The sequence below is a fragment of the Pseudoalteromonas sp. NZS11_1 genome (assembly GCF_015864275.1).
GTDB classification, from domain to species: Bacteria; Pseudomonadota; Gammaproteobacteria; order Enterobacterales; family Alteromonadaceae; genus Pseudoalteromonas; species Pseudoalteromonas arctica.
The window spans coordinates 1-57,671 of the sequence record NZ_JADYXK010000008.1; the positions used below are offsets into that span (position 1 = coordinate 1).

A 57,671-nucleotide genomic window follows, 5' to 3' on the forward strand; every position below is an offset into this window, starting at 1 on the left:
AGCTTGTGACGCATCATGACTGTGAAATGGGATACATGACAATTAAATAAAGGCATCAATTTTGATGTTTAGACATTAGCTCGTCTTGACTTCAAGGGAGCGTCCATATATGTCACTGTTATCGCTTTATAAAGCCTAGTACTTAGTTCACTAAACTGCAAAAAATAGGATGGATGTCTGATTTATTTGAATGTGTTGTTAGTTTTCAATGTCTGAGCCAGTTTCCTCATCGGCACTTGGTTTAGATATTACCTTTTCAGCGATTTTCTCCGCTGAATTACCGCCTAAAATATTAGCATTCATTTCAGCGATTTCAGCGGCAAAATTACTGCCTAATATATTAGCGTTCATTGAGGCGATTTTAGCAGCTGAATTACCGCCTAAAATATTAGCATTCATTGCGCAGATTTCAGCGGCTGAGTTTATATTTAGACCATTTGCATTTATTGCCTTTGCTTGTGCAATCAATCGTTCTGTAGCAGAAAGGGTACTTTCATTATATATTCGAGTTTGAGAGTTAGCTCTTAACTTTTTGATCTCAGTGCTTAGCTTATTGACCTTACTATCTTTGTCTATACTCTTATTTTTCTCATTAGATAATTCAGATGCTAGCTCTTCAATTTTTGAAAGATGAAGTTCTTGCTCTCTATTAATCTCATCTATTTTAAGTTCTTGGATGGTAATTTCTGATGTTAAATTTCTAACAAATGAACCCATCTCATCAGCACTTCCTGCCATACGATTGAAGATAGTTAAAAAATAAGAAATTAATTCATTATTTGAAAAGTTTGGGTAACGTATTTTATGATCAATTTCGCTCCAACCTTCTTCAAAAATTGTTCTGACTTGAATTTCAGAAAATACTTTATTTAAAGTTGGTTGTGTAGATATAACATAATGAATAGAGCGATAACCTACAGGGTGATTTTTAACTTCACAAGAGTTGGCTTTATAGCTTTCAATAATTTTCCCTTCGTCACCTGAACGAATATATGCAACGGGAGCTTCTTCGGTTTTCCAATGCGCTAAAATATGCTCTTGAATATTCACCCATTCATATTTGAATAGATGCAGAACTCTGACTCCAATTAAATCTGTTATTATTTCTGTATAGTTTTCAGTATTTATTGATAGATATTTTTCACTTCCAAGAACACGCTTTCGGACAATTTTTTCAATTAAATGCTCAGGATCTTTTACCCTCCACCTTACAGAGTGTACCTGTGGGCATTTTTGTAAAATTTTAGCTAAATAGCTGGCTGCGTCATCTAAGCTTGTGACTTTAGCTGAATGATCTAATGCTATAGCCTTTAGCTCATCAAATTCTATTGCAGCTTTCTCCCAGTCCTCACGAGTAATTCGGTTATTTTCTAAAAAAAACTCTAATGATAAGTCCACAATACTCAAAACTAACAACTTTGTATCCGACATTTGTCGCTTTATAAACCGACAAATGTCCAAATATTACGAAGCATCTAATTTAACTAGCTAATAAGCACTTGTAAACAGCTAGTTAGCCGGCATTTAAGCTTCCTTAATGTAGAAATGCCCCAAAATGGTAGAGATCAGTAATATCGGACAAAAAAGTAATGAGCTATAAAAATAGGTGTAAGCGATATTATTAATAAGATAACTTACATTTTTCTCTAAGCTTTTGCCTTTAACCTAAAACAAAAAAGCCGCTGTTCATTGCAAACAGCGGCTTTCGTCTTAAGATTTACAAGCTTAAAGCTTGCTTAACTTAAAGTTGATTTTTATTGTTTACCAATTACTTCAAGTCCACCCATGTATGGGCGTAATACTTCTGGTACAACTACAGAGCCATCGGCTTGTTGGTAGTTTTCAAGTATGGCTACGAGTGTACGGCCAACGGCTAAGCCTGAACCATTTAGTGTATGTAGCAACTCTGGCTTTTTAACACCTTCACGGCGAAAACGTGCTTGCATTCTACGAGCCTGAAAATCGGCCATGTTTGAACATGATGAAATTTCGCGGTATGTGTCTTGTGCAGGTAACCATACTTCTAAATCGTATGTTTTAGCTGAGCCAAAGCCCATGTCGCCCATACATAAAATTACTTTTCGGTATGGTAGGTCAAGTGCTTGTAGTATTTGCTCTGCGTGACCTGTTAACTCTTCAAGCGTTGCCATTGAGTCTTCTGGTTTTACAAGCTGTACGAGTTCAACTTTATCAAACTGGTGTTGACGAATTAAGCCACGTGTATCGCGACCATAGCTGCCTGCTTCACTTCTGAAACAAGGAGTGTGAGCAACTAAGCGAATTGGTAAAGCGCTTTCATCGTAAATTTCGTCGCGGGCGCTGTTTGTAAGCGGTACTTCAGCTGTAGGAATTAAGCTAAAGCCGGCTTGTTGTTCGCCGTCGTCATTTACAAGGCCTAATGTATGAAACAAATCGCCCGCAAACTTAGGTAATTGGCTTGTGCCATAAAGGCTTGCGCTATTTACTAAGTACGGTACATACATTTCTGTGTAGCCGTTTTTGTCAGCGTGCGTATCTAGCATAAATTGCGTTAGTGCACGGTGCATACGCGCTACTTGGCCGCGCATTACAGTAAAGCGTGCGCCACTAATTTTAACGCCCATTTCAAAGTCTAAGCCGTTTAAGTCTTGGCCTACATCTACGTGGTCTTTAACTTCAAAATCGAATTTTTTAGGTGTGCCCCACGTTAAAATTTCAACGTTGTCGTCTTCGTCTTTGCCCGCTGGTACTGACTCGTCTGGCAAGTTTGGAATTGCTAAAGCAATGTCGTTAATTGCGGCTAATACTTCATCTTGCTCTGTTTTAGCGGCGTCTAGCTCACTGCCTAAGTTAGCCACTGCATCAAGTAGTGGCTGTGCGTCTTCGCCTTTAGCTTTGGCTTGACCAATTGCTTTTGCGCTTGCATTACGTTGACTTTGAAGTTCTTGCGTTTTTACTTGTAATGTTTTGCGTTTTTCTTCAAGTGCCGTTACCGTCGCTACATCGAGTTCGTAACCGCGCGCTGCTAAACGTGCTGCAGTTTGTTCGATGTCTTGACGTAAAAATTTAGAATCTAACATGTTAGTTTTTTAACCTTTTTGCATTACTAGCTGAAGGCCCAGCCAAGCCATAAAAATACACACCATCACGTTTAAGATGATATTGAGGGCCATTTTAATAAAGTGACCTTGTTGTAATAACAACAACGAGTCCATTGAGAATGTTGAAAAGGTGGTTAATGCACCTAAAAAGCCAATACCGATAAGGGTTTTAGCGGGGCTTGCGGTGATAATTTCTTTATCTATCAAACCGTACAAAATGCCCATTAACAATGAACCAAGAATATTAACCGTCAACGTGCCAAAAGGGAATCCCCTACCGAGGAGTTTTAGCATGCTTTCGCTAATAAAAAACCGTAAACACGCACCTGAGGCTCCGCCAAGGGCGATCATCATATAAAGTTTAATCATTTTCGTATCGTTTAAGTGGGCTTTGCGCATCGCGCTCTTTTAGGTAATCGAGTTTTTGTTTGATTTTTTGTTCAAGTCCGCGCTCGCTCGGTAAGTAATATTCTTTACCGTCCATTTCTGGTGGTAAATATTTTTCACCTGCGGCAAATGCGCCTTCTTCATTATGCGCATAACGGTACTCAGCGCCATACCCTAAGTCTTTCATTAAATTAGTTGGGGCATTACGTAAATGCTCTGGCACTGGGTAACTTGGCTCGTTTTGAGCGTCTGCTTTGGCTTGATTAAACGCCATATACACCGCATTACTTTTGGGTGCACTGGCTAAATACAATGTGGCTTGTGCAATTGCACGTTCGCCTTCGCCGGGCCCTACTCGCTGAAATATATCCCACGCATTTAAGGCCACTTCCATCGCGCGCGGATCGGCGTTACCTATATCCTCTGTTGCAATGGCAAGTAAACGCCTTGCTACATACAAAGGGTCGCCGCCACCAGCTAAAATTCGGCAATACCAATACAGCGCACCATCGGGGGAGCTACCACGTACTGATTTGTGAAAGGCTGATATTAAATCGTAAAACTCATCGCCGCCTTTATCGTATTTGGCTAAATGCGTCGGTAACACTTGGCTAAGTACGTGCTCATCTACGTTGTATTGACCGTTTTGCTCGGTTGTTAAATCAACCGCTTGTTCAAGTAAATTAAGCACTTTACGCGCATCGCCGCCACTTGCTTGGCATAGTGCCTTTTTAGCGTTATCGGCAATAGTTATGTGTTTTTGACTTAGCTGCTCGTCTTGTTTAAGTGCGCGCTCTATTACAGTGTATAAGTCGGTATCGGCAAGCGATTTTAAAACATACACGCGTGCACGCGACAATATAGCGTTATTAAGGGCAAACGATGGGTTTTCGGTGGTTGCACCTACAAATATAAAGGTGCCGTCTTCTATGTGCGGTAAAAATGCATCTTGCTGAGACTTATTAAAGCGATGAACCTCGTCAACAAACATAAGGGTGCGTTGGCCACGGCTTTCTAGGTTATCGCGCGCTTGCGTTACGCTGTCGCGTATATCTTTTACGCCTGCAGTTACCGCTGACATTTGAATAAGTGAGGCATCAGCATGGTTGGCAATTATTTGCGCAAGTGTTGTTTTACCTACACCCGGCGGCCCCCATAAAATTAAACTATGGCATCGACCCGCGACAATGGCTTGATGCAGTGGTTTATCAGCACTTAATAAGTGTTGCTGACCAATGTACTCATCAAGTGTTGTAGGGCGCATACGCGCAGCAAGTGGCCGTACATCGGGCCCAAAGTTAAAACCTAAATTACTCACCGTTACTCTGATCGTCTATTTCAACACCTTCAGGAGGCGTAAATTCAAAAGTGCTTTTATCAAGCGGCGTATTAACTTTGGCATTGTTAAACGTAAATGACGATAGCTGCCCTGAGTTGTCGGTAACGACTAGTTTAGCAAGGCCTTGCTCGTTACCCGCACCTGAAAACGCTATGTCAAGTTGTTCTACTTGGCTTTCTACGCCTTTATTTGGCGTTACACTAAAGCCTGTATTTGTTGCAAGTACGCTGTATTTTTCCCACTGTGCTGGGTCTTTTGATGTAAGTAGCACAAATGGTGTTGAGTCGATTAGACTGCTGGTTTTCATAATTGTTACTTGCTCAGCAAAGCTGTCGAAGTAATAGGTTTTATCACCGTTTGATACAAATAATGTATCGTCTGGGTTTGTTTGCTGCCAGCGAATCATCATAGGCTGTTGAAGCGCTATTGTGCCCTCGCCTTGCATAACCGCTTGGCCTTCTTTGTCTGTTACTTTTTGTGCAAACTGCGCTTTAAAGCTTTTTAAAGTGGCAAGTCTGTCTTGTAATGCTTGGCTGTCATCAGCAAAGCTTGGTGCGGCAAGTACGCTGCCTAACACTAATAATAAGGCGTTAAATTTTTTCATTAATTTGCTCCATTAGGTACTAATACATCGCGAGCGCCGTTATGACCTGGTGAACTCACGATACCCGATGTTTCCATTTGTTCGACTAAACGTGCTGCGCGGTTATAGCCAACACGCAGTTTACGTTGCACTGACGATACTGATACCTTGCCGGTTTCAATTACAAACGACACGGCTTCGTCGTATAACGGATCGTTCTCTTCGTCTGCATTTTCGCTTGCTTCACCTGGCAATAAAATATCTTCACTGGCATCACCATTGAGTATTTCATCAACGTAATTTGGCTTAGCACGCGCTTTCCAATCGTTTACAACGGCATGTACTTCGTGATCGTCTACAAACGCGCCATGTACACGCTCTGGTACACTAGTGCCTGGTGGTAAATAAAGCATATCGCCCATACCCAGTAAGTTTTCTGCGCCTTGTTGGTCAAGTATGGTACGCGAGTCTATTTTGCTAGACACCTGAAACGCCATACGTGTTGGTATATTTGCTTTAATTAAACCGGTTATTACATCTACCGAAGGGCGCTGCGTTGCCAGTATTAAATGAATACCTGCCGCACGTGCTTTTTGGGCTATGCGGGCAATCAGCTCTTCTACTTTTTTACCAACAATCATCATCATGTCGGCAAATTCGTCAATTACTACAACAATACTTGGTAACTTACCAAGTTCTTCCGGGCCTTCTTTCATGCCATCGGTGTCTTTAAATAATGGATCAAGAATTGGGTAACCCGCTTCATTGGCTTCAAGCACTTTTTGGTTGTAACCTTTTAAGTTACGCACACCCAATGCTGACATTAATTTATAACGACGTTCCATTTCGCCCACACACCAACGCAGTGCGTTGGCGGCTTCTTTCATGTCGGTGACTACTTCACACAATAAATGCGGAATGCCTTCGTATACTGATAGCTCAAGCATTTTAGGGTCAATCATAATCATACGTACATCGTCAGGGCCCGATTTGTAAAGCAAGCTTACTATCATGACATTAACGCCCACTGATTTACCTGAACCAGTTGTACCGGCCACCAGTAAGTGTGGCATTTTACCTAAATCAGCACATACCGGCTGACCGGCAATGTCTTTACCTAGCACCATGGTAAGTGGCGATGGATTTTGCTCGAATTTAGGTGCGTTTATTACTTCTGACAAACGTACTATTTCGCGGTGTTTATTAGGAAGCTCAATACCAACATATGTTTTACCCGGTATAACTTCTACAACACGCACACTAATTGCCGAAAGCGAACGGGCTAAATCTTTTGCTAAACCTGTAATTTTAGACACTTTAATACCTGGCGCTAAATCTAGCTCAAAGCGTGTAACAACAGGGCCTGGGTATACCGCTACAACTTTAGCTTGTACGTTAAAGTCGAGTAGTTTTGTCTCTACTAGGCGCGATACTGTATCGAGCTCTTCTTGCGAAATTGGGTTTTTCGCTTTGTCCGGTCTGTCGAGTAAATCGAGCGACGGTAATGGCCCCGGTGGTGGTTCTTGCGTTAATAATTGCTCAAACTTCTCTTTAGCCGTTGGCGGTGGTTGATATTGCGCTTTTGATTTAGGCATTGGTCTTGCTGGCGATACCACTGTTGTAACTGGTTTTTCTGGCTCTACAACTGGGCTTTGGTCAAGCGCGTTTAGCGCAGCGGCCGTGTCCATTGGTTCGTCGTCTATGGCGCTAAAGCCAATTTCTTGATCGAGTATGTCGTCAAGCTCGTCAAACGGCATAAACTCGTCACTAATTTGAGGCTCATTAAACGGTGTTTGCGGTTTATTAATTGCTTTTTGTTTCTCTGCTTTTTTAGCTGATGTAGGCAGCTCTATTTGCTCTTTTATATCGTCTTCAAAATGGGCGTCTATTTCATCGTAATTATTTGCTTTGCCCGCAGCGTGTTCTCGGTGCATCCAACCTTTTGCGTACGATACAATAAAGCGGTAAAACCTAACCATTAAATCGCCAAGGTAATCTACAAAATCAACCCACGATACACCCGTTAATAAGGTAAGCCCGGCAAAAAAGAAACACAGCAATAATATAGATGTACCGGTAAAGTTAAACGCAGGCATCATGGCTGATGCAATAACATCGCCCACTACCCCACCAGAGGAAAAGTTATAAATATCGTCAAAATTGATACTACTAATAGCGGTAGCTGAGGTAATAAATAAAGCAAAACCAATAACACGCAGCGCTAAGGTGGTGTAATCAAGCTGTAAAATGCGGTGAGGTTGTTTAAATAGCAAGTAGCCAAATAGCTGAATGGCCGCTGGCACTAAGTAAGCCAACCAACCAAAGGTGAGTAATAAAATGTCGGCTATCCATGCACCGGCTGCTCCTGTGATGTTGCTTACTTCGCTAAAACTAGTTTGCGACCATGCAGCATCTGCTGGATCAAAGCTGATCAAGGCACATAAAATAAATATTGCCGTAAAGGTGCTGATAATCAGCCCTGTTTCTAATAGTCTTTGCACACCGTTTAGGCGCATAGTTCCCTATTCCTCTTTATTATTCTATTTTTATTCACACTTACTTAGCAGTGAAATACCTTAGCAGGAAATGCAATTTGTTGCACTTTATCTTAACCTTGATGGCCTGATTATGAACAAGTTTTTATAATTTGAGCTTATATAAGCAAATGACGCAGCTAATATAAATAACCTTAAGTAATATAAGGACGAATAATTACGCCTTCTTCACCTTTTACTTCTTCCATTACTACATAAGTTCGGCTTTCACTAACGTTAGGCAATTTTAATAATATGTCACCTAATACACCACGGTATTCTGACATATCATTTACGCGCGTTTTAAGTAAAAAATCAAAATTACCCGATACTAAATGACATTCGATAATTTCTTCGTGCTTTTTAACGGCCGCACTAAACTCATCAAATACGTCGGGAGATGTTTTAGTAATTGTTACTTCTACATACACCGATAAACCTTGCCCAAGCTTAGCTGGATCGACCACTGCTTTATAGCCAAGTATGTAGCCTTCTCGTTCTAGCTTTTTCACTCGCTCCAGACAGGGCGTGGCGCTTAGGCCAACTCGTCTGGCCAGTTCAACGTTTGAAAGGCGTCCATCGTGCTGTAATTCCATTAAAATTTTACGGTCAATTCTATCTAATAACTGATGCATAGTGCCAACTAGTTTTTTATGCTGTTTATTTTTGTTATATAGATGATAACACTAGATTTGACTTTAAAAAAGGTGAGACACACGGGCTTATGATGAATATAATAGTGAAAAATGTTAATCCGTTCTTAATAAGGCAAATGATATGATTATTGGTGTTCCTAAAGAAATTAAAAACCATGAATACCGTGTAGGTATGGTTCCTGCGAGTGTTCGTGAATTAGTAAACCACGGTCATCAAGTGATTGTAGAAACTGATGCAGGCATGGGTATTGGTTTTACTAACGAAGATTACACGCTAGCGGGTGCTGAAATTTTAGCAACTGCTGCTGACGTTTTCGCTAAAGCAGACATGATTGTAAAAGTAAAAGAGCCACAAGCTGTTGAACGTGCAATGCTACGTGAAGACCAAATTCTTTTCACTTACTTACACCTTGCACCTGATCTTCCACAAACTGAAGACCTTGTAAAAAGCAAAGCTATTTGTATTGCATACGAAACTGTAACTGACTCTCGCGGTGGTTTACCGCTTCTTGCTCCTATGAGCGAAGTTGCTGGTCGTATGTCTATTCAAGCTGGTGCACAAGCGCTTGAAAAATCTAACCACGGTCGTGGCATGCTACTAGGTGGCGTACCAGGCGTTGAAGCAGCTAAAGTTGTTATCATTGGCGGCGGCATGGTTGGTCGTAGTGCAGCGCAAATGGCTGTTGGTCTTGGTGCTGAAGTTGTCGTTCTTGACCGTAACATCGACGTATTACGTGCACTAGACGCGCAATTTGGTAATAAAGTTAAAGCTATTTACTCAACTGCTGATGCTCTAGAAAAACACGTACTAGAAGCTGATTTAGTAATTGGTGGCGTACTAATCCCAGGTGCAGCTGCACCTAAACTAGTAACTGCTGAGCACATTAAAGCAATGAAACCTGGTTCTGCAATTGTTGACGTTGCAATCGACCAAGGTGGCTGTATTGCTACTTCTAAAGCAACTACGCATGCTGATCCTACTTTCATCGTTGATGAAGTTGTTCACTACTGTGTTGCTAACATGCCAGGTGCTGTTCCACGCACATCTACGTTTGCACTTAACAATGCAACATTGCCTTTCATCATTAACCTTGCAAACAAAGGTTATAAAAAGGCGTTACTAGATGACGCTCACTTCTTAAAAGGCTTAAACGTAATTAAAGGCCAAGTAACTTACAAAGAAGTAGCAGAAGCGTTCAACATGGAATATGTTGACCCACGCACAGCGGTAGAAAACGCATAATTTAGCGTTTTGTAGTTAGGTTGGTATTAAGCAATGTAGCTACCTAACTACAACCCATAAAAAAAGCAGCTAATTAGCTGCTTTTTTTGTATTTAAATTTCAGATTTATATAAGCTTATTTAGATAAAACGCTTAATTATAAAATCTACTTTTACGCGCTTAGCTTGGCCAAGTAGTTTTTTAACTGGCTGCGGATAATCATCCATCGTTTCTAAATCATCTGGGCCTGTTAAACGTCGGCAGTGTTGTAAAATTTCCTGCTTTTCGTTATCAATAGCATCCATAATTGTTTGCTCTGGATCTTCTATTAAAATACCGTTTTCGATATCAAGACCCCATGCACGCGGATTTAAGTTATGCCCGCTCAGTAAATGCTTTGTTCTATCTGAACAAATACCTTTTAAATGAAACGAATTGCTTTCATCTTTCCACAGGTACACATTTAAATTACCGTTATCGATATGACGCTTTTGCGTTTTTACAAATTTATGCAAAATAGTTTCGTATAAATAAGGTAATGCCCCTATTTTACTAAACGGCTCGCTTGGCGGTAAATAAAAGTCATTTGCTGTTTTATCGCCTACAACAATAGTCACTTGCTTGCCTTGCTTTAATAATCGGCGCAGTGATCGCATAAGCGGTGCCGGAAAATTGAAGTATGGCGTATACAACACAAGCTCTTGCTCTGTTGTATCAAATAACGCTTTTATTAAACGATTTAACTCGTTATTGCGACGCCCAAGCCCTAAAAACAAGCGAATACCTAATGCTTGCGTATTTAGCTGCTCTGCTGCGTTATAACTTGCGACTTTTAAATCACGCATTAATTGCTTTTGATCAAGCTTAAAGTCGTGCAAACGCTTAAGCGGTCGCGTGTCTATACGTGGCACAGCCACTGATGAGAGTAGCTTTGCCTCAATAAAATCAACTACTGAGTCACACAGTTCGCTCTGCGTTATTAAAAAGTAGCGATCGAGTCTGTAGCGTTCGTTATGCTGCAAGTACACGTTATTTAAACTTGCGCCGCTGTAAAGTAAGGTGTCGTCAATTACAAAACCTTTTAAATGCAATACGCCAAATAATTCTTTAGCTTTTACAGGTACGCCATAAACTTGTACGTTCGATTTAAACTTTTCTAAATCGTCACAATATAAACTTGCGTTACCGTCTGATTTATCAGCGCCAATTAATCCACGTTGCGCACGATGAAAATCCACCAGCACTTTTACCTCAAGTGCGGGGTTTGCCAATGACACACGATGCAGCGCTTCTAAAATTTCGCGACCTGCTTCGTCATCTTGTAAATACAACGCAGTAATATAAATTCGTTTTTTTGCGTTCGCTATCAAGCGTAGCAATTGCGTTCGGTAATCTTGCGCATTGGTTAAGACGTTAACGTCTTTTGAAGTCAACCCGAATGCGGGTTTTTCCTGCCAAAATAACATAGTTGCCTATTTGCTTAGGTCACATAATCTATCAGTGACAAATAAAATTAGGTAAAACATAACAAAAAAATTCAAAGGGGTCATGAAATAACGCTGTTTTGTTGCCTGTTAGTCTATTTATTGAGCTACTTAGGCATTTTAACTGTAAAAGCATAGAGCTCTAGTACACAATACTGCACAGCTTTTCGATTTGATAAAAAAAATAATCGCGGATTTTGTTTACATCTGCCTTGTTTTTCTTAGAATCAAGCGCATTAATGAGCATATTGAACACCGTATTAAACGTTTAGGAAAAATAATGACTGAAGCAAAACATTGTAAGCTACTAATTTTAGGCTCTGGCCCAGCTGGTTATACTGCCGCAGTATATGCAGCACGTGCAAATTTAAACCCTGTTTTAATTACAGGCATTCAACAAGGTGGCCAATTAACAACCACAACTGAAGTTGAAAACTGGCCTGGTGATGCACACGGTTTAACAGGTCCTGCGTTAATGGATCGTATGAAAGAGCACGCTGAGCGCTTTGAAACTGAAATCATATTCGATCACATCAATAAAGTAGATGTATCTAAGCGCCCTTTCACACTAACTGGCGACCAAGGTACTTACACATGTGATGCATTAATCATTGCAACGGGTGCTTCTGCTAAGTATTTAGGTCTTGAGTCTGAAACTAAATTTCAGGGTCGTGGTGTTTCGGCTTGTGCTACTTGTGACGGTTTTTTCTATAAAGGTCAAAAAGTAGCGGTTGTTGGTGGTGGTAATACAGCGGTTGAAGAAGCGCTTTACCTATCTAACATTGCTGACGAAGTACATGTTATTCATCGTCGTGACAGTTTCCGCAGTGAAAAAATACTTGCTGATCGCCTTGCTGAAAAAGCAGCTAACGGTAACGTAGTAATGCATTACAACCGCACGCTTGACGAAGTATTAGGCGATCAAATGGGTGTAACAGGCGTTCGTATTAAAGATGCAAACTCTGATGCAACTGAAGAGCTAGATTTAGCCGGCGTATTTATTGCTATTGGCCACAAGCCAAATACAGATATGTTTGTTGGTCAACTAGAAATGAAAGATGGCTACTTAGTTGTAGAGTCTGGTCTTCACGGTAACGCGACTCAAACAAGCGTAGAAGGCGTTTTTGCTGCAGGTGATGTGTCTGACCACATTTACCGTCAAGCAATCACATCTGCGGGTACAGGCTGTATGGCTGCCCTTGATGCAGAGCGTTTCTTAGATAATTTATAAGCAATTAAATAAATTATTATAGGGCTGATTATTCAGCCCTTTTTTTATGCCTAAAATATAGTTACACTTTTACGATCAATTATAAAATAAGTACTGTATGAGAAATCAGCTATACCAATTAAGCGAAAACGATATAGCATTCCCCAATCCGGAATACGCATTAGAATCCCCTGATGGCTTGTTAGCAATTGGCGGAGATTTGAGTTTACCTCGCCTAAGTAATGCCTACAAAAGCGGAATATTCCCTTGGTTTAGCGAAGATGAGCCTATTATGTGGTGGTCGCCTAGCGAGCGAGGCATTTTTGAGCTTAATGATTTTCATATAAGTAAGAGCCTGCGTAAGCATTTAAAAAAGCACCCTGTAAGAGTAACCATTAATAATGCCTTTGAAGAGGTGATAGAAGCCTGTCGCGATCAACGCCTTGATACCGATGGCACCTGGATCACCTCTGACATGCTCGACGCTTACGTTAATGCACACAATGCTGGCATTGCACATAGTTTAGAGGTGTGGAGTAACGGAGAGCTTGCAGGTGGCTTATACGGCATTATGCAAAATGGTGTTTTTTGTGGAGAGTCGATGTTTCATCATCAAACCAATTGCTCTAAGCTTGCTATGTGGGCACTGGTAAATTGGCTTAAACGCCATAATGCACATTTTATTGATTGCCAGTTAGAAAACCCTTATTTAATGACCCTGGGTGCACAAGTAATCCCCCGTTCCACATTTTTGACTAAACTAAAAGCGGCACATAACTATACTGTTAACCCTATTATGTGGGAGCCACAAGAACTTGACGCAATCTATGAATGAGCAACTTCCTGCACGTGTTGGTTTAACCCAAGAGTTTGACTGTAGTTATTTACCCAACAGACAAGAGCAACTTTTAGTTATTCTTGATCCCAGTTGCTACAGCACCGACAAATTTGAGTCATTATTAGGCTTAGGGTTTCGTCGCAGTGGTAACCAAATATACCGTCCGCACTGCCCAATATGCAGCGCATGTAGTTCTGTACGTGTATTAGCACAAGACTTTATGCCCTCAAAATCGCAAAAACGTAAACTAAACAAAGCAAAAACACAGTTTGAGGTAAAATATTCAACGCAAGAGCGACCTGAGTATTATCCGCTCTATAGTAAATACATAACGATGCGTCATCAGGATGGAAGTATGTATCCTCCTGAAAAAGAACAGTTTCAAAGTTTTTTGCTTTGTAGTTGGCTCAAGATCACATTTATTGAACTGTGGCACCAAGATACTTTAGTCGCAGTTGCCGTAACTGATTGTATGAATAGCGCTATTTCTGCAATTTATACCTTTTTCGACCCCGACTTTGAACACTATAGTTTAGGCTCTGTGATGATATTAGAGCAGCTAAAGTTTGCTAAAGAGCAAAATAAGCAATACGTGTACTTGGGCTATCAAATTGATGAATGCGACAAAATGAAGTACAAAACTCAGTTTTTACCTGCTCAAAAACAGCTCAATGATGAGTGGGTGGCTATTTAATTTGCAAATATAGCCCCTGCGCCTTTACTTATTGGAGTATTTTGGGCAAAATCTGCAGCGTTTAACTATTAAAGAGGTGTTACGCTAAACATGGCGAAAGAAGACGTAATCGAAATGCAAGGCACAGTCCTTGATACTTTACCAAATACAATGTTCCGAGTTGAGCTAGAAAATGGTCACGTAGTTGTGGCTCATATTTCAGGCAAAATGCGCAAAAACTATATCCGTATTTTAACCGGCGATAAAGTAACGGTAGAAATGACTCCTTACGATTTATCAAAGGGTCGTATCGTATTCCGTGCTCGCTAAGTAAGTGCGTAAACGAGATTTAGTTTTTGGCTAGTGTTTTACTAGCTTTAAGCGTTTATTAAATGTAATTGATAGACATTGACTAGCAATTACATTTAATAAACAAAAAGCCCAGTTTTTACTGGGTTTTTTGTTGCCTATAAAAAGGGCAAAAAAATGGCCCGCTATTATGTAGCGGGCCATTTTATTTAACTAAATTATTTAATTAACGTTTTACGCTGGTGTTAAATTACTCTCGTAATCAAAGCGAATCTTCTTGTCTTTAACTGATACTTTAACCGTACCGCCATCAACAAGTTCACCAAACAGTATTTCGTTAGCTAATTGCTTTTTAAGCTCTTCTTGAATAACACGTGCCATTGGACGTGCACCCATTGCTTTATCGTAGCCTTTATCTGCCAACCACTCACGTGCTTTAGACGTAAGCTCAAGGTTAACTGATTTTTTATCAAGCTGCGCTTGCAGTTCCACAATAAACTTATCAACCACCAGTAAAATAACTTCACGTTCAAGGTGATTAAACCAAATGATGTTATCTAAACGGTTTCTAAATTCGGGTGAAAATACTTTATTAATTGCACCCATTGCATCGTGCGTATGATCTTGCTCTGTAAAACCAATCGACTTACGCGTAGTTTCTTGTACGCCCGCATTGGTAGTCATTACAACCACTACATTTCTAAAGTCAGCTTTACGGCCGTTATTATCGGTCAACGTACCGTGATCCATAACCTGTAGCAAAATGTTGTAAATGTCTGGATGCGCTTTTTCAATCTCATCTAAAAGTACAACAGCATGTGGATTTTTAATAACTGCTTCTGTTAATAAACCACCTTGCTCAAAACCAACATACCCTGGTGGAGCACCAATTAATCGACTAATTGCATGGCGTTCTACATATTCCGACATATCAAAACGAATAAACTCAACACCCATACATTTAGCAAGTTGCTTAGTTACTTCGGTTTTACCCACACCGGTAGGCCCTGCAAACAAAAACGAACCTACTGGCTTTTCTTCGCTCGATAAACCAGAGCGAGATAAACGAATAGCTGATGTAAGTGCGTCAATAGATTGATCTTGCCCAAACACGAGCATTTTAAGGTTACGGTCTAAGTTTTTAAGCGTTTCTTTATCTGTCGACGAGACGCTTTGCGCTGGGATACGTGCCATTTTAGATATAATTAGTTCTATATCTGCCACGCCAATGGTTTTTTTACGTTTAGAGCTAGGTTGCAGGCGCTGACTTGCACCGGCTTCATCAATTACATCAATTGCTTTATCTGGCAAGTGACGCTCATTAATGTATTTAGCACTGAGCTCTGCAGCTGCTTTTAGTGCTTTTTGAGTGTAACGAATACCATGGTGCTCTTCGTAACGCTCTTTTAAGCCATTTAATATTTTAGTGGTGTCGGCAACACTTGGCTCAAGTACATCAATTTTTTGAAAGCGACGTACTAATGCACGGTCTTTCTCAAAAATATTTTTATACTCGTTGTAAGTTGTTGAACCCATACAACGTAGCTTACCACTTGAAAGGAGTGGTTTAAGCAAGTTTGATGCGTCCATAACACCACCAGACGCCGCGCCGGCACCAATTATGGTATGTATTTCATCAATAAATAAAATAGAGCCTGGTTCGGCTTGTAGCTCTTTTAGTAAGCTTTTAAAGCGCTTTTCAAAGTCGCCGCGGTATTTAGTACCCGCAAGCAATGCCCCCATATCTAGCGAATACACAACAGCATCTGCAATTACTTCTGGTACTTGCTTATTAACAATGCGATACGCTAAGCCTTCAGCAATGGCTGTTTTACCAACGCCCGCTTCACCTACAAGTAATGGGTTATTCTTTTTACGACGACACAATACTTGTACCGTGCGCTCTACTTCGCTGTCGCGTCCGATCAGTGGATCGATGTTACCTTCACGAGCTTGAACGTTTAAGTTAGTTGTAAAGCTGTCTAGCTTGCTTGCTTCTTCATTTTGAACTTCTTGCACTTCATCATGAATATCGTCGCTGTCGTTGCCTAATTCATCATCTGCTTTAGAAATACCATGCGAAATAAAGTTAACGATGTCTAAACGCGATACATCATGCTTTTTAAGTAAATATACAGCTTGGCTTTCTTGCTCAGAAAAAATAGCAACTAGCACATTCACGCCAGTGACTTCATTTTTACCTGACGATTGCACATGGAACACAGCGCGTTGTAATACACGTTGAAAGCCAAGTGTTGGCTGAGTTTCACGCTCTTCTTCTAAATCTGGAATGACGGGTGTTGTTTCGTCAATAAATTCTAATAATTCGGTTTTTAAACCAGAAATATTAACACCACACGCGTTTAGGGCTTCTCCTGCAGAAGGATTATCTAACAGCGCAAGTAAAAGGTGCTCTACGGTCATAAACTCATGACGGCGAGTGCGCGCTTCACGAAACGCGGCATTTAATGTGAGTTCTAAGTCTTTGTTTAGCATTGGCAACCCCTTACTGAGATAATAATTTATACCACAACAATCGGATGTTTGATCACCCTAATTGGTATTTATACCAATTGTATTAAATTGGTATTTATTCCTGCTCACAACTACAAAGCAGTGGATGCTCGTTATCACGCGCGTAGCGGTTAACTTGTTCAGCTTTGGTGTGGGCTACGTCGGCGCTGTAAACACCACATATACCCTTACCTTTTTCATGAACCTGAAGCATCACGTCGGTTGCTCTATCGCTATCCATATTAAAAAACGTCGTTAAAACTTCTATTACAAAGTCCATCGGCGTGTAGTCGTCGTTATTTAAAACAACTTTATATTTTCGCGGCGGCTGTAGCTTTTGCTTTTCGCTGTCGCGAACTGTATCGATAACACCTGAATCTTTCATACCACTCATAATTAAATATAGTCTTGTCTTTGTAACTCAAGCAAACTTGAATAAAAAATAAATAAAATGTTAAAAAAATAACTCAAAACACTTGACTGGTTGGCTAAATAAACTACAGTCAAACGTAGATTGATTAAACCTTAGTCAGTCTAGCAAATAATACAATTTAGAATAACTAAATTAGTCAACTTATTGAAGGATGTAGAAGTATGGCTTGCGGTAAAGTTAAATGGTTCAACAACGCTAAAGGTTTTGGTTTCATCGTAGAAGACGGCTGCGAGAATGATATTTTCGCTCATTACTCAACAATTGTAATGGACGGTTATAAAACGCTTAAAGCTGGTCAAGATGTAACATTCGAATTAGAACAAGGACCTAAAGGTCTACACGCTAAAAATATAGCCCCAGATGGTGACATTATTGAGTGACTATTGTTTTGTTCGACTAAAGCGAGTGACCTTTTAAGATCCTCGCTTAATTCCTTAAGCATACTAACTTATCTCTTCTCCCCTATTTATTGCCTCTTTTCATTCAAATTCAACCCTTTTCCTTGAATTTATTTTATATACCCCAATGTTCTAAGAGTTGATTGTTTAACTGCTTATTGGGCATGCTCAACCTCTAGCCCTTTTTATTTAAGCTTGTTACACTCTTGGTGCTAAAAATTGCGTATTAACGCAGCAACTAATCCAACTTGTCGCCTCTTTTATATGTACTAGGCTAAAGGCTGATTTATTTTTGTTAATTTTTTAGCTATAAATACAATTCCAGTTCGTCAGGTGTGACTATTCTGCTTTTATAAAAGAGCAACGCTGAGTACCAACACCTAACAAACTATTCATTACGAGCGTATGTATTCATTAACTTATTTAATAATATGTACTCACTCATTAGTAATGATTTTCTTTGCATTGTTGAATAAGACCTTTTCGGTCTACTATCTAGGAATGATGATGACATCAAAAATTATCTATACAAAAACGGACGAAGCTCCGGCACTAGCAACTTACTCGTTGCTACCGATCATCCAAGCATATACAAATGCGGCCGGTGTTGAAGTTGAAACTCGCGATATCTCATTAGCAGGTCGTGTAATTGCTAGCTTCCCTGATTATTTAACACAAGAACAACGCATTGGTGATGCACTTGCTGAACTTGGCGAGCTTGCTAAAACACCAGAAGCAAACATCATCAAATTACCAAACATCAGTGCATCTGTACCACAGCTTCGCGCTGTAATTAAAGAGCTTCAAGCAAAAGGTTACGCTCTTCCAGAATACCCTGTTGAACCTAAAAATGATGAAGAAAAAGCAATTCAAGCTGCTTACGACAAAATCAAAGGCAGTGCAGTAAACCCAGTACTACGTGAAGGTAACTCTGATCGTCGCGCACCAGGTTCTGTAAAAGAATATGCACGTAACAACCCGCATTCAATGGGTGCGTGGAGCAAAGATTCAGAGTCTTATGTTGCAAGCATGAGCGAAGGCGACTTCTTTGGTTCAGAAAAGTCAGTAACTGTTGATACAGCCACTGATGTACGTATTGAACATGTTGCAACTAACGGCGACGTTTCTGTACTTAAACAAAGCACGCCTCTTTTAGCTGGCGAAGTTATTGATGCATCAAGCATCAGCGCTTCTAAGCTTCAAGCTTTCTTAGCTGCTGAAATTGACGCTGCTAAAGAAAAAGGTGTTTTATTCTCGCTTCACATGAAAGCGACAATGATGAAAGTATCTGATCCAATTATCTTTGGTCACGCTGTAAAAGTATTCTACAAAGATGTATTTGCTAAACACGGTGAGCTTTTTGAAGAGCTAGGTGTTGATGTAAATAATGGTTTAGGCGATGTATATTCTAAAATTCAAACATTAGACGATGCTAAGCGCGAAGAAATTGAAGCAGACATTCAAGCTGTTTACGCTAGCCGCCCTGCTATTGCTATGGTTGATTCTGACCGCGGCATTACAAACCTACACGTACCAAGTGACGTGATCATCGATGCGTCTATGCCTGCTGCAATCCGTTCAAGCGGTCAAATGTGGAATAACGATGGTAAATTACAAGACACTAGCTTTGTAATTCCAGATCGTTGTTACTCAGGTATTTACCAAGCAACTATTGATTTTTGTAAAGTGAATGGCGCGTTTGATCCAACAACTATGGGTAGCGTACCTAACGTTGGCCTTATGGCTCAAAAAGCTGAAGAATACGGTTCACACGATAAAACGTTTGAAGCTAAAGCAGATGGTTCTATCCGTGTTGTTGATGCAAATGGTAATACATTACTTGAGCACAGTGTTGAGCAAGGCGATATTTGGCGCATGTGTCAGGTTAAAGACGCACCAATCCAAGATTGGGTTAAGCTTGCAGTAAATCGTGCACGCGCAACAGGCGTTCCAGCTATTTTCTGGTTAGACGAAAACCGTGCACATGATGCAGAGCTAATCAAAAAAGTAAATAAATACCTACCAGATCACGATACAGCTGGCCTAGATATTCAAATTTTAGCACCGCTTGAAGCAACATTGTTCTCACTAGCGCGTATTAAAGAAGGTAAAGACACTATTTCTGTAACAGGTAACGTTTTACGTGATTACCTTACAGATTTATTCCCAATTTTAGAGCTAGGTACGAGTGCTAAAATGCTTTCAATTGTTCCACTTATGAACGGTGGTGGATTATTTGAAACTGGCGCAGGTGGTTCTGCACCTAAGCATGTTCAACAATTCGAAAAAGAAAACCACTTACGTTGGGATTCTTTAGGTGAATTTTTAGCACTTGCTGCATCTCTTGAGCACCTAAGCGTAACTACGGGTAACAACAAGGCACAAGTTCTTGCTGATACACTAGATAAAGCGACTGGTACTTTCTTAGCAGAAAACAAGTCTCCTTCACGTAAAGTGAAAGAAATTGATAACCGTGGTTCTCATTTCTTCCTATCTTTATTCTGGGCACAAGAACTTGCTAAGCAAAATGATGACAGTGAACTTAAAGCACAGTTTACTCAAATTGCTAGCGACCTTGAGTCTAATAAAGAACAAATCGTAAGTGAACTTAACGATGCGCAAGGCCCTGCAGTTGATTTAGGCGGTTACTTCCAGCCTAACGATGATGCAGCCTTTAAAGCGATGCGTCCAAGCACTACATTTAACGATATTCTTGCTAAATTAGTATAAATATTGGTTTAAATTTAAAAGCCGCTTACTTGTAAAAGTAAGCGGCTTTTTTATGTCTAAATTTTACAAACAAAAAGGCCGCTATTTATAAAATAGCGGCCTTTGAATAATTAAATTTATTTATTTAATTAATTATTTAGTATCATACCAATTCGCTTAATTAAGTGATCAACTTTGAGGCAAGAAAATCTTGTCGATAACAAGGCAAAAATTTCGTTATTTAGTTGCTCTATATCAGAAATTTTTAACGCAGTTACCGTCAGATTTAATCCCTCAAATTGATTAAGTATTATTGCGGGTTGGTATAAGCCCGTGGCATTTTTGAATCTGTCATATAACGGTCACGCAGTTTATCTTGGCGAGATTGTGTAGATACCTCAACCCCATTAATAAACATTTTGCTCACGTGGCTGCTTAGTTCAAACGGGTCATTACTCCACATTACTACATCAGCAGCTTTACCTACTTCAAGGCTACCTGCATTAATGCCAAATACATCAGCAACGTTTGATGTAACCGCTTTTAACGCACCTTCTTGGCTCATACCATACGATACTGCATTACCAGCATCAAAACGCAGCTGATAAATGTTGTGACTTGCATCACCACCTACCGTTAATAATACTTTAACGCCTGCTTTTTCTAGCACACCTGCATTATCTAAACTCGCATGAAGCGAATCAAAACTTGCTGGTAAGCTGTCCATTGCACTAATAATTACTGGGATATTTGCTTTAGCAACGCGCTCTTTTACTACAACAGCGTCTTGTGCGCCGTTAAGTACTAAGTTAATACCAAATTGCTCTTTTACTTTAATAAGCTCAATAATATCTGCCGCACGTGATACACCAACCACTAATGGCATTTCGCCACTAAGTACTTTTGCCATTACTGTGTCTTCAGTACTTGGCTTGTCGTCATCTTTTTTAGCTTTTTTACCGGCTTTCGTTTTGTGCTCATCAAGTTTATTAATCAGTGTTTGCAAAGTAAAAGCACGAGAGCCTTTACTGCGCTCACCTAAGTAAACAATTAAAGCCGCTTGTTTTTGCATGTCGCTATCAAAACTACCACTTAAATCAACAACACTCGCAAGGCCTGAAAAAATGCTATCACCACCATGAGGGGTAATTACATCGCGTGTCACACCGCCTTTACGAGCGTAAGGGATTAAGCTTGAATGTGCGTTGTAAGCAAGGCTTACATCAAAATCAATACCGGCTTTTTCTTCGCCTGCATCGCGAGAGCCTGCAACTGCACTTACTTCAACTAAACCAAGTTGATTAATACTTGCAATAAAGCCTGGGGTTACAATTTGGCCCTTTGCATCAATAATTTCATCTACTTTAATTTCAGTTGGGTTAATCGCTGTAATTTTGCCATCTGTCATTACAATGCTTGCCGCTTCTAATACACCTTGATCTGATGACGTATGCAATGTTGCATTAATAATTGCTAGCGATTGTGCGCTTACAGCACCAGATGCTAATAATCCTGCAGCAACCAGAGAAAGCGAAAACGAACGTGATAAATTTTTCATTCTGGGTGCTCCTTATTGTTGACCTAACATAAAATCACTTGTTGCTTGATATGCGCTGTCGTTTCTATCGTAAACTTTTGCACCATCAACAAACACTTGTTCAGCTTTAGCATAAACACTAAATGGGCTTTGATTCCAAATAACAACATCACCCTGCTTACCCGCTTCTAGTGAACCTGTTTTGTCATCAATACCTAGCGATTTAGCAGCGTTAGCCGTGATCCATTTAATAGCGTGTTGCTCAGAAATATCAAAACCATTTTCGTTAGCACGGTACATAACCTTGCCAGCTTCTTGGTTTAAGCGCTGAATAGTAGTATCTGAATCTGAGTGAACAACCGCACATGAATTTTTAACTGCATCAACAATAGCTACGTTTTCTTGAACCATGTCGTAGGCTTCCATTTTAAAACCCCACCAGTCTGGCCAAAGTGCAGCACACGAGCCATTCTCAGCAAGTAAGTCAGCAATTTTATATGCTTCTACACCGTGATGGAATGTACCCGCGTCGTAATTAAATTCTTTTGACAGGTCAATCATCATTGCCATTTCTTCGGCTTTATAACAATGATTATGAATACGTACTTCGCCTTCAAGCACACCACGAAGCGTATCGTGTTTAATATCACGTACTGGTGCTTCTGGGTTTAAACCTGCTTCATAATCGGCATCGTACTTATCCCATGCACGTTTGTACTCAGCGGCTTCAGCCCACGCCATACGGTAACCAGCCATATTACCCATACGGGTTGAAGGCAATACACCTTGACGACCATAAACACGTTTAGGGTTTTCACCACACGCCATTTTTAAACCGTATGGCGCATCAGGAAACTTCATACCTTGCATAGTATGTGCAGGGACGTTTTTAAGCGTAACGCCGCGTCCACCAAATAAATTAGCTGATCCTGGTAAAATTTGCAGAGAAGTAATGCCGCCTTCACGTGCACGATTAAAGCCTGGATCTTGTGGCCAAACAGAATGCTCAACCCACACTTCTGCAGTGTTAGGGCTTGTCATTTCGTTACCATCTTGATGCGACTCAACCGATGGGCTTGGGTAAGCGCCTAAATGTGAATGTACGTCGATAATACCTGGTGTTACCCATTTGCCTTGTGCATCAATTGTAATATCAGCAGTCGCAGTTAAGTCTTTACCGACTTGTTGTACTTTGCCGCCAACAAGTAATACATCAGCCTCATCTAAACGCTCACCAGTACCTGTAAGTACTGTTGCATTTGTAATAAGTGTGCTTGATGTAGAAACGGGCTGATAAGTACTTGGATAAGGATTTTTGTTGATTGTTATTTTATCGTCTTGCGGGCCATTTTCTTGGCAACCGACAAGTGCGGCAGCTAAGCCAACCGCTAATAAAGAAGGTGCAAATTTTTGCATGTTGTTTGGATCTCCTGTTTTTTTGCTACTTTAGCGAAAGCTAAGGAATAAAGCCAAAAAAACAGGTGAAAACGCAGTTAATTAAGATGAATTTCTGTAATTATTTCTTTATATAATTGTTATACAACTTTTCAAGCGCACCTTCGGTTGTAAGCGATGGATCTTTACTAATAAAGTGCTTAACCGTACGCGTTACAAAATCAGAGTTTTGCTTATGTAGCTTAGAAAAATCTTTAATAAGTGTATTACCGTCTTTAGCTGCAGTTACTTTATCATGTCGGTGGCGATACTGGCTCAATGCTTTATTAAAATCACCTTGGTAGTCTTCAACCAAAATTTTATAAAAGTCACTTTTTTGTACGTTTAAATCGTTAATGCAATAATTTAGCGCCTCTTTAAAGTCGGTAAATATCATGCCCTCTACATCAAACTCTTTCGTTTTTTCACGCACTGCTACTTTGGCATCTTCTGTGGCATAGCTAAAACCCGTAAACGCTAAACGCTCAGCGGCTTCTTTTCCTAATTTCATACCCGCTGCAATACTATGCGCAAACTCGTCGCTCATGTCGCCAAGTTCGTTTTCTTCCCACATGTTATAAACACGCAGTGGTTTTGCATATTTGGTGGCAAGCTTTTTTTTCATTTTAGTAAAGCGCTCATCAATCGTCATCAGCCTTTCGTTATGTAAAAGTGCATGGCACTCATAACAAGCCGCAATAGATATAAAGTCAGCCTCTTCACCTAAATCAACAATGCTTTGTAGCATATGCAGCGGCGGACAATGGTCGCGCTCTGTCGCTTCACAGCCACAATAAAAACACTGGTTAAAATGCTGCTGATCGCAAGCGTATGCTTGCTGATAATAACTGGCTAACGTTTTGCTCACCGTTGCTCCTAAAAAACACGACTAAATTATGGGGGCGATAATAACAGCCTGAAAAAATATGTCAGCCGCAAAAAAGCATTTAATTTAATTATTTTACAGATATCACCTAACACAGAACAGCGCTTAAATAAGCGCTGCAATTAAACCAAACAAACCACCAAACACACCACCCCATACTACAAGCCAGCCTAGGTGCTCGCGGATCATGGTTTGAATAATCTCTTTAACCATTTTAGGGGTAAGCTCATCTAGGCGCTCATCTACTAATTTAAGTACCGTTTTATGTAAACTCTCAGCACTATTACCTTGTGAAAGTGTTTGGGTTACTAATGCTTTAAAGTCGTCAGTTTGAGAGATTTCACCAAGCGACAATTGCATTTTTTTAATAAACTTTTCACGCATTGGCTCTATTGCGTCTGTGCCGCCAAACATACCTAACATGCTACCAAACTGAGATTCTTCAATAACGACAAGTAAATTGTCGAATGCAGGGTTTAAATCAACATTACTAATTATTGGCTCAAAATCGATATTAGGCTGTGCTTTATTGAGTAAATTATTAATTTTTTGCTCTGAAAAAAACTCCGTTAATATTAGGTTTCGTATAGCGACTTTAAAGCTTTCAAACTTAAGCGCTATAACGCCTGAGCCATATAAAAACGGGACTTTTTCGAATAACATATGAATAGCTAATAAATTAGTTACCGCGCCAGAAAGTGCAAATAAACCAACAGATAACACAATTGCTTGGTTAAACATAAAACCTACAACAACACATAAACCCGCTAGCAAATTGGTTATTAAACTTTTGTTCATTTTTACTCCATTACAGTCGTTGTAATTATTTATTTAAACCTAGCCGCCAATTTTACAACGATTAGATTGTTAAATTAATCTCTTTTTGCCATAGTTTAAGTATCTGTTTAAAAAGTGAACAATTATTATGTGGAAAACAGTAAATGAGCACATCAGCCAAGCTATTAATTTTGACTTTAAACACACCTATAAACGCCAATTACAAAGTACAAATACCGACAAACTATTTCATATTACCAATGGTACGCATAACTTCTTCGTTAAAATAGCATTAAAAAGCGAACTCGAGCGTTTAGAAAGTGAATTTATTTGCTTAAAGCTTTTGGCGCAAAATAGTAATTTTAAAGTCCCTGAATGTATTACAACCGGTGCAAATATAGAGTTTTCATTTATTGTTTTACAGTGGCTTATTTTAGATAAACAACCCCACAACACGTGGGCAACTATGGGAAGCAGCCTCGCTAAAATGCATCAAAAACACGACCAAGCCATGTTTGGCTTTGATGTAGACAATTACATAGCCACTACCATACAACCCAACCGATGGCACAAAAAATGGGATGTATTTTACGCCGAAGAACGTATAGGGTGGCAATTACAGCTACTCGCTGAAAAAGGCATTAACTTTATTGAACCCGAGCGCTTAATTAATGCCGTTAAAGAACAGCTGCACAGTCATCAAGTTGAGCCATCATTACTGCATGGCGATTTTTGGCGTGGAAATATGGGCTTTTTAAAAGCAGAGCCTACGGTATTTAACCCAGCTTGTTATTATGGTGATCGGGAAGTGGATATTGCAATGAGCGAACTATTTGCGCCACTGCCAAAAGACTTTTATAGCGCCTATAACACGCACTACCCGCTTTCTCAAAATTACGAAAAACGTAAGTTAATATACCAGCTATACCCTATTTTAAATCACGCTAACATCTTTGCCGGTCACTATCTTACTGAAGCTAAACAACATATAGAAAAGCTAGTATTTGAAGGTATAAAATAAGTGTCATAAGCTGCATTTCAGCACTATATTTAATGAGTAAGTAGACGTTCATATGTAAGCGATTAAGTTGAACCTAACTTAATTATTTATAACTGGAGTGATTATGAAAGATTTTTTATCACAACGAATAACGTGCCCACACTGCGGACACCATATTCATTTAGACCTAGACGCTAGCAGCGGCGATCAAGACTATATAGAAGATTGCACTGCCTGCTGTAACCCAATTCATTTAAATATGCATATAGACCATGCTAACAATAAATTAGAGCTACACGTAGACAGTGATGACGAACAAATATTTTAACTTAAGCCTGATGGCGTAAGTAGTTTTCTACCGTATTTACAATAGTGTAAGTTTGCTGATCAACTTCAATATTAAACTTGTCACCCACTTGCGCTGCACCAATGTTTGTAATGGCGAGCGTTTCCGGAATTAGGTGTAACCAAAAACCTTGTTCATCAACTTCGCCCACGGTTAAGCTTGCGCCATTTATCGCAACAAACCCTTTATATAACACATACTTTTGCCACTCTTTTGGCAAACTGAGTTGTATTTTGCAGTTGTTCTCACGCTTCACTATTTGAGAAATTTGTGACGTACAATGAATATGCCCAGACACTATATGCCCACCTAGCTCAGTACCAAACGTAACAGAGCGTTCGTAATTAACTAAACTACCTAGCTCAAGCAGCCCTAAATTAGTTAACTTTAGGGTTTCGTCAATCACATCAAAATGCACTTGCGCTACCACATCGTGATTACTTAGCTCAACTTGCACAACTGTTAAACAACAGCCATTAATAGCAATACTTGCGCCTAAATCTAAATGCTTAACGTACTCATCGCTCACCGATACAACTAAGCGTAAAACACCGTCTGTTTGAGTCTTAGAGACCACCGTAGCTTGCGTTTGCACTATTCCTGTAAACATAAAATCACTTTAAATTATTACAAAGTGCTAGTTTAACGTATCAACTCATAAAATCATTCACTACTGTGATTTTTATTTAAACTCCAATAGATTACAATTACGCCCTATTTTATCAACTAGCTGTTTTTATGACCTTTTGCAATTGGGAAGCCAAGCGTTTACTTTCCCTCGCTTTACCTGTTTTTTTAGCGCAAGTTACACTTATTTTAATGTCGGTCGTCGACACAATTATGGCAGGCCAAGTTAGCCCTACTGACTTAGCTGCACTGTCTATTGCAACAGGAATATGGAACCCATTATTACTTGGCCTTCAAGGAATTTTATTAGCGCTTACCGGTATTATTGCGCAGTTTTCTGGCAGTGATGACCGCAAAGGCATTAGCCACTATTTTCAACAAGCGCTTTATTTAACCGCTATTTTGAGCTTTACAGGCTTTGGAATTGCCCATTTAGCAGATGCTATTATTTTTAAGCTCGATACAACGCCTGCAATTGCAAACCTTGCCATTGACTACATTCACTTTGTGAAATGGGGTGTATTTGGATTTTTAATTTTTACGGTATACAGAAACGTTACCGAAGGTATGGGAATGACCAAGCCCGCGTTTTACATAAGCCTATTAGGTTTAGCTGTTAATATTCCGGTAAATTATATTTTCATAAATGGCTTATTTGGTTTTCCTGCTTATGGCGGCGCGGGCTGTGGTATTGCAACAGCCATTGTTTTAACTGTTATGGCAATAGCACAAGTCACTTACTGCCAAATGAGTAAAAAAGTAGATGCTAAAGGCCTGCTTTCATCATTCGAAAAACCTAATTTCACTACCATTGGTATTATTACTAAGTTAGGTATACCAATTTCACTCGCCACCTTTTTTGAAGTTACTTTATTTGCGTGTATACCGCTATTTATAGCGCATTTAGGTGCAGTAGCTATATCGGGACATCAAATAGCAGCCAGTGTAACTACATTGCTGTTTATGATGCCGCTGAGCCTATCAATCGCTATCAGCATCCGTATAGGTAACTTATACGGCCAAAAGAACATGACTCAATTAAAAGTTGCGGTTTCTACCAGCTATATTTTAGCCATTGCTGTGGCGTTATTTTTAGCGCTTATTACGTTCACCGGTCGTGATTTAATTAGCCAACTGTATACCGACAGCCCCGCTGTTATGGCATTGGCTTCATCAATTATGATTTTAGCGTGTATTTACCAATTACCTGATGCATTGCAAGTTGCAGCAAATGGCATACTTCGTGGGTTAAAATACACCACGCCTATATCGTATATAACGTTTATATCGTATTGGTTAATCGGCTTTTGTTTAGGTTACGTATTGGCAAGAACAGATATAATAGTGCCAGCTATGGGGCCACACGGTTTCTGGGCTGGGATAATAGTGGGACTTAGTGTCGCTGCTATTTTATTAATGCTAACGGTAAAAAAACGTTTAAAATATGAATTTTTTAAAATTGATGCACTCAATCAAAACTAATAAACTCAGCCTTAAAACACTACCAGCTGCAATGCTGGTAATGTGTTTTTTAACGCTTACTGGCTGCAACAAACCACGAAGTAGTATAAACGCTACTTATATTGAACGCTTAAGTAGCACAGTTAATACAAGCACCACAGAGCCTGTGCCACTCAAGCAACTCCCCTTACTGCAGCCTACCCCAATAGCACAAAGCGACCTAACACTGAGTATTGTTGAGCTTGCAGGCATTAGCCAATGTAAGCTAAACGTGCTTATAAGTGAGCACAATAACCAATTAGGAAAAACCGCCAGCGCTGCTGGGCAATTAAAATATCAAATAAACTTTATTAAAAGTGCGCAGGTTTGCTTAAACAGCCTTGATAAAAATAGTCCTAGTTACACAAAAATACTCGCAGCAAAAAATTACAAACAAATACACCTAATGCACTTTTTTAACATCATGTTATTTAAAGAGCCAGAGCTTAATCGCACATGGCAACTCACCTCAAACGAGCTTACTACTGAACCAGCAGGTTTTAGCGATACCGTATATGCCCTAAAGCAACTTGTACTCATTAAGCAGCAAATAAACGCCAAAGAGTACAGTGAAATTAATAGCGATTCTATTTTTAGTGCACTCGAGCAGCTTAATAAATTTCAATTTAACCAAGCACTCATTCAATCAGCCCGAAAGCAGGTAGTGTTAAATAACAACGCCACACAGTTTGTAAAAACATTAAACTTTAATACGTTTTGCCCTCAAGGTAAAAATAATAAAAATGCAAAAATCATAAGCAACGTATTTCAAAAGTTTTACCTAAAAGAAATTCAGCCCTACCAAGCGCAATTAACTGGTTATCTAGAGGCACTACAACCGCTTTATAATGAGCTTTGGTTTAACGAAAGTATCTCAAGTCCTCAAATTAATAACTTAGTCAAAACGGGCTCGACAAGTAACTTACTGAACTTACTAAAAAGCTCAGCTAAAAAACATGTGGTTTGGTGGCAAGGTTTTTATAAAACGTGCGAAATAAGCCCAATATGAATAAAAAAACGGCAAATGAACTCAAAAACAACAAACTTGCTTGATTCACCAACCGCCACGCTATATATTAGCCGCCGTTGTTAAGCAATTAACACCTACTTAAATAAAGTAATACGACTGTAGCTCAGTTGGTTAGAGCACTACCTTGACATGGTAGGGGTCGGTGGTTCGAATCCACTCAGTCGTACCAACATTTAAGAATCCTAAAAAAATTGTACGACCGTAGCTCAGCTGGTTAGAGCGCTACCTTGACATGGTAGAGGTCGGTGGTTCGAATCCACTCGGTCGTACCAATTACTCCAAATTTTTCAATATATTAAATAGATTTTCTAATTGTAGTATTTAGATTCTAATATTCTAAATTAAATTTCAGAATTTTTATTATTCTGTACTCATAATTTATAAAATAGCCAAAACCATTTCCCCATAATTCTTATGGAAATTATATTTTTATATATTTGTGCCCAAACTTGTGCCCAAGTGCCCAAAACAATCTTCTACTACCTCAGAATTAGACCCCTACCCTTATCAAGGCACTATTCTTCCATTTAAAATTGAGTGGCTTTAAGCACTATATGCAAATTATAATTTCAGTGTCTATTATCAAATATCAGCTAACTGGTTACTACGGATGATAACTTTAAGGTGTCGTACTGTTTAACTTTTATAAAGATAAACAACTGGATACAAAATGTTCATAAATACCATAACGCTCTTCTTATTAGCAAAGCTAGGTTCATTAGTTTTACATCATATAGATCTGAGCTTTTAGTTTAAAGGTACATAGTTAATACACTTATAAATTAGACTAAACTTGAGCTCTATCCTAATATCTATGTATATGATGTTAAAAGATGAAATTAATATTTACTTCAAGGGTGCTATGCACATCATTAACTCTTTAGGCTTATTAAAATATGGTGGTATGGGATGTCTGACAATAATGAGCTCTTTGTATTTAATGAAGAAGAACAAAAAGTAGATAATCTAAATAAAAAAATTATCAAGATTTTAACTGTTGAAGACGATATTAACTATCAAAACGCGTTAACTAATAGCTTAAAAGAAATAAAAATTGATAATGGGTATGAAATAGAAATTCATACTGCAAACTCTGTGCCTCAAGCAGCGCTAGTTCTAAGCTTACATGCTGATATCGCATTAACATTTATTGATGTTGTGATGGAAGAAGATGACTCTGGGCTGCGGCTGATAAGCACTATAAGAGAAGTAATAGGTAATTCAGAAATGCGCATTGTTTTACTTACAGGGCAACCCGGCTTTGCACCAGAGCAACATATAATGAAATCTCTAGACATCGACGAATACTGGAACAAATCTGATGTTTCAGTAGGGAAATTACAGTCTATAGTTAAAAGTAATCTAAGAACTTGGCAGTACATATCTCAAATTTCATCAGCACGAAAAGGTCTTCAATTAGTTCTAGATGCATGTAGAAGTATTAATAGTAAACACGATATCCGCTCCTTTTCTAAAGCTGTTTTAGAAGAAATCAGTAATATATTAAATATAACTGATGGTGGTGGAATTATGTGCTCCAGTGGTGAAATAAACAAAGAAGCGCTAATATCGACTGCTAATGGTTGCTTTGACGGTTTTGAAGGAAAATTAATTGAACAGGAAATATTAAGTGCTGATATTTATGATGATTTTGAGCTTGCAACAGCTGAAAAACGTCATGTTTTCTCAGAGCATCATACTGTCTTCTACTTCCAGACTACAGAACTAGATAAAAAAAGCTATTTAACGATTGTAAAATCTGATAATGCCATTTGCGAACAAAATGAGTACTTACTCAAAGTATTTAGCGAAAATGTTAACACTGGCTTTGCTAATATGGCTTTACTTAATAAACTAACGGAATTGGCGTATACAGATATTTCATTAAACTTACATAATCGAAATTGGCTAACCCGCGAAATTAGAAATATGAATTTGCATGAGCAGTATCAAACGAAATTAATAGTATTTGAAGTTGAACAATTTGAAGAAAAAGCATTTACTTTTGGTCATGACTTTTGCCAAAAATTATTAAAAGAAGTTTATAACAACATTAAGGGTGCCTTTGCGCATACTACTCCACGGATAGCCATTATCAATAAGAGTAGCTTTGGCTTAATTGTTAGTACCGATAGCAATATGCCTCAAGAGATTATTACTGGGCTTAATAGGCAAATGTGTGAAGTAGAAATGGTGAGACAGTACGCTGATATACGTATACTAGAATTAGCATTAAGCTCAGTTTTGAATTTCTCACCTGAAAAAATAATTAGTCTAGCAGAGTCAAGCTTAAGTGATAGCAATACTATTTCTTTAAAATATATAGAACATAATCATTTAAAAATTCAGGAGCTTACAAAGCGATATAGTTTGATGGCTAAGTTAAGAAAAGCGATTGGTTCAGGCTCTTTACAAGTTGCTTTACAACCTAAAATGGACTTAAGAAATTTTACCCCTATTGGTTTTGAAGCACTTGCAAGGTGGCAATTAAAAGACGGAAGTTTCGTCAGTCCAGAAATATTTATAGAATTAGCTGAGACGGCAGGTTTAATAAGTGAATTAGACAGCGCCATATTTGATAAAATATTAGTTATAATACAACAACTGAAAGGCGAAGGTGTTAATCTACCAATTGCTTTTAATGCATCTGCATATGATTTAGCCAACCCAAAGTATTTTGAGTATATCTCTAAAAAGTTACGTGAAATAAATTTAGACCCATCTATGTTAGAGCTTGAAATAACAGAAACTCAAGCTATTAGTAACTATGAACTAATTAGAGAGTCATTAGAAAGATTTATGGCTCTAGGTATAAAAGTCGGTATTGATGATTTTGGAACCGGATATTCATCTATTTCTCATATTACTAAAATTCCTGCAAATGTCCTAAAAATAGATCGTTGTTTTATTGGTGATATTGAGGATAATCCTGATAATCAATATATCCTTGAAATGATTGTAAAGCTTGCTAAACGTTTTGATTTTTCGATTATTATAGAAGGTATTGAAACGGTGGAACAATGTAATTGGGCTAAGAAGTTGGGCTGTAATGTCGCTCAAGGTTATTTTTTTTCAAAGCCTTTATTTATTAATGAATTAATTTTATGGCTAAAGCAGTATGAACAACCATGATATTAATTACGTAAATAATTCCCCTTTGGTAAGTAAAAAAAATATACTGATGAAGGTATTTTTTGTTATTTTTATTGCGGTATTGATTTGTTATTTAGTCTACATGCAAATACTACAATCGAAGCTCATGGTTATGCAGGGCTATCAAGATGAAAAATTAGCATTAGTCAATACTGAGTTTGCTAGAGAGTTAAGTAGTATAAAAAAGCTTACAAAAATTTTAGCTAATAATAACAATTTAAAAAGAGGCTCTTCATCAAGGTTTGAGTATAGAGATCCCCAATCTCTGAAAAAGATTAATAAGTACTTTTTAGATTTTGGTCTTATGTCCCCCAATATATCTCAAATACGTTGGATTGATATAGTTGGGAATGAACGCTTTAGAATTAACTTTAAAGATGGTCAAGCTCAAGTTGTTAAGCCTGAAAATTTGCAAAATAAAATGTCGCGTTATTATTTCAGGCAAGGTATTGCTATAAATTCACCAGATTCTTTTCTATCTAAAATAGATTTGAATATGGAGTATGGAGCTATTACGACCCCGATAGAGCCAACGATAAGGGTAACCCACAGAACGAGTGAAAACGACTATATTGTGGATGGGTTAATAGTAATAAACTTTAATCTAACTGAATTTTTTAAAAAGATAAGAGATATATCATCCAAAGATAATCAAATAAACATTATTAATAGCAGTAGCCATTGGTTGTTTAACAACGATCCTTCAAAAGAATGGGGCATTATATTGAAAAAGCCTCACTATAATCTTAAAAATATGAATCCAAAATTGTGGCAGATTCTAACATCCCAAAGTGACCATACGATAAGGTATTTAGACACCGATATGTACACAATAGGAAAGCTGCCTGTTCTCTACTCAAAAAAGCATAAAGAAGCATTAAACGAAACTATTTATGTATATATTAAAAGCGGGGAGCAAGCTATAGCAAGGGTAAGCTTATCTGCATTCTTGTATGCATCGGTCTGTGCATTTGGGTTTATTATTATTTCAACTTTTTTCTTATATAGGGAACACCGATCTAATAATACTATAAACAATTTATTTGATGCTTTAAAGACTGAGAAAATAGAACTAAAGCACGTCAATAAGACACTTTCAAAAACCATTAAACAACAACAGTTGCTACAAAAGAATCTTATTGAAGCACAAAGGCTTTCTTCGTTAGGCTTACTTGTTGCCGGTGTTGCGCACGAAATGAATACTCCAATAGGTGGAGCTATCATTTCTGTGTCAAATGCAGAGTCAGTTATTAAGCGGTTATCTGAGTCAATAAAAATAGGCTTAACCAAATCTCAGCTTGAGAATGATACATATAGCATTAAAGATAATTTAGAGCTAGCTAAGGTCAATTTAGATAAGGCTGCAGTAATTGTAAAAAGCTTTAAGAAGATGGCTATTGATAGAAATAATGAAGACTTTATTGATTGTGACCTTAAGGACGTAATTAACGATTTATTAATTGCATTTCACTCACGACTAAAAAATTCAAAAATAAATGTAAAGACTCAATTCATTGGAAATATTAATATAAAAACCCGACCTGGTATCATATCGCAAGTTATTGAAAATCTCGTAATGAACGCATTTAATCACGCCTTTATAAAAAACCAAAAAGGAGAAATAGAGATAAAAGCTATAAATGTAGATAAAAAAATTAAAATAATAATTTCAGACACAGGTATTGGTATAAATAAAGAAAAGCAAATTTCAATATTTGAGCCGTTTTACACCACGGCTCGTGGCGAGGGTAACACAGGTCTTGGATTGTTCATGGTGATGCAATGGGTAACACAAATACTTAACGCCAAACTAGAGCTAGACTCTAATCCTGAAAGCACCGAAAAATTTAAAACACGGTTTACAATTACTTTTCCAACTGATTGAGTTTAAATTATCTTTCTTGATTCATTTTTCTCTTAATAAACGTTTAGGTTCATATTTTTCCACCACCAAAAAATAACTTGTAATAATTCTTCCCCCAAACTTATCTAAAACATTAAAATAAAATCAAAGGATTTAGCCGTAATTTTATTATAATACTATCTAGATTTAAGTCTTCTTTTAACCGTTTCTTTCGACTAATAAAGTTTTTTAGTCAACCACTATCAATCAACACTCCTTTCTTATCGCTTTAAGCTTTGCAATTTGCAATATATCGATTGCAAATTGCACTATTCAAACTGAAGTTAAAATAAAAGCCATATAAATCAAATGATTAAATTATGGAATGAAGCATGCAACCTTATCACTACTTAACCAATGAGGGTAACATGATGAAACTCATCCAACTAGCTAAAGTCTGCATAGCTTTAATTCCATGCACAGCTTTTGGACAAGCATTTGATGAATGTCCGAGCCAAGCCTTTCTAATGCAAAATTCTAACGCACAACTTTACGGTATCGATCTAGTGTCAGCTAAACCAACTGTACTTGCTTCAAGCCTTACATTTGAAGATGAAGCAAATGGTGAGAGCGTAAATGCCGTCGGGTTTAACTATAAAGACCAGTACATGTATGGGTTCAGCCGTCAATCACCTAAAAGTGTTGTACAAATTGGTAGCGATTATGAAATGAAACGCCTTACAGTAGAAGGTTTACCAGATACAAACTTTTACGTTGGTGATATTCAGGTTACAGGCGAGGATGGTAATCAAAGTGCAACTTACTATGTTTATACACCTAGTTTTGGCTTGTATTCAGTTAATCTTGATGGCGATTTAAATGAAACAATTACTGCCAAACTTGCTAATGGCAGTAACAGTTGGAAGCTAGGTATTTTCGATTTTGCTTTTCACCCGACTAGCAACCTATTGTATGCTGTTGAAAGCAACGGTGACTTACATGAAGTTAATGTAACTACCAACACCACAAAGTTTATTACTCAATTAGATATTGGAGATGACTCTGGTGCATTTGGTGCAGCCTACTTTGATATTAATGGTCAGTTTTATTTTAGTAATAATAGCAGCGGTAAAATTCATAAAGTTGATTTAAGTGTAAGCCCAGTTGTAGGGTATACCCCAGTAGCAAATGTATTTACCTCTGGCCCAAAATCTAGCCAAAACGATGGGGCCCGTTGTGCTATAGCAGAAGTTAAAGTTACGGATAGCTCAATTGATTTTGGAGATGCACCAAGCCCATATAATACAAGTTTAGAAAAAAGTGGCGCACGTCACTTATTTGCTCCTGACAACACCAATGCCAATTTAATTTATTTAGGTGCAACAGTTGATGGTGAAAATATTAAATCGCTTACAACCAGGTTATAGCTTTATTTCTTGTAAATTATCCTTGTGAGTTTTGTTGACATTTCATGATTAAAATTCATTCAATTTACGGGGGGTAATCGTGCGCGATTTGTAACCTATTGGGCTCGGTAACGGCTTCTGCGTTACTCTAATGGCTTACATTTTTGTAAGAATAAGTAAAAATCGAGTTACAAAGAGTCAATAACCGCACTGTATAGGCGATGTTTTGATTAAAAAAACACATAGAGCTTCAAATTCAACCTCTAAGATCAACAGCCCCTAGTCTATTTTATTTAGTAATTCATAACCTGCAAGTACATCACTCAACTCCTCGTCAATGGTACTTTGACGCAGAGTATTAAACTCACTCGAAAGCTTATCAAGTAGCTCTTCAATATTTTTTTCAGCGCGTTGCATTGCGCCAAGACGACTGCTATTTTCGCTGACCAACGACTCGGCACATGCACGATAGAGAGAAATAAAAATATACTCGCGGATCAATGCCCTTATTGTTGTAGAGTGCTTGCAGAGTACTTCTGGCAAAGCTTTAGTTGGCCATAAAATATTTTTAAAATTATCTCGCCATTGCTCGTCAAGTGGGAGTAATCGCTGAGACACACATTCATAAAGCGCGCCTTGTTTAGGTTGATTATAAAACACCAATACACGGCAACCAGGATTAAGAACTAAGCTTGATTCACTGTCTATTTGAATTTGCCTAACTAAGGTATCTATATCGTGAACACTCACTGGCACTGTGTATACTTTTACTAAATTAAAGCCGGCATCGGTAAGTCGAGATGCAGCACGTGCGCCTACCACCCAAATTAGAGGTGGCTGGGTCTCGTTACTTAGCGCTTTAATTGTAAAGTCGGTAATACTTTCATTAAATTGCCCTACCAACCCTTGATCTGAGCCGAATATGATCACACCCGCTCTGCTTTCATTTAAATTTTTGGGTTGTGGTGAAAATTGAAATGACATGTCATCACGCAAACTCGCACTTAATCCTAACTCAACTGCCCGGTAGTAATCGGTCAATGAGCTAATCGATTTTTCATATTGCCCAATACTCGAGGCAGCAAGTGCCTTCATCGTTTTTACCACGCCTTGTAAATCACTTGCACTGGCTATTTTATGGCGTAAATTAGCGGCACTATTGCTCATGTTGTTATTGCCTTCTTTTCAGGCTCAAAATCAACAAGTGCGCGCTTAGCCAACTCAACAATTGTTTGTCGATCGTCATCACTTAAGCTTTTAGCGGTATCAAATCTATCACATAAAGTATCGTCTAACTGCGCAACTGCTTTTTTAAGAATATTTTTTGCGTCGTTTATTTTTAGCAGTTCAATCGAATCTAAAAAGCCATTACTGAGTGCGAGTAATAGCATAATTTGCTCAGGCACTGGCATAGGTGATGATTCAGATTGATGTAAGCTCGCTCGAATACGCCGTCCATGTTCAATTATACGCCGTGTATCATCATCAAGTCGGGCACCAAAACGAGCAAAGGTTTCTAGCTCTTCAAATTGAGCATATGCAAGCTTTAAATCGCCAGCAACTGCACGAAACGCAGCACGCTGTGCTTTACCGCCCACACGAGAAACCGACTTACCAACGTCAACGGCTGGTAATACACCTAGAGCAAATAATGAGGGTGATAAATAAATTTGTCCGTCGGTAATCGAAATTAAATTAGTTGGAATATAGGCTGAAATATTTTGAGCTTCGGTCTCTATAATGGGGAGTGCGGTCAAGGAACCACCGCCACGTTCTTTATTTAAATGGGTCGCACGCTCTAGTAATCGTGAATGAATATAAAAAATATCCCCAGGAAATGCTTCTCGTCCGGGTGGTCGTCGTAACAACAAAGACAACTCGCGGTAAGCTCTTGCGTGCTTAGTTAAATCGTCATATACAATAAGTACATCACGTCCTTGCTCCATAAAATATTCTGCAATACTGGTTGCAGCGTAAGGCGCTATATACTGTAAGCCCGGTGGTTCATTACCCTCTGTTGCAACAACAACCGTATAAGCCATTGCATTTTGCGCGCGTAATATTGCTATTGATTTAGCAACTGTTGATGCCCGCTGGCCAATAGCGCAATAAATACAAATTACATTTTGTTCTCGCTGATTTAAAATCGTGTCTATGGCTATAGCTGTTTTACCTGTTTGCCTGTCACCTAAAATAAGCTCTCGTTGTCCTCGCCCTATTGGAATCATCGCATCGATTACAATAAGTCCGGTTTGCAAAGGCGTAGTAACAGGAGAGCGGTCCATAATTGGTGCAGCTGGACGCTCTATTGGTAAACGCTGCTCGGTTTGTATAACGCTTCCACCGTCTAGTGCCTCGCCAAGTGGGTTTATCACTCGCCCTAATAGCGCATTGCCAACCGCTACATCCATTACACGACCACTGCGGCGCACTTCATCCCCAGCTTGTAAGTGGGCGTATTCACCTAAAAGCACAACACCGACTTCTTTTTCATCAATATTAAACGCAATTCCAAGCACATTACCGGGAAATATAATTAGTTCCTCAAAGCCAACGCCAGGTAATCCCGACACCTTCGCAATACCCGTTGATACACTGGTAATAATACCAACTTCATGTAAGTTCAATTGTGAGTTAACTATTTTTAGCCCTTGCTGAATGTGCTTAAACACATCACCAAACGCGTTTGTTAAACTGTGTATTTTTGTGTTTTTATTTTGAGTGTTTTCGCTAAGGTTACTCATCACTTATCAACAGGTTGAGAAGTTGTAGGCTGAGCTGTTTTTTGTTTTAGTAGCATATCAACTTCCTGCTCGATTGATTGTAAGTAATCGTCAATACTCCACACCAGCTTTTGTCCATTGACACATAACTCAATCCCGCTAATAAGGCTCTCATCGGTGGTGAATTTAATGGTAATATCTTTTGAAAATACAGCATTAATAGCATTCTTAAGTGCTAAACGCTGAGATTCAGTTAGCTCAAACGCACTTTGAATTAAGGCAGGTACAAATTCACTATTTGTACTTAGCGCCTGCGCTAAAGTGGTTTTTTTGTCGCTATCAAGCTTATATAAGCGCGCTGTGAACACCTCACATATTTGTTGTTCTAAAGTTGTTGATGCCAGTTCAGTTAAGGTTTTGCGACTAATAGCAAAAACCTCTTGCTTAACTTTTCGACTTAAAGACTCCTTTAAATTATCAGTCTCTTTTACTATATTTTGTTGATATTTAGTGCCCCAGCTTTGAGCTCTTTTTTGCGCCTCTAATATAAGTGCTTGCTCTGCTTGCTTAGCACTCACGCTTACTTGTTGCATCTTTTGTGTACGTTGTTGTTCAAACTCTTCATTTTTCAGAAAAAACTTTTCACGCTCCGCCAGTGCTTCATTTTGGTTTGTTTCAGCATCGTCTAACTCAGCGGCTATACGCTCTTCTCGCCTATCAATAGCGTGCAAAATTGGTTTATATAAATAGCGTTTTAGTAACCACACCAAAATTAAAAAATTAACCACTTGGGCTGCAACTGTAAACCAATCAATTAGCATGGTTTAACTTCCTGCAGCTTGTGCAATAGCGTAGTTCCAAAACGGATTGGCAAAAATAAGAATCATCGACACGACAAAACAGTATATTGCGGTCGATTCAATCATCGCAAGCCCTACAAAGAGCGTACGCGTAATAGTTGCTGATGCATCAGGTTGCTGTGCTAATGCACTCAATGCCGTTGCTACTGCTTTGCCTTCGCCAAGCGATGGACCTAAACAACCAAAACTAATTGTAATTCCTGAAATAACGATTGATGCCATTGCGATCATTGTCATGCTATCCATGTTCTCTCCAAGTATGATGTGTAGAAATACGTGATTAATTAACTCGTTGTTTGGCTGATTTTACTGAGCGCGTAGCCGCAGCAATATAAACGGCGGCTAAAATAGTAAAAATATAAGCCTGTACTAAGCCTGTAAGCAAACCCAGTGCCGTCATTACGATTGGGAATATAAAGGGTGTAATGGTTAACAAAATGCCAATGATCATTGCCCCGCTCATCATGTTGCCAAATAACCGCACAGCCAGAGCAAGTGTCCGTGATAATTCGCTAATAATATTAAATGGCAACATAATAAAAGTAGGAGCCATATAAGATTTTAAGTAATTGCCAAGCCCTTGTTCACTGATACCAAATAAAGGCACTGCAATAAATACGGTGAGCGCCAGTGCTGCTGTAGTCGATAACGATGCCGTGGGTGGCTCATAACCCGGAACAATGGTAAACATGCTCGCGGTTACTAAAAATAAAAACAGTGTGCCTAAAAAGCCAAGGTATTTTTTAGCGTCATTCAAGCCTACGTCTTCAATTTGTTGTGTGATCCCCGTTACTATAATTTCTAAAAAATTTTGCCAACGAGAACGCTTTAACGTGGTTGAAAGCTTACGGGTTATCAATATCGAACTAATCACCAAAACCAACATTAAAACCCAAGTGAAAACGATGGTTGCATTGAGTTTTAAAAAACCATTTTGCCAATAAATAACCGTATCAGGACTCAGGTGCATGATGTGTCACCTTTGCTAAATGAGAGGTTGATGCAGTACGGGTAACATAAGTGGTAATAAAACGGGCTATCAAAAAGCTAAATAAACACAGTGGTAATTGCAACCAAGATCTTGATAATAAGTCACTCGTCATCACACTATAAAAGCCACTTAAAGTAATTCCCATGCGTATAAATAAACTCAGCACAACCCATAGCGCTGGGTGAGTCGATACCATACTTTTTTGCACCGTCCACCATAGGCCACCAAAAAATAAGGCACCAAGCATTAGACCTACACTAACAATAATTAATACGCCGACTAGCTCATGCATCTTCGTCATCCTTTTGCTGATTATCACCGTGTTGATCTTGATGTATCGCGCTGTCTTCTTTGCTCATCCAGTGCCACGCGTTAAAGCACCCAAGTGCTAAACCCGCAACCAATAAAGCCAATGTCCATGAATGATCGCTTTCATAATGCGAATCTATATACACACCTAAACTTGCACCAAGTATGGTAGGCACTGCAACCGACCAACCAATGAGGCCCATCATTCCTAAACCAAACCATATTTTTTGATGAGAGTTAAGCCTTGCTTTTAGCTTACGCTGGGCTTTTATTTCTACTTGTTCTGCAAGTGTTGATGAACTGCTTTGTGAGTCTTTTGAACCTAGGTCGTCTTTTTTGTTTGTCATAAATAAATAGCTTTTAGTGGTTAAAGTCGAAAACGATTTAAAAAGCTACTTTCTAATTTAGCCATCACTGTTCTTACTTGTTGTGCTTGTTCATTGAGTGCCAAAAACTCTTTATCTACAGCGCTGCGAAGTGTTGCCAGATCAGTACCTAATATGGCACTTCGCACCGATACCAGCACAGTGTTTCCTGTTTTAATTAATACGCCCTCATCTACGGCTACAAATATCTCACCGTCTTTTTCGCAATTAAATGTCAAAATACCTGGGGTTAGAGGCGCAATACAGTCAAGGCGATTGGGTAAAAATCCGTACGATCCTTCGCTTGTTTCGGCAACAACATGAGTCACATCATGCCTGTCGAAAAATATCTCATACGGCAGCAATAATTTAAGGTGTATCTGAGTTTGCGTCACCGCTTGTATCCTCATTATTATTTACTGTGGATTTTATTCTGACCTCACTTATGGCACCTATCATATAAAGTGCACTCTCTGGCACGTTTTTAAATTCATCATTTAAAATGCGTTCACACCCATCTAGCGCATCATCAAGGCTAACAAGTTTGCCTTTATAACTAGTAAATTGCTCTGTTGTAAAAAATGGCTGAGTAAGAAAACGCTCTAAACGCCTTGCGCGTCCAACAATGTTGCGGTCCTCAACTGATAACTGTTCAAGCCCTAACATAGCAATAATATCTTTGAGTTCATTGTATTGCGCTAAGGTGCTACGTACCTTTTGTGCAAGTAAGTAGTGGCGCTCTCCCACAACCCCGGGGCTCGCCATTTTTGAATTAGATTGCAGGGGATCTATAGCCGGAAATAATCCTTCGCTTGCGCGTTTACGAGAGAGCACAATAGAAGCCGATAAATGCGAAAATGTATGAACTGCGGCCGGATCGGTAAAATCATCGGCAGGTACATACACCGCTTGAATAGAAGTAATAGCACCATTTTGTGTATTGGCAATTCGCTCTTCTAACCCAGCAAGCTCTGTGCCCATAGTAGGCTGATAACCAAGCCTTGAAGGCATTTGCCCCATTAAGCCCGATACCTCAGAGCCTGCCTGAATAAAACGAAATATATTGTCGATTAGCAACAGCACATCTCGCTGCTCATCATCACGAAAATACTCAGCCATAGTTAAAGCTGCATGCCCCACCCTAAAACGACTCCCTGGTGGCTCGTTCATTTGCCCAAAAATCATCGCCATGTTTGGCAAAACGCCCGCGTCTTTCATTTCGCGATAAAGCTCTTCGCCTTCACGGCAACGCTCACCTATGCCACAAAATAGGCTAACACCTTTGTGCTTGCCCACCATATTGTGAATCATTTCAGTCAATAACACTGTTTTGCCAACACCTGCACCGCCAAACAATCCCGCTTTGCCACCACGTTCTAACGGCACCAGCAGATCAATTACTTTTATACCGGTTTCAAAAATCTCTGATTGGGTTGACCGTTCGGTTAATGGCACTGGCTTATTATGTACAGAGCGCCACTGAACATCTTTAAGCTCACCACCGCCATCAAGCGTGTTACCAAACACATCAAACATTCTCGATAAGGTTCCTTTACCAACAGGGGTAAGTAACGGTCCGCCACTGTCAACAACTTCCATGCCACGCGCAAGTCCTTGTGTAGGCGTGAGCGCAATAGCTCTTACATGATGCTCATTGCGCTGCTCTAGCACTTCAAAAATACACTGTTTATTTTCGCCAGCACTAAGCATTGAATTAATCGCAGGTAGCTTTGTGTCAAAACGCACGTCAATTACGCTGCCGCGTATAGCGGTAATTGTACCGAAATTTTCAAATTTACTAATCGTGGATTGAGCTACAAAATTCATTAATGCGCCTGCCACTGCCAATTACGAATTTCAGGGAGATCTTGTCCATGCTTATTAATATATTTTTTATGCTCAACAAGCTTTTCTTCAAGCTGTTTTTTTAGTGCGTCTCTTTTTGTACCCAAGTTTGGCAGGCGTTCCAGTGTGTCTAACACTAAATGAAAACGATCAATCTCGTTTAATACCGTCATATCAAAAGCAGTTGTAATAGTGCCTTCTTCTTTATACCCGCGAACATGAATATTATGATGATTATTACGCTTGTACGTAAGCCTATGAATAAGCGTTGGGTAGCCATGAAATGCAAAAATAACCGGCTTATTAATAGTAAACAGAGTGTCAAAATCCTCTGCAATTAACCCGTGAGGATGTTCGGTATTAGGCTGTAAACGCATCAAATCAACCACATTAACAACCCGAATTTTAAGGTTGCTAAAATACTCGCGTAAAATCATAACGGCTGCCATCGTTTCCAATGTTGGTACGTCACCACAACAAGCCATCACCACATCAGGTGTTGCATCTACGCTATTACCCGCCCATTGCCAAATGCCAATCCCTGCCTCGCAATGTTTAACAGCTGCCACCATATCTAACCATTGCGGCGCAGGATGTTTGCCTGCAATAACGACATTAACGTAATGACGACTTCGCAAACAATGATCCATTACCGACAGCAAGCAGTTAGCATCAGGCGGTAAATAAACGCGCACAATTTCCGCTTTTTTATTAATAACATGATCGATAAAACCCGGATCTTGATGGGTAAAACCGTTGTGATCTTGTCGCCATACATGCGATGCCAGTAAATAATTAAGTGAAGCGATTTTTTTACGCCATGGTAAACCTGCCGTCACTTTTAACCATTTAGCATGTTGATTAAACATCGAGTCAATAATATGAATAAACGCTTCATAACTATTAAACAAACCATGGCGACCGGTTAATAAATATCCTTCAAGCCAACCTTCGCATTGATGTTCACTCAGCATTTCCATTACTCTGCCACTGGGCGCAAGCTGCTCATCGTTGCTATGGGTTCCTGCATTCCACTGTCTATCGGTTACCTCTAACAGTGCACCTAAACCATTGGATACCGTTTCGTCGGGTCCAAATACTCTAAAATTACGTTGCTCGTCATTAAGCTCAACTATATCTCTCAAAAATGGACCTAAAACTCTGGTATCACCAATTCCGCGTATACCGGGAGAGGTTACTTCGCAAGCATAATCGCGAAAATCAGGCATATGTAAATCTTCTAGCAGCAACCCACCATTCGCATGAGGATTTGCTCCCATACGGCGATTCCCCGTTGGGGCCAATTCAGCAAGCTCTGGTAATAAACGCCCTTGTGAATCGAAAAGTGTTTCTGGATGATAGCTACGCAGCCAGCTTTCTAATAATTGCAAATGATCTGGATGAGCTGATGGGCTAGAAATAGGAACCTGATGCGCACGCGATGTTCCCTCTATCTGAAAACCATCTACGAGCTTTGGACCCGTCCACCCTTTAGGTGAAATGAGGATAATCATTGGCCAACGTGGACGAGTTGGATCGTTATTATCGAGAGCCTCTTTTTTTATTTTTTTTATTTGATGTATTGCGACATCAAGTGCTTTAGCCATAGCCTGATGCATTAGCTCAGGCTCATGCCCTTCAACAAAAATAGGGCTCCAGCCATAACCGAACATTAATTGCTCTAATTCTTCATGGGTAATACGTGCTAAAACGGTAGGATTCGCAATTTTATACCCATTCAAATGCAATATAGGGAGAACAGCACCGTCACTGATAGGATTAAGAAACTTATTAGAATGCCATGCAGTTGCAATAGGCCCTGTTTCTGCCTCACCATCACCCACCACACAAGCAACTATTAAGTCAGGGTTATCAAATACAGCTCCAAACGAATGACTCAAAGAATAGCCCAGCTCGCCACCTTCATGAATCGAGCCCGGACATTCGGGCGACACATGACTAGCAATGCCACCGGGAAACGAAAACTGCAAAAACAGTTTTTGCATACCTGCTTTATCTTGGCTTATATCAGGGTAAATTTCACTGTAGGTGCCCTCAAGATAAGTATTAGCAACCATAGCTTGCCCGCCATGCCCTGGGCCAGATACATAAATCATATTTAGATCGTGTATTTTAATAACGCGATTTAAATGCGCATAAATAAAATTTTGCCCGGGTGTTGTTCCCCAGTGCCCAAGCAACATTTTTTTAATATCACTTAGTACCAGTGGGCGCTCTAAAAGTGGGTTATCGCATAAATAAATTTGACCTACCGACAGGTAATTTGTGGCACGCCAGTATGCGTCAATTAACTCTAATTCTTTTGATGTTAATGAAGGAAGAATCATATGCAGGGTTTCCATCTTGTCGCATCCAAAAATGCTTAAGCCATGCTCAATATAAGAGCATGGCGATGATTAGCCAGCGCACTAACTACGCAGTGGTAGTTATGTCCTGTTTTTTTTGCTCGAACTCTTTTTTGTCAATATCGCCGCTGGCGTATCTTTCATTAAGAATATCAATTGCTGTTTTATTAGACTCTAACCCATAGCGTCTATGAGTTCGGTAGCTATAACCCCAATGGCTTAAACTCGATATGAGCAATAACCACATACCAAACCATAAAAACCAACCCCAACCTGAGTACCACTCACTCCAAAATTCATGACCCATTTTAATCTCCACTTAATATATGGAGCGCAAAACACTTACACCCCAATTAATACAATGAGTGTAAGTGAGTGATATTATTGGTTCTGTTCGCTAGCGTACGCATTTATTATTGTTAATCATAAGCAGTTGTTTTATTGAGCATTTACTTGCTGTTTCTATTAAATTTTGTTTCTATTAAAGTTAATTTCTATTAAGCCAACCTTTACGCCAAAAAATAAATATCATTGCTGCCGTTATCAAAATAAAAACACACCACAAAACGGGATATGCCCAAGTCCAGTTTAGCTCTGGCATGTATTTAAAGTTCATTCCATAAATTCCAGCTATAAATGTTAACGGTATAAAAACAGAAGATATAATAGTAAGCACTTTCATAATTTCATTCATACGATTTGAAATAGCTGACATGTATAGCTCACTTAAACCGCTTACCATTTCACGGTATGACTCAATAATTTCAACAATTTGAATATTATGCTCATACACATCTCTAAGGTAAGGGCGCGTAGAGTCATCTATTCTGCCTCCTTCCTCGCGATACAAATGGTCGATAACCTCTCGCATAGGCCAAACAATTCTTCTTAATAATGCCAATTCTCGTTTAATACTATGGATATGATGCAGTACGTGGGGAGTTGGATTTTCAAGTGTTGTTACTTCAAGTTCCTCAAGGATATCGCCATATTGTTCAAGTACCGGAAAACATTTATCAACCAGTTCATCAAGTAATGCATAAAGTAAATAACCAGTACCATTTTTGCGAATACGACGATTTTCTGTATGCAAACGACCGCGAACGGATTGCCACACGTCTCCTGGTTTTTCTTGAAAACTCAGTAAAACATTGTCATATAAAAGTAAGCTAACTTGCTCAATATCAAGGATTGTATTATTGGGCTCATGCGTCTCTAGCTTCAACATGCTTAATACAACAAATAAATGATCGTCAAAAAATTCGATACGAGGTCGCTGAGGTACATGTAAAATATCTTCTGCGGTGAGCGTATGAAATGCGAAATGATGTTGAAGTAAACCAACAATATAAGAGTCTGTATTACTCACGTGGATCCACCTCACTGTTGCCCACTCGGGTTGAGGAGTTTTTAAAAACTCATCAATATCACTAACCTCTTTGGCTTCTATACGGCTAGCTGAATAATCTATATAACGTATAACAGCATTGTTTGATCTTGTTGGCGCTAAAACACCAGCAACGTATTCAACTTTGGGTGACGGCCCAGAAATAGTGTTATATTTATGTTTTCTCGACTTGCGCACATTATATAGCCCCAATGCTGGAGTACCCAACTTTCTCTTTTTATTATGTATTAACATTATATGCTCGATTACTTTATTTAAAGTTAGCTGAATAAAGTGAGTATTATCAACACTTACAGCGCGAATAAAAGTCAGTCACAAAGCCACGCTACTCAAAAATAAGCATAGAGTCCGTGCGCTAACACTCAAATATAATGTCAGTTTTAAAAATACACTTCGCACGTTCTAATTATTCTTGTTATAGCGTTACCTAAAAATCAATGAAAAATAACATTGCTTGTTCGTCAGCGCACAGACCTTTGTTTTTCAAAAGCCGAAACTGGAAATATTAATCTACTTATCGTTTGTACTTTACAGCTTATAAAAGCATGGTTTTTTATAGATAAGCATTAGGGTCTGTTGACCTTTTAAGATAGAAATTTGTTCTATCTAGGGGCTATTTAATCGCGGCGCAAGGTTTGCAACCTAGCGGGCTCGGTAAAAACCGAGCAAAGCTTCCGCATCCAGCTCACGCTCTAGAATTAACCCAAAGGGCTGCGCATGTTTAACCTCAAAAGATAAACGTGCCCTAAATAAGAAGAAAGCACTTGATAAGCAAAAGCGCGTTAAAAACTGCAAAAATAATGCATTACAAATGCAAATAACCCACTAAAAAGGATCGTTATTATGTTACGTAGTATGAAAGACTTAGAAGGTTGTGCAATCGCTGCTAGTGACGGTATTGTAGGCAAAGAAAAAGATTTTTTGTTTGATGACCTAGCATGGGTGATACGTTATTTTGTTGTAGAAACAGGCACGTGGCTATCGAGTCGCAAAGTTTTAATTTCCCCTATTGCGGTGCAAAACCCAAATTGGGATGAAAAGATTTTCCCTGTTTTAATCAGTAAAGACCAAGTTAAAAATAGTCCTGGTATTGATACTAATAAACCCGTTTCACGACAACATGAAATGGATTACCTAAACTACTATGGATACCCGTATTACTGGATCGGTACTAATTTTTGGGGAAGCGGGATATATCCCTACTCCTTATATCCTGGCAATGACATTTTTGAACATAGTGTCGAAGGTGCCCGCAGCGCAAATCTAATTCATAAAAGTATAAAAAGTCAGCATGATCAAAAAGGGGATCCTAATCTTCGTAGTTGCAAAGCTATTATTGGCTATAACATACACGCTAAAGACGGAGACATTGGCCATGTATCAGGATTTTTAGTTGAAGAAAATACATGGGCGGTTCGTTACCTAATTGTTGAGACGAGCAATTGGTGGGGAGGACATCAAGCACTTATCCCGTCAGCATGGATTTACGAAGTGCAATGGCTCGACAACTCAATTTCAACTGATTTAGTTCGTAAAGCGATAAAAGATGCGCCGGTATATGAGTCAAATAAAGAGATAACTCAGGACTTTGAAGCAGCTGTTTTTCATCACTATGAACTTGCTGCATATTGGGAGAAAATTGCTAAAACAGTAAAATAAACAAAGTTAAAACAGGCACAAATTCCAAAACAAGCGTGTCTTAATCTGCCTTTTATAACACTCTTACCAAGCAAATATTCAAGGACGATATTTGCTTTTATACTTAAAAACATTTCCTCCAATGCTACTTGTAAAACTCAGGTAAAATTCAAATAAAATAAGAGCAATACACATCAATACACATCAATACACATCAATATAAAACAATTTTTTATTTGAATTTAAATTGTATTCAATTAAATCCACTTTATAAGAAAAACCGTAGTTGAGTAAATCACTTATACTATCAATACTCGTATCCGCCTTTCGATAGGTAAGTAGCTGCTTAATATCGTGGGCATAATGTCCTTGACGTGGAAATATAGTTGTTAAATCATTTTTCCACTGCGCTTTCATAGCAGCTAAAATACGTAACTTATCATCTACCATTACATAATGTTTAGCGGGGTACTGCTCTTTTATTGCTGCAAGCATTTGCTCTTTGTGAACATATATCAACACCCTTCCCTCCATTGCATCCCATAAACCGGAGCGTAAAATTTTAAGTGGTTGTAATACAATATCGCCATCAGACAAAATAACGGTGGGGCCAAATTGTTGTAAATGTTCAATCACAGCAAGTGCGTTAGGATAAAGCCTTTCTTTATATGGATAATTAATTAAAAAAGAAGAAATCAGATGCAGTCTCGGATCATCAGAATGTTCCATTCGATAACACTGTAGTGCGCCCAAATAGTCGGCATAACCGAGTTCTTTACGAAGTTTTTCAAAAATAGACCAGTAATGGTCACTATTTTCACAACCAAATTCACCTTCTAAAAAATCTTTCAAATGGCTTAAAATAGTATCGCTATCGAGCAATGTATTATCAACATCTAGTAAAAATACGATATCGGGAACTGTTTGCACGCGCTGTCCTTAAAATAATTTAAGTACTTTATATTTTATTATATGAGTTTATTAATATTGACTCTGTACGGTATCGCGCCAAACAATGATTATTAAAGCTCATATATTCAACGCTCGTTACCTTCTCAAAATTACTATAAATACAGATAATGGGTGATTTATGTTCGCTGTGGCACAGACTCAAAATTGCAAAGCCATTAGGATAAAGCGGTCATACAAATTGTAGAATAGTCTTTTAAGCTATACGTAGTACTGCTTTTATACCAATTTGCTTAATTAAGTGAGCTATTTTGAGGTAAGAAAACCGTGTCGATAACAAGGCAGAAATTTTTAACACAGTTAGCGTCAGGTTTATGCCCTCAAATTGATCAAGTATTATTGCACATTGGTATTACTATGATAAATCGAGCTTACATTCCACTTAAGATTGAGAATAATGTAACTACACTCAATGTTTTAATTTGGTATTAAGTTTTTTATTTTATCGAGTAATATTTTAGGAATAATCACATGAGTAATAACATCTCAAGTAATTCAGTATCAAAAACTAAACCTAATTTGAATAAAGAAGGTCTCAGCCGACATGACATGATTGAAGCTAAAGCTTACTCATTAGCGAGTGATCGTGACTTTACCGGTGACAATCACTTAAATGATTGGCTTGAGGCTGAAAAGGAAGTAGACGGACAACTACCCAAGTAGGTTAAATGTAAAAAGCCCACTAACAGCAGAACATACACAAATTTTAAAGCCCAGGCTCAATGAGCAACTTGCTGGGCTGTTTTGAAGCTATTACCGGATTTCATTTTTATGTAAATAAACTTATTAGATACCAAAATATATTAACTGATAATGGATAGTTTTCTAACGTTAGGTTTTTTTTCCATATAAGACTCCAACCTGTCTGTTTCTCTTTTTACAACCTCATAGCACTCGCAAGACTGAGACTCTAATTGAGGTCGGTCTATCACACTAATATGACCACGTTTATAAGTGATAATACCCAGCTTTTGTAGTTTACCAGCGGCCTCAGTTACTCCCTCACGTCTTACGCCTAACATATTTGCTATTAGCTCTTGAGTCATTATTAAATTGTTACTCGGTAAACGGTCAATCGATAGTAAAAGCCAGCGGCTTAGTTGTTGCACTATACTATGATGACGATTACAAACTGCGGTTTGCGCTGTTTGGGTAATTAATGATTGCGTGTAACGTAACATGAGCATACGCATATCAGGCTCGCTATTAAATTGCCTGCGTAATTCACAAGCGGGTAAGCGATAAGCAGTACCAGCACTTTGCACAATAGCCCGGTTAGGAGTGCTTTCTCCCCCCATAAATACAGCTATACCTACCACCCCTTCATTACCGATAACTGATATTTCAGCAGATGAGCCATCAATCATCACATACAATAATGAAACAATACTATCTATTGGAAAATAAACGTAATCGAGCTTTTCACTTGTTTCATAAATAACTTCTCCAAGGGATAAATTGACTCGCTTTAAAAGCGGAAACATGCGGTGTTGTGCGTCAGTAGATAAAGCATTAAGCAGTTTGTTCTTCAATTGACCCATCTAATGTGAATTTCCTTTTTATATGCCCAACTTATAACTAATAAAACCTAAAAGTAATGGCTTTGAAAGCATGTAAGTCAGGATATTTTAATAATAAACTCGGATTTGTTTATACAGTTATTAGGCGCTAGAAATGAAAGGTCGTTGCTTTTTGATAATAAAAATTGTTCTATTTTTATTAAAGAATTTTAAGGTGCCTTTAATTATTTTATATACGTTTATTCACTTTAAATATAAGCCGACACTCCCAGCTGTACTTCACTGAAATAATAAGATACTCAATATAACAAGGCGAATATGTACGCTAACACACATAGTCTAAATTTATCTGCCTTTAGTTGATATATATGCATAATGGTTGATGAAATTTAAAGATAATCCACACCATAACATGGCGACAACTCACTGTTATAAAACACAAAATAGAACTCTACTATTAGACTATGTGTGTTGACGAACCGACCCTTAACGAAGCTTGTTATATGTTGATGTATGTATTCAACAATAAGATAAACTTTATGAATATTTTTAATGATTACTTGCTCACCTCTAATAACCAAAATAATTTAAAACATCTTTTTTTAAATCCAGTGATAAATTTAACCGTCAATATCTTCACTACGACGTTTAGTCTCAAGTATTTACCACGATGAATAAAAATAAGCTTATCAACATCCTTTCGCCATTTTTCCCTTGGCTTAAATCAGCTCCCCAAAAAGAACAAATCCCCATTCGATCAGAGCTCTTAAGTGCTGAACAAATGGAAAAACATGCAAAATCACTAGCAAAAAGTCATATTTTAGATGCTAAAAACACTCAAGATCAGCTACTTGAGCGCCTAGACGAAAACGAAAAAGTACTGATTAAAGCCAATAGTTTATTAACCATTGCCGTTAAAGCAAAGCAGCCTATAGTGCCCTCTGGTGAGTGGTTACTCGATAATTTTTATCTTATTGAAGAGCAAATTCGTACCGCTCGGCTTCATTTACCTAAGCACTATAGTCAGGAACTGCCACGTTTAGAGCAAGGTGCCTCTTTAGGTATGCCCCGAGTTTATGATATTGCGTTAAATGTAATTTCCCATGGCGACGGGCGTGTAGATAGCGAAATTCTAGCGCAATTTTTAGCCGCGTATCAAACAGTAACAACGCTTAACCTTGGTGAACTCTGGGCCATTCCAATTATGCTAAGGTTAGCCTTAATTGAAAACCTACAACGCGTAAGTACACGTATCATAATCGCACGCCAGCACCTAAATCTAGCCCAACAGTGGGCTAATCAAATGTTAGAAATTGCTGAGCAAGACCCTAATAGTTTAATTTTAGTTATTGCCGACATGGCACGCTCAAAGCCTCCTATGGAAAGCGCTTTTGTAGCAGAGCTAACTCGTTTATTACAAGGGCATGGTTCGGCATTAGCACTTCCCCTTACTTGGATTGAACAACAACTAGCTGATTCGAGTTTAACCATAGAGCAACTAGTACAAAAAGAGAATCAGCAACAAGCCGCTGATCAAGTCTCAATTAGCAATAACATTAGTAGCTTACGCTGGTTGACCGCGATGAACTGGGCGGATTTTGTAGAAGATCATAGCGCTGTAGAACACATTTTGCGCCAAGATATAGAGGGTGTGTATGGTTATATGGACTTTATCACGCGAGATAGTTACAGAAAAATCATAGATCAACTCGCTAAGCGAAGCTCATTGTCAGAAGTCGATATAGCTAAAAAAGCAATAAAATTAGCCCAGCAGGCTGCTCAAGCCCAAACAGTATCAACCACAACGCTTGCGCCTAACCATGTAGGCTACTATTTAATTGATAAAGGTATTACGCAATTAAAGCAGCTCATAACAGTAAAAACGTCTATTTTGAAAACGTTATTTTCGCAAGCCAAGCGTATAACATTAATACTTTATTTAGGAGCAATTATATCCTTAACAACCCTAATTAGTGCCTCTTTTATGGCTATGGTCGTTCCTGATAACATACCTCACTGGCAGTTTATTCTTTTAATAATTTTAACTTTATTCGGAGCAAGTCAATTAGCCTCAGCACTTGTAAACTGGATAGTTACCTTGCTAGTCGACCCACAACGATTACCCAGAATGGACTATTCAAAAGGGTTGCCAGCGCAAAATAAAACATTCGTAGTAATCCCTACAATGCTTACCAGCTCTATCGGTATTGAGCAGTTATTAGAAGTACTCGAAGTTAGATTTTTAGGTAATCGCGATCAACATATACACTTTGCTCTACTGACCGACTTTACTGATGCAGAGCAACAAACACTCCCCACAGACGAAGCGTTGCTATCGCAAGTACGCCTTGGTATAGAAAACCTTAATGCCAAATATGCAGAGCCTTCTCTTTTACAGCAAGAAAGTCGCTTTTTTTTACTGCATCGCCCACGAACCTGGAATCCAAAAGAGCAAATTTGGATGGGGTTTGAACGTAAACGCGGAAAATTATCAGATCTAAACGCACTACTTCGAAACCCAATAGAACATGCATTTGAACTTATCGTCGGTGATATTAACGCTATACAAAAAGTTAAATATGTCATTACTTTAGATACCGATACACAACTTCCACGAGATTGTGCCCGTCAGTTAGTTGCGACCATGGCGCACCCTTTAAATCAACCAAGATTTGATGAAAAAAGACAATGTATTGTAGGCGGCTACGGCATTTTACAACCACGTATGGCAGCAAGTCTATCGGGACATAACCCTTCTCGTTACTCGCAATTATTTGGTGAAGAACCGGGTATCGACCCATATACGCGTTCAATATCCGATGTATACCAAGACCTCTTTTCACAAGGCTCATTTATCGGTAAAGGTATATACGATATAGATGCATTTGAACAAACACTTGGTAACCGTTTACCACAAAACCAAATACTCAGCCATGATTTACTCGAAGGTTGCTATGCTCGCTCGGGGTTGATTAGTGATGTGCACTTGTACGAAGAATACCCTACACGTTACAACACTGATATGTGTCGGCGTGAGCGCTGGATCAGAGGAGATTGGCAAATTGTGCGCTGGTTACTTCCTCGTGTTTTAAACACTCGAAGCGATAAATGTCAAAATCCTTTGTCACCTTTATCACGTTGGAAAATTCTTGATAATTTACGTCGAAGTGTCGAACCACTCGCAATCTTTTTATTACTTACGGTAGGTTGGTTTACAGCAGCTAATCCATTGAAATGGACCCTTGCCATAAGTGCTATTTATTTATTACCGCCATTGCTGAGCGCGCTAATTTCGTCGATGCGCAAACCCGCAGAAATGCTGATGTCCCATCATTTGCATGATGTTTTACAGTGCTTTGTTCGTCAACTTATTCAAATCGGTTTTCGTTTAGCATGTTTACCTTTTGAGGCTGTGTTTAACTTAACCGCAATATTACGTAGTGCGGGTCGAATGCTGTTTACTCAACGTCGTTTATTAGAGTGGCATGTCACAGATCATAAATCTAATCATGTAGTAAATGCCTTAATAAATAGTTATTACACTATGTGGACTGCGCCATTTATTGCGATTACTTTAATCGCTTCGCTACTTTACTTTGCCCCTTTACACTTAACTTTTACAAATATATTAGCTGTATTTCCTCTACTTTTATTATGGCTTTTATCACCGGCTATAACATGGTGGTTTAGTGAGCCTAAACTCGATAATTTAGCGCCACTGAGCGACAAGCAACAATTATTTTTACAAACTATTGCCCGTAAAACATGGGCTTTTTTCGACCACTTTAACACTGCAGACGATCATTGGTTAATTCCCGATAACTATCAAGAGGAAGCCGGTCCTGTTATTGCGCACCGTACATCGCCTACTAATATTGGTCTGTCTTTACTGGCTAACGTTAGCGCCTATGATTTTGGTTTTATTGTACAAAGTGATTTAATTCAACGCACGCAAGATTGCTTTAATACCCTCGATAAACTCGAGCGCCACGAAGGGCATTTTTATAACTGGTACGACACACAAACATTGCAACCTTTGCCACCGCGCTATATTTCATCAGTAGATAGCGGTAACTTAGCCGGTCATCTTTTAACTTTACAAATAGCATTAAAAGAACTCCCTTCTAAACCTATTGTTCACCCACAAATGTTTGAAGGCATAAGTATCACTTTGGCTATTGTGGCAAACTTGTTTAAAACATTGCAATTAGACTCAGCGCAAAATAAAAACAATATTATCGATACCGCTATTAATGCCATGAGCTCAATACTTAACGCTGTTCGTATCACTGCGCCTACAAATCTATATGACGTTGAACAGCACTTAATTACACTCAATAATAATGCGCGAATATTGTTAGAGAATATAAAGCAAGACGCTGCTAATGATTTAGATACAAAGTCGCAAGAGCATAAAGTATGGACTCAAGACTTACACAGGCAATGCCAGCGTACCCTAAACGAACTCTATTTATTTTCGCCATGGCTCAAACTAACTAATCCGCCAGTTAGCTTAAAACTGCAATTTCTTGATTCTAATATTTTGACAATGCAGCAATTAGTTAAACGTTGCCCCGACACTATTAACGCAATTGATGCGCTTTTATCATCGGTATTACCATCCGACGAAACTCAGTGGCTTTCTTCATTACGTATTCATACTTTAGCCAGTACACAGCTTGCCAAAGATTGCATTTCGCAATGTGACAAATTAGCCAACAGAGCGATTGAATTTGCACAAATGGAATATGCATTTTTATATGATGAGTCTCGCCATTTATTGGCTATTGGTTATAACGTAGATGAGCATCGACGTGACACCAGTTTTTACGATTTACTGGCATCTGAAGCACGTTTAGCCAGTTTTATTGCTATAGCACAAGGTAAATTGCCACAGCAAACCTGGTTCGCTCTAAGTCGTCTACTAACCAGCGCTGGCGCCGAGCCGGTGCTGGTGTCGTGGAGTGGCTCTATGTTTGAGTATCTTATGCCCATGTTAGTTATGCCTAGCTACGACGGTACATTGCTCGAACAAACTTGCCGTGCAGCGGTTACCCGACAAATTGATTATGGAAAAAGACAAAACGTACCGTGGGGCATATCTGAGTCGGCATACAATACGGTAGATGCTTCTCTTAATTTTCAATATCATGCCTTTGGCGTACCGGGTTTAGGGCTAAAACGAGGCTTATCAGAAGACCTCGTCATCGCTCCCTACGCGTCTGCATTGGCATTAATGGTTAACCCACAAGCCGCGTGCGAAAATCTTCAACTGTTAGCTGATAGTGGACTTGAGGGACATTACGGATTGTATGAGGCAATAGATTACACCCCTGCCCGTTTATCCAGAGATCAAAAAAGCGCAGTCATTCGCTCCTTTATGGCTCACCATCAAGGTATGAGCTTACTTGCATTGGCATATCATTTACTTGACCAGCCTATGCAAAAACGCTTTGAATCAGACCCTTTACTGCAATCAGCTTTGCTATTACTACAAGAGCGCGTGCCTAAAACATCTATATTCCAACCTCATATAGACCAATACGCAGAGAGCGGGGCTTTATTTGAACATGCAAAAATAAAGGTTAATCCACCTATTCCAGCCATTACCCCAACACCCCAAGTACAGCTACTTTCAAATGGTCGTTACCATGTAATGCTTACAAATGCAGGAGGTGGCTACAGCCGCTGGACCGACTTAGCCGTTACACGGTGGCGTGAGGATCCTACTTGCGACAATTGGGGAACATTTGTCTATATTAGAGATACAGCCACAGGCGACTTTTGGTCGGCAGCCCACCAGCCAACGCTAAAATCAGCCCAGTCGTATAGCGCATCATTTTCTGAAGGTCGCGCTGAGTTTCGCCGAAGCGATCAACATATAGAAACTTACACTGAAATCGTTGTCTCTCCGGAGGACGATATTGAACTTCGTCGTATACGCTTAAGTAATCACTCACCCGATACCCGTACAATTGATATAACCACTTATGCAGAAGTTGTAATGGCAAACCCTGCAGCCGACCTTATGCAACCGTCATTTAGTAATTTGTTTGTACAAACTGAAATACTTCCATGTGGCAATGCCATTTTATGTACTCGTCGTGCACGCTCTGCTGATGAAAAAACACCTTGGATGTTTCATTTACTTTCAACACGCGTCAATAGCAGTACAACAAAAGTCGGAACCCTGTCTTGTACAACTGATCGCATGCAATTTATTGGTAGAGGTCGCTCTTTGGTTTCACCACAAGCAATGCTAGAAATGGGCGAACTTGACGCTAAACAAGGGTCTGTGCTTGATCCTATTGTTGCTATTCGCGCCCCTGTGACTTTACTTGCTGGCAGTGTAGTAACACTCGATGTAATAACGGGTATGGCACAAAGTAGACAGGCTTGCCTTGCGCTAATTGCTAAATATCAAGATCATCACATTACCGATCGAGCACTTGATTTAGCATGGACTCATAGCGATGTGACCTTACGCCAAATTAACGCCAATGAAGCAGATGATCAACTCTACCGGCAGTTGGCTGGGTATATTTTGTATGCCAATGCGACTCTTCGGGCTAACGCATCTGTATTAATACAAAATCGTCGAGGACAATCTGGACTATGGGGCTACTCAATTTCTGGCGACTTACCTATCATATTATTAAAAGTAGCCAGCGGTAATAATATTGAAATTGCCCGCCAACTTATTCAATGCCATGCATATTGGCGCTTAAAAGGGCTTGTCGCTGATTTAGTCATTTGGAATGAAGAACAA

Annotated in this window: 45 protein-coding genes, 2 tRNA genes and 1 pseudogene (1 of these 48 running past the window's edge); 19 read left to right on the forward strand and 29 right to left on the reverse strand. The window is 39.0% G+C overall.

All coding sequences use genetic code 11. The annotated features are described in order from the left end of the window. Positions 1-198: 198 nt before the first annotated feature. From I6F44_RS07955 to lrp, 7 genes are all read right to left on the reverse strand, one after another. The gene (locus I6F44_RS07955; protein ID WP_197173548.1) at positions 199-1,431 is read right to left on the reverse strand and encodes a RelA/SpoT domain-containing protein; all 1,233 of its coding nucleotides are present in this window, start codon (positions 1,429-1,431) and stop codon (positions 199-201) included. 323 nt (positions 1,432-1,754) lie between these two features. Beyond that, entirely contained in the window at positions 1,755-3,059 is a 1,305-nt protein-coding gene (gene serS, locus I6F44_RS07960) for a serine--tRNA ligase (protein ID WP_197173549.1), read from the reverse strand. Positions 3,060-3,068: 9 nt separating this feature from the next. Then, the gene (gene crcB / locus I6F44_RS07965; protein WP_021032117.1) at positions 3,069-3,449 is read right to left on the reverse strand and encodes a fluoride efflux transporter CrcB; all 381 of its coding nucleotides are present in this window, start codon (positions 3,447-3,449) and stop codon (positions 3,069-3,071) included. Beyond that, on the reverse strand, positions 3,442-4,785 hold the full coding sequence (locus I6F44_RS07970) for a replication-associated recombination protein A (protein WP_197173550.1): 1,344 nt from the start codon (positions 4,783-4,785) through the stop codon (positions 3,442-3,444). Before I6F44_RS07970 ends, crcB begins: the two co-directional genes overlap by 8 nt. Continuing rightward, positions 4,778-5,410: an outer membrane lipoprotein chaperone LolA gene (lolA, locus tag I6F44_RS07975; protein WP_101163086.1), complete on the reverse strand. Its 633-nt coding sequence runs from the start codon at positions 5,408-5,410 to the stop codon at positions 4,778-4,780. The genes I6F44_RS07970 and lolA overlap by 8 nt, the downstream gene beginning before the upstream one ends. Then, positions 5,410-7,905 carry a DNA translocase FtsK gene (locus I6F44_RS07980; protein ID WP_024594166.1) on the reverse strand — a complete coding sequence of 832 codons (2,496 nt, stop codon included), beginning with the start codon at positions 7,903-7,905 and terminating at the stop codon, positions 5,410-5,412. Before I6F44_RS07980 ends, lolA begins: the two co-directional genes overlap by 1 nt. Positions 7,906-8,078: 173 nt before the next feature. After that, positions 8,079-8,558 (reverse strand): leucine-responsive transcriptional regulator Lrp, encoded by a 480-nt coding sequence (gene lrp, locus I6F44_RS07985; protein WP_007582985.1) that lies wholly within the window; start codon positions 8,556-8,558, stop codon positions 8,079-8,081. 142 nt (positions 8,559-8,700) lie between these two features. Here lrp and ald point away from each other — a divergent pair, with 142 nt between their 5' ends. Beyond that, positions 8,701-9,822, forward strand: coding sequence for an alanine dehydrogenase (gene ald / locus I6F44_RS07990; protein ID WP_010552621.1), 1,122 nt, complete (start codon positions 8,701-8,703; stop codon positions 9,820-9,822). Between the two features lie 119 nt (positions 9,823-9,941). Here ald and pssA read toward each other — a convergent pair whose 3' ends face one another. Continuing rightward, positions 9,942-11,267: a CDP-diacylglycerol--serine O-phosphatidyltransferase gene (gene pssA, locus I6F44_RS07995; RefSeq protein WP_197173551.1), complete on the reverse strand. Its 1,326-nt coding sequence runs from the start codon at positions 11,265-11,267 to the stop codon at positions 9,942-9,944. A 298-nt stretch (positions 11,268-11,565) separates the two neighbouring features. Between pssA and trxB the strand changes: the two genes are divergently transcribed. The 4 genes from trxB (at position 11,566) to infA (ending at position 14,336) form a co-directional block, all read left to right on the forward strand. Then, on the forward strand, positions 11,566-12,516 hold the full coding sequence (trxB, locus tag I6F44_RS08000; protein ID WP_197173552.1) for a thioredoxin-disulfide reductase: 951 nt from the start codon (positions 11,566-11,568) through the stop codon (positions 12,514-12,516). 97 nt (positions 12,517-12,613) lie between these two features. Beyond that, positions 12,614-13,330 (forward strand): leucyl/phenylalanyl-tRNA--protein transferase, encoded by a 717-nt coding sequence (gene aat / locus I6F44_RS08005; protein WP_197173553.1) that lies wholly within the window; start codon positions 12,614-12,616, stop codon positions 13,328-13,330. Beyond that, positions 13,323-14,027 (forward strand): arginyltransferase, encoded by a 705-nt coding sequence (locus I6F44_RS08010; protein WP_010552618.1) that lies wholly within the window; start codon positions 13,323-13,325, stop codon positions 14,025-14,027. The genes aat and I6F44_RS08010 overlap by 8 nt, the downstream gene beginning before the upstream one ends. Before the next feature lie 90 nt (positions 14,028-14,117). Further along, complete coding sequence (infA, locus tag I6F44_RS08015; protein WP_002962494.1) at positions 14,118-14,336, forward strand: translation initiation factor IF-1; 219 nt, start codon at positions 14,118-14,120, stop codon at positions 14,334-14,336. A 213-nt stretch (positions 14,337-14,549) separates the two neighbouring features. On the opposite strand, the gene clpA is transcribed toward infA, so the two are convergent. Both clpA and clpS read right to left on the reverse strand, forming a co-directional pair. After that, on the reverse strand, positions 14,550-16,811 hold the full coding sequence (clpA, locus tag I6F44_RS08020) for an ATP-dependent Clp protease ATP-binding subunit ClpA (RefSeq protein WP_007585108.1): 2,262 nt from the start codon (positions 16,809-16,811) through the stop codon (positions 14,550-14,552). A gap of 94 nt (positions 16,812-16,905) precedes the next feature. Then, complete coding sequence (gene clpS / locus I6F44_RS08025) at positions 16,906-17,214, reverse strand: ATP-dependent Clp protease adapter ClpS (RefSeq protein ID WP_007585109.1); 309 nt, start codon at positions 17,212-17,214, stop codon at positions 16,906-16,908. Between the two features lie 209 nt (positions 17,215-17,423). On the opposite strand from clpS, the gene cspD reads away from it, so the two are divergent. Further along, on the forward strand, positions 17,424-17,642 hold the full coding sequence (gene cspD / locus I6F44_RS08030) for a cold shock domain-containing protein CspD (RefSeq protein WP_002962500.1): 219 nt from the start codon (positions 17,424-17,426) through the stop codon (positions 17,640-17,642). A 525-nt stretch (positions 17,643-18,167) separates the two neighbouring features. Beyond that, the gene (locus tag I6F44_RS08035) at positions 18,168-20,390 is read left to right on the forward strand and encodes an NADP-dependent isocitrate dehydrogenase (RefSeq protein ID WP_007585113.1); all 2,223 of its coding nucleotides are present in this window, start codon (positions 18,168-18,170) and stop codon (positions 20,388-20,390) included. Between the two features lie 289 nt (positions 20,391-20,679). Here the strand turns inward: I6F44_RS08035 and I6F44_RS08040 are convergent, their stop codons facing one another. The 4 genes from I6F44_RS08040 to I6F44_RS08055 form a co-directional block, all read right to left on the reverse strand. Next, entirely contained in the window at positions 20,680-21,927 is a 1,248-nt protein-coding gene (locus I6F44_RS08040) for an amidohydrolase family protein (RefSeq protein ID WP_197173554.1), read from the reverse strand. Positions 21,928-21,939: 12 nt separating this feature from the next. Beyond that, positions 21,940-23,322: an amidohydrolase gene (locus I6F44_RS08045; RefSeq protein WP_197173555.1), complete on the reverse strand. Its 1,383-nt coding sequence runs from the start codon at positions 23,320-23,322 to the stop codon at positions 21,940-21,942. A 100-nt stretch (positions 23,323-23,422) separates the two neighbouring features. Continuing rightward, positions 23,423-24,208, reverse strand: coding sequence for a hypothetical protein (locus I6F44_RS08050; RefSeq protein ID WP_197173556.1), 786 nt, complete (start codon positions 24,206-24,208; stop codon positions 23,423-23,425). A 123-nt stretch (positions 24,209-24,331) separates the two neighbouring features. Further along, entirely contained in the window at positions 24,332-25,024 is a 693-nt protein-coding gene (locus tag I6F44_RS08055; RefSeq protein ID WP_197173557.1) for a DUF445 domain-containing protein, read from the reverse strand. Positions 25,025-25,151: 127 nt separating this feature from the next. Here I6F44_RS08055 and I6F44_RS08060 point away from each other — a divergent pair, with 127 nt between their 5' ends. Both I6F44_RS08060 and I6F44_RS08065 read left to right on the forward strand, forming a co-directional pair. Beyond that, positions 25,152-26,024 (forward strand): fructosamine kinase family protein, encoded by an 873-nt coding sequence (locus I6F44_RS08060; RefSeq protein WP_197173558.1) that lies wholly within the window; start codon positions 25,152-25,154, stop codon positions 26,022-26,024. A 103-nt stretch (positions 26,025-26,127) separates the two neighbouring features. Then, positions 26,128-26,331, forward strand: a complete 204-nt coding sequence (locus I6F44_RS08065; protein WP_002962509.1) for a CPXCG motif-containing cysteine-rich protein — start codon at positions 26,128-26,130, stop codon at positions 26,329-26,331. Between the two features lies 1 nt (position 26,332). On the opposite strand, the gene I6F44_RS08070 is transcribed toward I6F44_RS08065, so the two are convergent. Further along, positions 26,333-26,959 (reverse strand): riboflavin synthase subunit alpha, encoded by a 627-nt coding sequence (locus I6F44_RS08070; protein WP_101217813.1) that lies wholly within the window; start codon positions 26,957-26,959, stop codon positions 26,333-26,335. A gap of 128 nt (positions 26,960-27,087) precedes the next feature. Between I6F44_RS08070 and I6F44_RS08075 the strand changes: the two genes are divergently transcribed. The 7 genes and pseudogenes from I6F44_RS08075 to I6F44_RS08105 form a co-directional block, all read left to right on the forward strand. Then, positions 27,088-28,458 (forward strand): MATE family efflux transporter, encoded by a 1,371-nt coding sequence (locus I6F44_RS08075; RefSeq protein WP_197173559.1) that lies wholly within the window; start codon positions 27,088-27,090, stop codon positions 28,456-28,458. Beyond that, complete coding sequence (locus I6F44_RS08080) at positions 28,421-29,485, forward strand: DUF3080 family protein (RefSeq protein ID WP_231612806.1); 1,065 nt, start codon at positions 28,421-28,423, stop codon at positions 29,483-29,485. Before I6F44_RS08075 ends, I6F44_RS08080 begins: the two co-directional genes overlap by 38 nt. Before the next feature lie 113 nt (positions 29,486-29,598). Further along, positions 29,599-29,675: transfer RNA gene (locus I6F44_RS08085), tRNA-Val, on the forward strand. Positions 29,676-29,701: 26 nt separating this feature from the next. Then, positions 29,702-29,778 (forward strand) — tRNA-Val (locus I6F44_RS08090). Positions 29,779-30,415: 637 nt separating this feature from the next. Then, entirely contained in the window at positions 30,416-32,638 is a 2,223-nt protein-coding gene (locus I6F44_RS08095) for an EAL domain-containing response regulator (protein WP_197173560.1), read from the forward strand. After that, positions 32,625-34,544 carry a sensor histidine kinase gene (locus tag I6F44_RS08100; protein WP_121955425.1) on the forward strand — a complete coding sequence of 640 codons (1,920 nt, stop codon included), beginning with the start codon at positions 32,625-32,627 and terminating at the stop codon, positions 34,542-34,544. The genes I6F44_RS08095 and I6F44_RS08100 overlap by 14 nt, the downstream gene beginning before the upstream one ends. Before the next feature lie 389 nt (positions 34,545-34,933). Further along, positions 34,934-35,911: pseudogene (locus I6F44_RS08105) on the forward strand (DUF6923 family protein); the annotation flags it as partial. A 276-nt stretch (positions 35,912-36,187) separates the two neighbouring features. Here the strand turns inward: I6F44_RS08105 and I6F44_RS08110 are convergent. From I6F44_RS08110 to corA, 12 genes are all read right to left on the reverse strand, one after another. Then, positions 36,188-37,075 (reverse strand): F0F1 ATP synthase subunit gamma, encoded by an 888-nt coding sequence (locus I6F44_RS08110; RefSeq protein WP_121955318.1) that lies wholly within the window; start codon positions 37,073-37,075, stop codon positions 36,188-36,190. Further along, the gene (locus I6F44_RS08115; RefSeq protein WP_165734848.1) at positions 37,072-38,652 is read right to left on the reverse strand and encodes an alternate F1F0 ATPase, F1 subunit alpha; all 1,581 of its coding nucleotides are present in this window, start codon (positions 38,650-38,652) and stop codon (positions 37,072-37,074) included. Before I6F44_RS08115 ends, I6F44_RS08110 begins: the two co-directional genes overlap by 4 nt. Next, complete coding sequence (locus I6F44_RS08120; protein WP_197173561.1) at positions 38,652-39,452, reverse strand: F0F1 ATP synthase subunit delta; 801 nt, start codon at positions 39,450-39,452, stop codon at positions 38,652-38,654. The genes I6F44_RS08115 and I6F44_RS08120 overlap by 1 nt, the downstream gene beginning before the upstream one ends. 3 nt (positions 39,453-39,455) lie before the next feature. Further along, a complete protein-coding gene (locus I6F44_RS08125; protein WP_010552606.1) occupies positions 39,456-39,737 on the reverse strand; it encodes a F0F1 ATP synthase subunit C in 282 nt (93 codons plus the stop codon). A gap of 34 nt (positions 39,738-39,771) precedes the next feature. Further along, positions 39,772-40,461 carry a F0F1 ATP synthase subunit A gene (locus I6F44_RS08130; protein ID WP_197173562.1) on the reverse strand — a complete coding sequence of 230 codons (690 nt, stop codon included), beginning with the start codon at positions 40,459-40,461 and terminating at the stop codon, positions 39,772-39,774. Continuing rightward, positions 40,445-40,774, reverse strand: a complete 330-nt coding sequence (locus tag I6F44_RS08135; protein WP_010552604.1) for an ATP synthase subunit I — start codon at positions 40,772-40,774, stop codon at positions 40,445-40,447. The genes I6F44_RS08130 and I6F44_RS08135 overlap by 17 nt, the downstream gene beginning before the upstream one ends. Continuing rightward, a complete protein-coding gene (locus I6F44_RS08140; protein ID WP_024609582.1) occupies positions 40,767-41,138 on the reverse strand; it encodes an AtpZ/AtpI family protein in 372 nt (123 codons plus the stop codon). Before I6F44_RS08140 ends, I6F44_RS08135 begins: the two co-directional genes overlap by 8 nt. Positions 41,139-41,158: 20 nt before the next feature. Continuing rightward, positions 41,159-41,551 (reverse strand): F0F1 ATP synthase subunit epsilon, encoded by a 393-nt coding sequence (locus tag I6F44_RS08145; RefSeq protein WP_024609583.1) that lies wholly within the window; start codon positions 41,549-41,551, stop codon positions 41,159-41,161. Continuing rightward, entirely contained in the window at positions 41,526-42,983 is a 1,458-nt protein-coding gene (atpD, locus tag I6F44_RS08150; protein WP_197173563.1) for a F0F1 ATP synthase subunit beta, read from the reverse strand. The genes I6F44_RS08145 and atpD overlap by 26 nt, the downstream gene beginning before the upstream one ends. Then, the gene (locus tag I6F44_RS08155) at positions 42,983-45,364 is read right to left on the reverse strand and encodes a phosphoketolase family protein (RefSeq protein WP_197173564.1); all 2,382 of its coding nucleotides are present in this window, start codon (positions 45,362-45,364) and stop codon (positions 42,983-42,985) included. The genes atpD and I6F44_RS08155 overlap by 1 nt, the downstream gene beginning before the upstream one ends. Before the next feature lie 70 nt (positions 45,365-45,434). Beyond that, positions 45,435-45,674 (reverse strand): SHOCT domain-containing protein, encoded by a 240-nt coding sequence (locus I6F44_RS08160; RefSeq protein ID WP_008168384.1) that lies wholly within the window; start codon positions 45,672-45,674, stop codon positions 45,435-45,437. A gap of 180 nt (positions 45,675-45,854) precedes the next feature. Next, on the reverse strand, positions 45,855-46,952 hold the full coding sequence (corA, locus tag I6F44_RS08165; RefSeq protein ID WP_225305725.1) for a magnesium/cobalt transporter CorA: 1,098 nt from the start codon (positions 46,950-46,952) through the stop codon (positions 45,855-45,857). A gap of 666 nt (positions 46,953-47,618) precedes the next feature. Here corA and I6F44_RS08170 point away from each other — a divergent pair. Beyond that, the gene (locus I6F44_RS08170; protein ID WP_101163438.1) at positions 47,619-48,434 is read left to right on the forward strand and encodes a PRC-barrel domain-containing protein; all 816 of its coding nucleotides are present in this window, start codon (positions 47,619-47,621) and stop codon (positions 48,432-48,434) included. 183 nt (positions 48,435-48,617) lie between these two features. Here the strand turns inward: I6F44_RS08170 and I6F44_RS08175 are convergent, their stop codons facing one another. Beyond that, positions 48,618-49,343, reverse strand: a complete 726-nt coding sequence (locus I6F44_RS08175; RefSeq protein WP_197173565.1) for an HAD family hydrolase — start codon at positions 49,341-49,343, stop codon at positions 48,618-48,620. A gap of 510 nt (positions 49,344-49,853) precedes the next feature. On the opposite strand from I6F44_RS08175, the gene I6F44_RS08180 reads away from it, so the two are divergent. Next, positions 49,854-50,045 carry a DUF2934 domain-containing protein gene (locus I6F44_RS08180; protein ID WP_024590348.1) on the forward strand — a complete coding sequence of 64 codons (192 nt, stop codon included), beginning with the start codon at positions 49,854-49,856 and terminating at the stop codon, positions 50,043-50,045. A 140-nt stretch (positions 50,046-50,185) separates the two neighbouring features. Here the strand turns inward: I6F44_RS08180 and I6F44_RS08185 are convergent, their stop codons facing one another. Then, positions 50,186-50,923: a Crp/Fnr family transcriptional regulator gene (locus tag I6F44_RS08185; RefSeq protein ID WP_024590349.1), complete on the reverse strand. Its 738-nt coding sequence runs from the start codon at positions 50,921-50,923 to the stop codon at positions 50,186-50,188. A gap of 649 nt (positions 50,924-51,572) precedes the next feature. On the opposite strand from I6F44_RS08185, the gene I6F44_RS08190 reads away from it, so the two are divergent. Continuing rightward, on the forward strand, positions 51,573-57,671 hold the 5' portion of the coding sequence (locus I6F44_RS08190; RefSeq protein WP_197173566.1) for a GH36-type glycosyl hydrolase domain-containing protein. 2,730 nt of this gene lie beyond the right edge of the window; the window shows 6,099 of its 8,829 coding nt (coding positions 1-6,099); it begins with the start codon at positions 51,573-51,575; the stop codon falls past the right edge of the window.

Excerpts from the sequence above, each read along its gene's own strand:
- I6F44_RS08170 (WP_101163438.1), top strand. The coding sequence starts at position 47,619 with ATGTTACGTAGTATGAAAGACTTAGAAGGTTGTGCAATCGCTGCTAGT.
- atpD (WP_197173563.1), bottom strand. The coding sequence starts at position 42,983 with ATGAATTTTGTAGCTCAATCCACGATTAGTAAATTTGAAAATTTCGGT.
- pssA (WP_197173551.1), bottom strand. The coding sequence starts at position 11,267 with ATGTTATTTTGGCAGGAAAAACCCGCATTCGGGTTGACTTCAAAAGAC.
- I6F44_RS08075 (WP_197173559.1), top strand. The coding sequence starts at position 27,088 with ATGACCTTTTGCAATTGGGAAGCCAAGCGTTTACTTTCCCTCGCTTTA.
- clpS (WP_007585109.1), bottom strand. The coding sequence starts at position 17,214 with ATGAAAGATTCAGGTGTTATCGATACAGTTCGCGACAGCGAAAAGCAA.
- I6F44_RS08040 (WP_197173554.1), bottom strand. The coding sequence starts at position 21,927 with ATGAAAAATTTATCACGTTCGTTTTCGCTTTCTCTGGTTGCTGCAGGA.
- I6F44_RS08035 (WP_007585113.1), top strand. The coding sequence starts at position 18,168 with ATGACATCAAAAATTATCTATACAAAAACGGACGAAGCTCCGGCACTA.
- cspD (WP_002962500.1), top strand. The coding sequence starts at position 17,424 with ATGGCTTGCGGTAAAGTTAAATGGTTCAACAACGCTAAAGGTTTTGGT.
- I6F44_RS08130 (WP_197173562.1), bottom strand. The coding sequence starts at position 40,461 with ATGCACCTGAGTCCTGATACGGTTATTTATTGGCAAAATGGTTTTTTA.
- lolA (WP_101163086.1), bottom strand. The coding sequence starts at position 5,410 with ATGAAAAAATTTAACGCCTTATTATTAGTGTTAGGCAGCGTACTTGCC.
- I6F44_RS07955 (WP_197173548.1), bottom strand. The coding sequence starts at position 1,431 with ATGTCGGATACAAAGTTGTTAGTTTTGAGTATTGTGGACTTATCATTA.
- I6F44_RS08115 (WP_165734848.1), bottom strand. The coding sequence starts at position 38,652 with ATGAGTAACCTTAGCGAAAACACTCAAAATAAAAACACAAAAATACAC.
- I6F44_RS08185 (WP_024590349.1), bottom strand. The coding sequence starts at position 50,923 with ATGGGTCAATTGAAGAACAAACTGCTTAATGCTTTATCTACTGACGCA.
- I6F44_RS08070 (WP_101217813.1), bottom strand. The coding sequence starts at position 26,959 with ATGTTTACAGGAATAGTGCAAACGCAAGCTACGGTGGTCTCTAAGACT.
- trxB (WP_197173552.1), top strand. The coding sequence starts at position 11,566 with ATGACTGAAGCAAAACATTGTAAGCTACTAATTTTAGGCTCTGGCCCA.
- I6F44_RS08160 (WP_008168384.1), bottom strand. The coding sequence starts at position 45,674 with ATGGGTCATGAATTTTGGAGTGAGTGGTACTCAGGTTGGGGTTGGTTT.
- I6F44_RS08010 (WP_010552618.1), top strand. The coding sequence starts at position 13,323 with ATGAATGAGCAACTTCCTGCACGTGTTGGTTTAACCCAAGAGTTTGAC.
- lrp (WP_007582985.1), bottom strand. The coding sequence starts at position 8,558 with ATGCATCAGTTATTAGATAGAATTGACCGTAAAATTTTAATGGAATTA.
- I6F44_RS08055 (WP_197173557.1), bottom strand. The coding sequence starts at position 25,024 with ATGAACAAAAGTTTAATAACCAATTTGCTAGCGGGTTTATGTGTTGTT.
- aat (WP_197173553.1), top strand. The coding sequence starts at position 12,614 with ATGAGAAATCAGCTATACCAATTAAGCGAAAACGATATAGCATTCCCC.
- I6F44_RS08060 (WP_197173558.1), top strand. The coding sequence starts at position 25,152 with ATGTGGAAAACAGTAAATGAGCACATCAGCCAAGCTATTAATTTTGAC.
- I6F44_RS08065 (WP_002962509.1), top strand. The coding sequence starts at position 26,128 with ATGAAAGATTTTTTATCACAACGAATAACGTGCCCACACTGCGGACAC.
- I6F44_RS08080 (WP_231612806.1), top strand. The coding sequence starts at position 28,421 with ATGAATTTTTTAAAATTGATGCACTCAATCAAAACTAATAAACTCAGC.
- I6F44_RS08140 (WP_024609582.1), bottom strand. The coding sequence starts at position 41,138 with ATGACAAACAAAAAAGACGACCTAGGTTCAAAAGACTCACAAAGCAGT.
- crcB (WP_021032117.1), bottom strand. The coding sequence starts at position 3,449 with ATGATTAAACTTTATATGATGATCGCCCTTGGCGGAGCCTCAGGTGCG.
- I6F44_RS08125 (WP_010552606.1), bottom strand. The coding sequence starts at position 39,737 with ATGGATAGCATGACAATGATCGCAATGGCATCAATCGTTATTTCAGGA.
- I6F44_RS08045 (WP_197173555.1), bottom strand. The coding sequence starts at position 23,322 with ATGCAAAAATTTGCACCTTCTTTATTAGCGGTTGGCTTAGCTGCCGCA.
- clpA (WP_007585108.1), bottom strand. The coding sequence starts at position 16,811 with ATGCTAAACAAAGACTTAGAACTCACATTAAATGCCGCGTTTCGTGAA.
- I6F44_RS08100 (WP_121955425.1), top strand. The coding sequence starts at position 32,625 with ATGAACAACCATGATATTAATTACGTAAATAATTCCCCTTTGGTAAGT.
- I6F44_RS08095 (WP_197173560.1), top strand. The coding sequence starts at position 30,416 with ATGTCTGACAATAATGAGCTCTTTGTATTTAATGAAGAAGAACAAAAA.
- I6F44_RS08110 (WP_121955318.1), bottom strand. The coding sequence starts at position 37,075 with ATGAGCAATAGTGCCGCTAATTTACGCCATAAAATAGCCAGTGCAAGT.
- I6F44_RS08135 (WP_010552604.1), bottom strand. The coding sequence starts at position 40,774 with ATGCATGAGCTAGTCGGCGTATTAATTATTGTTAGTGTAGGTCTAATG.
- infA (WP_002962494.1), top strand. The coding sequence starts at position 14,118 with ATGGCGAAAGAAGACGTAATCGAAATGCAAGGCACAGTCCTTGATACT.
- I6F44_RS07980 (WP_024594166.1), bottom strand. The coding sequence starts at position 7,905 with ATGCGCCTAAACGGTGTGCAAAGACTATTAGAAACAGGGCTGATTATC.
- serS (WP_197173549.1), bottom strand. The coding sequence starts at position 3,059 with ATGTTAGATTCTAAATTTTTACGTCAAGACATCGAACAAACTGCAGCA.
- I6F44_RS08180 (WP_024590348.1), top strand. The coding sequence starts at position 49,854 with ATGAGTAATAACATCTCAAGTAATTCAGTATCAAAAACTAAACCTAAT.
- I6F44_RS08155 (WP_197173564.1), bottom strand. The coding sequence starts at position 45,364 with ATGGAAACCCTGCATATGATTCTTCCTTCATTAACATCAAAAGAATTA.
- I6F44_RS08120 (WP_197173561.1), bottom strand. The coding sequence starts at position 39,452 with ATGCTAATTGATTGGTTTACAGTTGCAGCCCAAGTGGTTAATTTTTTA.
- ald (WP_010552621.1), top strand. The coding sequence starts at position 8,701 with ATGATTATTGGTGTTCCTAAAGAAATTAAAAACCATGAATACCGTGTA.